This is a genomic window from Bradyrhizobium australiense, from assembly GCF_013114825.1.
GTDB lineage: Bacteria > Pseudomonadota > Alphaproteobacteria > Rhizobiales > Xanthobacteraceae > Bradyrhizobium > Bradyrhizobium australiense.
Genome location: NZ_JAAVLX010000010.1, coordinates 115,344 through 172,842, shown reverse-complemented (window position 1 = coordinate 172,842; position 57,499 = coordinate 115,344). Strand labels below are relative to the sequence as shown.

At 62.6% G+C, this 57,499-nt stretch carries 51 protein-coding genes and 1 pseudogene (2 of these 52 only partly in view); 26 read left to right on the top strand and 26 right to left on the bottom strand.

Going from position 1 to position 57,499, the window contains the following annotated elements; all coding sequences use genetic code 11:
- Positions 1-377 carry the start of a class II aldolase/adducin family protein gene (locus HCN58_RS28235; protein WP_171582624.1) on the bottom strand. It extends 403 nt beyond the left edge of the window, so only the first 377 of its 780 coding nucleotides appear in the window; it begins with the start codon at positions 375-377; the stop codon falls past the left edge of the window.
- A 104-nt stretch (positions 378-481) separates the two neighbouring features.
- On the bottom strand, positions 482-2,131 hold the full coding sequence (locus HCN58_RS28230; protein ID WP_171582623.1) for a glycosyltransferase family 39 protein: 1,650 nt from the start codon (positions 2,129-2,131) through the stop codon (positions 482-484).
- A 343-nt stretch (positions 2,132-2,474) separates the two neighbouring features.
- Between HCN58_RS28230 and HCN58_RS28225 the strand changes: the two genes are divergently transcribed.
- Together HCN58_RS28225 and HCN58_RS28220 are read left to right on the top strand one after the other, a co-directional pair.
- On the top strand, positions 2,475-3,353 hold the full coding sequence (locus HCN58_RS28225) for a DUF308 domain-containing protein (RefSeq protein WP_171582622.1): 879 nt from the start codon (positions 2,475-2,477) through the stop codon (positions 3,351-3,353).
- A gap of 172 nt (positions 3,354-3,525) precedes the next feature.
- Positions 3,526-3,939, top strand: a complete 414-nt coding sequence (locus HCN58_RS28220; RefSeq protein ID WP_057854862.1) for a Ros/MucR family transcriptional regulator — start codon at positions 3,526-3,528, stop codon at positions 3,937-3,939.
- A 12-nt stretch (positions 3,940-3,951) separates the two neighbouring features.
- Here the strand turns inward: HCN58_RS28220 and HCN58_RS28215 are convergent, their stop codons facing one another.
- A complete protein-coding gene (locus HCN58_RS28215) occupies positions 3,952-4,380 on the bottom strand; it encodes a SufE family protein (protein WP_171582621.1) in 429 nt (142 codons plus the stop codon).
- Between the two features lie 83 nt (positions 4,381-4,463).
- Complete coding sequence (locus HCN58_RS28210; protein ID WP_171582620.1) at positions 4,464-4,889, bottom strand: DUF5330 domain-containing protein; 426 nt, start codon at positions 4,887-4,889, stop codon at positions 4,464-4,466.
- 423 nt (positions 4,890-5,312) lie between these two features.
- Between HCN58_RS28210 and HCN58_RS28205 the strand changes: the two genes are divergently transcribed.
- From HCN58_RS28205 to HCN58_RS28195, 3 genes are read left to right on the top strand one after another with little or no spacing between them, the layout of a single operon-like run.
- Positions 5,313-7,124: a PAS domain-containing sensor histidine kinase gene (locus HCN58_RS28205; protein WP_311966887.1), complete on the top strand. Its 1,812-nt coding sequence runs from the start codon at positions 5,313-5,315 to the stop codon at positions 7,122-7,124.
- Complete coding sequence (locus HCN58_RS28200; protein ID WP_171582619.1) at positions 7,117-7,839, top strand: peptidoglycan-binding protein; 723 nt, start codon at positions 7,117-7,119, stop codon at positions 7,837-7,839. The genes HCN58_RS28205 and HCN58_RS28200 overlap by 8 nt, the downstream gene beginning before the upstream one ends.
- A gap of 33 nt (positions 7,840-7,872) precedes the next feature.
- Positions 7,873-8,217 carry a DUF1491 family protein gene (locus tag HCN58_RS28195; protein WP_171582618.1) on the top strand — a complete coding sequence of 115 codons (345 nt, stop codon included), beginning with the start codon at positions 7,873-7,875 and terminating at the stop codon, positions 8,215-8,217.
- On the opposite strand, the gene HCN58_RS28190 is transcribed toward HCN58_RS28195, so the two are convergent.
- Positions 8,214-9,191, bottom strand: coding sequence for a DUF2336 domain-containing protein (locus HCN58_RS28190; RefSeq protein ID WP_171582617.1), 978 nt, complete (start codon positions 9,189-9,191; stop codon positions 8,214-8,216). The two genes, HCN58_RS28195 and HCN58_RS28190, sit on opposite strands and share 4 nt — an antisense overlap.
- A gap of 242 nt (positions 9,192-9,433) precedes the next feature.
- Between HCN58_RS28190 and HCN58_RS36190 the strand changes: the two genes are divergently transcribed.
- Positions 9,434-9,634, top strand: coding sequence for a hypothetical protein (locus HCN58_RS36190; RefSeq protein WP_235983945.1), 201 nt, complete (start codon positions 9,434-9,436; stop codon positions 9,632-9,634).
- 16 nt (positions 9,635-9,650) lie between these two features.
- Positions 9,651-10,424, top strand: a complete 774-nt coding sequence (locus HCN58_RS28185; protein WP_171582616.1) for a hypothetical protein — start codon at positions 9,651-9,653, stop codon at positions 10,422-10,424.
- A 29-nt stretch (positions 10,425-10,453) separates the two neighbouring features.
- Here the strand turns inward: HCN58_RS28185 and HCN58_RS28180 are convergent, their stop codons facing one another.
- Positions 10,454-10,966, bottom strand: coding sequence for a GNAT family N-acetyltransferase (locus HCN58_RS28180; RefSeq protein ID WP_171582615.1), 513 nt, complete (start codon positions 10,964-10,966; stop codon positions 10,454-10,456).
- A 132-nt stretch (positions 10,967-11,098) separates the two neighbouring features.
- Here HCN58_RS28180 and HCN58_RS28175 point away from each other — a divergent pair, with 132 nt between their 5' ends.
- Positions 11,099-11,506: a PaaI family thioesterase gene (locus HCN58_RS28175; RefSeq protein ID WP_171582614.1), complete on the top strand. Its 408-nt coding sequence runs from the start codon at positions 11,099-11,101 to the stop codon at positions 11,504-11,506.
- 180 nt (positions 11,507-11,686) lie between these two features.
- Here HCN58_RS28175 and HCN58_RS28170 read toward each other — a convergent pair whose 3' ends face one another.
- On the bottom strand, positions 11,687-12,547 hold the full coding sequence (locus tag HCN58_RS28170) for a LysR family transcriptional regulator (RefSeq protein ID WP_171582613.1): 861 nt from the start codon (positions 12,545-12,547) through the stop codon (positions 11,687-11,689).
- A 94-nt stretch (positions 12,548-12,641) separates the two neighbouring features.
- Here HCN58_RS28170 and HCN58_RS28165 point away from each other — a divergent pair, with 94 nt between their 5' ends.
- The gene (locus HCN58_RS28165; RefSeq protein ID WP_171582612.1) at positions 12,642-13,490 is read left to right on the top strand and encodes an MBL fold metallo-hydrolase; all 849 of its coding nucleotides are present in this window, start codon (positions 12,642-12,644) and stop codon (positions 13,488-13,490) included.
- Here the strand turns inward: HCN58_RS28165 and HCN58_RS28160 are convergent, their stop codons facing one another.
- The 3 genes from HCN58_RS28160 to HCN58_RS28150 form a co-directional block, all read right to left on the bottom strand.
- Positions 13,491-14,111: a DUF1254 domain-containing protein gene (locus HCN58_RS28160; protein WP_171582611.1), complete on the bottom strand. Its 621-nt coding sequence runs from the start codon at positions 14,109-14,111 to the stop codon at positions 13,491-13,493.
- Positions 14,108-14,686 carry a DUF1214 domain-containing protein gene (locus HCN58_RS28155; protein WP_171582610.1) on the bottom strand — a complete coding sequence of 193 codons (579 nt, stop codon included), beginning with the start codon at positions 14,684-14,686 and terminating at the stop codon, positions 14,108-14,110. The genes HCN58_RS28160 and HCN58_RS28155 overlap by 4 nt, the downstream gene beginning before the upstream one ends.
- A gap of 152 nt (positions 14,687-14,838) precedes the next feature.
- Positions 14,839-17,124 (bottom strand): transglycosylase domain-containing protein, encoded by a 2,286-nt coding sequence (locus HCN58_RS28150; RefSeq protein ID WP_171582609.1) that lies wholly within the window; start codon positions 17,122-17,124, stop codon positions 14,839-14,841.
- Between the two features lie 275 nt (positions 17,125-17,399).
- Here HCN58_RS28150 and HCN58_RS28145 point away from each other — a divergent pair, with 275 nt between their 5' ends.
- On the top strand, positions 17,400-17,915 hold the full coding sequence (locus HCN58_RS28145) for a YcgN family cysteine cluster protein (protein ID WP_171582608.1): 516 nt from the start codon (positions 17,400-17,402) through the stop codon (positions 17,913-17,915).
- 161 nt (positions 17,916-18,076) lie between these two features.
- A complete protein-coding gene (locus tag HCN58_RS28140; RefSeq protein ID WP_171582607.1) occupies positions 18,077-19,651 on the top strand; it encodes an MDR family MFS transporter in 1,575 nt (524 codons plus the stop codon).
- Between the two features lie 10 nt (positions 19,652-19,661).
- Here the strand turns inward: HCN58_RS28140 and HCN58_RS28135 are convergent, their stop codons facing one another.
- From HCN58_RS28135 to HCN58_RS28115, 5 genes and pseudogenes are all read right to left on the bottom strand, one after another.
- Entirely contained in the window at positions 19,662-20,909 is a 1,248-nt protein-coding gene (locus HCN58_RS28135) for an adenylate/guanylate cyclase domain-containing protein (RefSeq protein ID WP_171582606.1), read from the bottom strand.
- On the bottom strand, positions 20,906-21,295 hold the full coding sequence (locus HCN58_RS28130) for a response regulator (protein WP_171582605.1): 390 nt from the start codon (positions 21,293-21,295) through the stop codon (positions 20,906-20,908). Before HCN58_RS28130 ends, HCN58_RS28135 begins: the two co-directional genes overlap by 4 nt.
- A gap of 2 nt (positions 21,296-21,297) precedes the next feature.
- Positions 21,298-26,544, bottom strand: coding sequence for a GAF domain-containing protein (locus HCN58_RS28125; protein ID WP_210266181.1), 5,247 nt, complete (start codon positions 26,542-26,544; stop codon positions 21,298-21,300).
- A 133-nt stretch (positions 26,545-26,677) separates the two neighbouring features.
- Positions 26,678-27,388, bottom strand: a complete 711-nt coding sequence (locus HCN58_RS28120; protein WP_171582604.1) for a type 1 glutamine amidotransferase — start codon at positions 27,386-27,388, stop codon at positions 26,678-26,680.
- A 29-nt stretch (positions 27,389-27,417) separates the two neighbouring features.
- Positions 27,418-29,085 (bottom strand): annotated as a pseudogene (locus tag HCN58_RS28115) (thiamine pyrophosphate-requiring protein); the annotation flags it as partial.
- 328 nt (positions 29,086-29,413) lie between these two features.
- Here HCN58_RS28115 and HCN58_RS28110 point away from each other — a divergent pair.
- Positions 29,414-31,012 (top strand): porin, encoded by a 1,599-nt coding sequence (locus HCN58_RS28110; protein ID WP_171582602.1) that lies wholly within the window; start codon positions 29,414-29,416, stop codon positions 31,010-31,012.
- Positions 31,013-31,459: 447 nt separating this feature from the next.
- A complete protein-coding gene (locus HCN58_RS28105; RefSeq protein WP_171582601.1) occupies positions 31,460-31,624 on the top strand; it encodes a Flp family type IVb pilin in 165 nt (54 codons plus the stop codon).
- A 33-nt stretch (positions 31,625-31,657) separates the two neighbouring features.
- Here the strand turns inward: HCN58_RS28105 and HCN58_RS28100 are convergent, their stop codons facing one another.
- The gene (locus HCN58_RS28100) at positions 31,658-31,885 is read right to left on the bottom strand and encodes a hypothetical protein (protein WP_171582600.1); all 228 of its coding nucleotides are present in this window, start codon (positions 31,883-31,885) and stop codon (positions 31,658-31,660) included.
- 33 nt (positions 31,886-31,918) lie between these two features.
- Positions 31,919-32,884: a non-homologous end joining protein Ku gene (gene ku / locus HCN58_RS28095; protein ID WP_171582599.1), complete on the bottom strand. Its 966-nt coding sequence runs from the start codon at positions 32,882-32,884 to the stop codon at positions 31,919-31,921.
- Positions 32,885-33,138: 254 nt separating this feature from the next.
- Between ku and HCN58_RS28090 the strand changes: the two genes are divergently transcribed.
- The 4 genes from HCN58_RS28090 (at position 33,139) to HCN58_RS28075 (ending at position 37,322) form a co-directional block, all read left to right on the top strand.
- The gene (locus HCN58_RS28090) at positions 33,139-33,291 is read left to right on the top strand and encodes a hypothetical protein (RefSeq protein ID WP_171582598.1); all 153 of its coding nucleotides are present in this window, start codon (positions 33,139-33,141) and stop codon (positions 33,289-33,291) included.
- A gap of 318 nt (positions 33,292-33,609) precedes the next feature.
- The gene (locus HCN58_RS28085; RefSeq protein ID WP_171582597.1) at positions 33,610-34,281 is read left to right on the top strand and encodes a response regulator transcription factor; all 672 of its coding nucleotides are present in this window, start codon (positions 33,610-33,612) and stop codon (positions 34,279-34,281) included.
- A gap of 98 nt (positions 34,282-34,379) precedes the next feature.
- Complete coding sequence (locus HCN58_RS28080) at positions 34,380-35,753, top strand: ATP-binding protein (protein WP_171582596.1); 1,374 nt, start codon at positions 34,380-34,382, stop codon at positions 35,751-35,753.
- A gap of 162 nt (positions 35,754-35,915) precedes the next feature.
- Positions 35,916-37,322: a hypothetical protein gene (locus HCN58_RS28075; RefSeq protein WP_171582595.1), complete on the top strand. Its 1,407-nt coding sequence runs from the start codon at positions 35,916-35,918 to the stop codon at positions 37,320-37,322.
- A 23-nt stretch (positions 37,323-37,345) separates the two neighbouring features.
- Here the strand turns inward: HCN58_RS28075 and mntR are convergent, their stop codons facing one another.
- Positions 37,346-37,834, bottom strand: a complete 489-nt coding sequence (gene mntR / locus HCN58_RS28070) for a manganese-binding transcriptional regulator MntR (RefSeq protein ID WP_376701227.1) — start codon at positions 37,832-37,834, stop codon at positions 37,346-37,348.
- Positions 37,835-38,291: 457 nt separating this feature from the next.
- Here mntR and HCN58_RS28065 point away from each other — a divergent pair, with 457 nt between their 5' ends.
- Positions 38,292-41,213 (top strand): TonB-dependent receptor domain-containing protein, encoded by a 2,922-nt coding sequence (locus HCN58_RS28065; protein ID WP_171582593.1) that lies wholly within the window; start codon positions 38,292-38,294, stop codon positions 41,211-41,213.
- A 51-nt stretch (positions 41,214-41,264) separates the two neighbouring features.
- On the opposite strand, the gene HCN58_RS28060 is transcribed toward HCN58_RS28065, so the two are convergent.
- The 3 genes from HCN58_RS28060 to exbB are packed head-to-tail and all read right to left on the bottom strand — an operon-like array spanning position 41,265 to position 43,140.
- Positions 41,265-42,017: an energy transducer TonB gene (locus HCN58_RS28060; RefSeq protein WP_171582592.1), complete on the bottom strand. Its 753-nt coding sequence runs from the start codon at positions 42,015-42,017 to the stop codon at positions 41,265-41,267.
- Positions 42,014-42,439 (bottom strand): TonB system transport protein ExbD, encoded by a 426-nt coding sequence (gene exbD / locus HCN58_RS28055; RefSeq protein ID WP_171582591.1) that lies wholly within the window; start codon positions 42,437-42,439, stop codon positions 42,014-42,016. The genes HCN58_RS28060 and exbD overlap by 4 nt, the downstream gene beginning before the upstream one ends.
- A gap of 5 nt (positions 42,440-42,444) precedes the next feature.
- Positions 42,445-43,140: a tonB-system energizer ExbB gene (gene exbB, locus HCN58_RS28050; RefSeq protein ID WP_311966886.1), complete on the bottom strand. Its 696-nt coding sequence runs from the start codon at positions 43,138-43,140 to the stop codon at positions 42,445-42,447.
- A gap of 495 nt (positions 43,141-43,635) precedes the next feature.
- Between exbB and ccmI the strand changes: the two genes are divergently transcribed.
- The 7 genes from ccmI (at position 43,636) to HCN58_RS28015 (ending at position 51,361) form a co-directional block, all read left to right on the top strand.
- Positions 43,636-44,739 (top strand): c-type cytochrome biogenesis protein CcmI, encoded by a 1,104-nt coding sequence (gene ccmI / locus HCN58_RS28045; RefSeq protein WP_171582589.1) that lies wholly within the window; start codon positions 43,636-43,638, stop codon positions 44,737-44,739.
- Between the two features lie 40 nt (positions 44,740-44,779).
- A complete protein-coding gene (gene ccmE / locus HCN58_RS28040; protein WP_171582588.1) occupies positions 44,780-45,271 on the top strand; it encodes a cytochrome c maturation protein CcmE in 492 nt (163 codons plus the stop codon).
- Positions 45,268-47,250, top strand: a complete 1,983-nt coding sequence (locus HCN58_RS28035; RefSeq protein ID WP_171582587.1) for a heme lyase CcmF/NrfE family subunit — start codon at positions 45,268-45,270, stop codon at positions 47,248-47,250. The genes ccmE and HCN58_RS28035 overlap by 4 nt, the downstream gene beginning before the upstream one ends.
- A gap of 4 nt (positions 47,251-47,254) precedes the next feature.
- Complete coding sequence (locus HCN58_RS28030; RefSeq protein WP_171582586.1) at positions 47,255-47,752, top strand: cytochrome c-type biogenesis protein; 498 nt, start codon at positions 47,255-47,257, stop codon at positions 47,750-47,752.
- Between the two features lie 223 nt (positions 47,753-47,975).
- Positions 47,976-48,500 carry a DUF1993 domain-containing protein gene (locus tag HCN58_RS28025; protein ID WP_171582585.1) on the top strand — a complete coding sequence of 175 codons (525 nt, stop codon included), beginning with the start codon at positions 47,976-47,978 and terminating at the stop codon, positions 48,498-48,500.
- Positions 48,501-48,810: 310 nt separating this feature from the next.
- The gene (locus HCN58_RS28020) at positions 48,811-50,406 is read left to right on the top strand and encodes a Do family serine endopeptidase (RefSeq protein WP_171582584.1); all 1,596 of its coding nucleotides are present in this window, start codon (positions 48,811-48,813) and stop codon (positions 50,404-50,406) included.
- Between the two features lie 274 nt (positions 50,407-50,680).
- Positions 50,681-51,361, top strand: a complete 681-nt coding sequence (locus tag HCN58_RS28015; RefSeq protein WP_171582762.1) for a response regulator transcription factor — start codon at positions 50,681-50,683, stop codon at positions 51,359-51,361.
- Positions 51,362-51,388: 27 nt separating this feature from the next.
- On the opposite strand, the gene HCN58_RS28010 is transcribed toward HCN58_RS28015, so the two are convergent.
- Positions 51,389-51,628: a helix-turn-helix domain-containing protein gene (locus HCN58_RS28010; RefSeq protein WP_171582583.1), complete on the bottom strand. Its 240-nt coding sequence runs from the start codon at positions 51,626-51,628 to the stop codon at positions 51,389-51,391.
- Between the two features lie 1,220 nt (positions 51,629-52,848).
- On the opposite strand from HCN58_RS28010, the gene HCN58_RS28005 reads away from it, so the two are divergent.
- On the top strand, positions 52,849-53,427 hold the full coding sequence (locus tag HCN58_RS28005) for a hypothetical protein (RefSeq protein ID WP_171582582.1): 579 nt from the start codon (positions 52,849-52,851) through the stop codon (positions 53,425-53,427).
- Positions 53,428-54,500: 1,073 nt separating this feature from the next.
- On the opposite strand, the gene HCN58_RS28000 is transcribed toward HCN58_RS28005, so the two are convergent.
- The 4 genes from HCN58_RS28000 to HCN58_RS27985 all read right to left on the bottom strand — a co-directional run.
- Positions 54,501-55,043, bottom strand: coding sequence for a HEPN domain-containing protein (locus tag HCN58_RS28000; protein ID WP_171582581.1), 543 nt, complete (start codon positions 55,041-55,043; stop codon positions 54,501-54,503).
- Between the two features lie 324 nt (positions 55,044-55,367).
- Positions 55,368-55,808: a hypothetical protein gene (locus HCN58_RS27995; RefSeq protein ID WP_171582580.1), complete on the bottom strand. Its 441-nt coding sequence runs from the start codon at positions 55,806-55,808 to the stop codon at positions 55,368-55,370.
- An 889-nt stretch (positions 55,809-56,697) separates the two neighbouring features.
- The gene (locus HCN58_RS27990; RefSeq protein WP_171582579.1) at positions 56,698-57,168 is read right to left on the bottom strand and encodes a PaaI family thioesterase; all 471 of its coding nucleotides are present in this window, start codon (positions 57,166-57,168) and stop codon (positions 56,698-56,700) included.
- An 8-nt stretch (positions 57,169-57,176) separates the two neighbouring features.
- Positions 57,177-57,499, bottom strand: partial view of a bifunctional transcriptional activator/DNA repair enzyme AdaA gene (locus HCN58_RS27985; protein ID WP_171582761.1) — the 3' portion only. It continues 268 nt past the right edge of the window; the window shows 323 of its 591 coding nt (coding positions 269-591); the start codon falls outside the window, past its right edge; its stop codon occupies positions 57,177-57,179.

Below are 57,499 nucleotides of genomic sequence, written 5' to 3'. Positions count from 1 at the left end.
CAGCTCGCCACCGCCGTTCCGTCGGGCGTGTGCAGATGGAGCACGCAGCCGGCGTCCTCGCGCACCTCGTGGATCGCCGAATGGATGGTGAAGCCCGCCGGGTTGATGCTGTACTCGCTCTCGCTGAGCTGGTTACCGTGAAGATCGACCTTCACCACGCTCGACGCCGTGATTTCCTCGAACATCAGCCCGTAGGGGTTGATCAGGAAGTGATGATCGGGGCCGGGCACGCGCGCCGAGATGTGGGTGTCGACCAGGTCGTCCCAGCCATAGAGCGCGACGAGGCGATAGCAGGCGGCGAGATTGACGCGCTGGTTCCACTCGTCGTCGGTCATGCCGGATGGAACTTGTTTCAGGCGAGCTTCGGCTGGCGACATGGCGTGCTCTCTCCCGTGAATTGTCGATTTCGAGGGCGAGCCTAGCTCTGTGCCGGACGGTCAGCAAGGCAGGCAGCACGGGTAGCAGTTATGCCCTTGCGGACTTAAGGCGCCGGAATGGCCAAGAGCGTCGAGATGGCGCGGCCGCGGATGTCGTAGACGCGCGCGAACACGACATCGTCCCGCTTGATTTCCACCATGACCGGCGCGGTGAGGCCCTTGCAGTAGAACTCGCCCAACGTCATCGCGAAATCGGCGGACTGGCTGTCCCAGCCGATCGTGAAGTCGGGACCGAGCGCCACCTGCGCCGGGCGCTGCGGGCCGCACACCGCGACCTTCCATTTGCGCCCCTGCGGCGGCGATTCCTGGCGCTCGACGAGCTCTTCACGCAGTCCGTCGGATGCCTGCTTCAGCGCCAGCCCCCAATAATCCAGCATGAACAGACTGTCGGCGCTGCGAACGGTGCCGGCGATGTGGTTAAAGTGAGTGTACTCGTAAGGGTGCAGGCGGATCATCTCGCTGAGCGGCAACAGCAGGCCGAACGCGAACACCGCCAGCGCGGCTGGTTGCCAGCGCCGGTGATTGTTCTTCAGCCAGTTCATGCCCCAGGCGAACGATACGCCGGCGAGCACGGCCATCGGCGGAATGACGAAAACGAAATGCCGAATGCCGTTGTAGAGCGCCGGCCGCTTCACCATCGCGATCAACAGCGGCAGGCTGGCCGCCAGCGTTAGCATCAGGAAGATGGTCTTGCGGCGGGCTGACACGTCCACGCGCGACAGCGACATGAAACTGCCGACGACGCCGGCGAGCAGAAGTGCGAGTAATATCTCGGGAAGCTGCAGCGCGAACAGCGTCGGGAGGTAGGACCAGGGCATGTCCGGTACCGATACCAGCGCCCCGTCAAACATTTCCTTCCACGGCTTTTCGAAGAAATGCGAGAAATAGGTCAGCGCCTTGAAGGGATGGTCCGGCTCCATGATCGACCACGGCCACACCAGGCCCATGATCAGGTATCCGAGCACGAGGCCTGGCAGCAGTACGTACAGGACATGGGCGAAGCGGCGGATCGCCTCGCGCGATCCTTGGCTACGAACTTCCTCGATCAACAGCGGGACGAAGCCCACAATCGCATAGACCAGCGCCAGCCCGCCGAGAATCCGGCAGCCGATCGAGAGGCCGGCGCCGAGCCCTACGATCAGGATGGTTCGCGGTGAGGGCGCGGGATACTCCTCGGCCAGGCGCACCAGACCCAGGATCAGGATCACCATCGCGACGGCAAACGGCGCGTCTTTCGGGTTCATGAACATGTGCCCGTAGAAGGTCGGGCACAGCGCCAGCAGCAATAGCGTCGCGAGCCCGGCAAGCGGGCCGCCGACGCGCCGTGCCAGCCGCCAGGTCACGGCAAGGCCGATCAGGCCGACGACGGCGCCGAGCAGGCGGCGCGTTTCGAACAATTCGAGCGGGATTATCTTGTGCAGCAGGGCCGCCGCCATGTCGAAGCCGCCGCCATACATATAAAGATTGGCGAACGACAGCGCGCCGGTGTCCTTGAAGCCGGAACCGTACATCCGCAGCAGCAGATCGGCATATTCGGCGTGCGTGTAGTCGTCCCAGCCCAGCCCATAATCGCGGAAGGTCAGGCCCGCGACGAGGGCGACCACGGCCAGCACGAAGATGGCAAGGTCGTCACAGGTCCGCTCCACCGAGCGCCGCAATGGCGTATCGAGAGCAGAAGTCGTGATGGATGACATGGCGATTGGTAACCCAGAGTCCCCTATGGCCCAGCTTGGATATTCTTGAGCCTCATTCCCCGGGTACCCATATAGCTCAGTTCCATTTCCAAGTAATTGGGAATTGTGGCTTAAATCCCTGATGCAATGCAACAAAAGGGCAGTAATTGGTAGGCGGTAAAACTACGGGCGCCGGGGTGAACGGCACCTGAATGGCACGAAACACTCGCAACGGGATTCCTGCAACCGAACAACGCCATGCGGAACCCTGTGTGCAATTCGCGGGTGGCGATGCGCACAATATGACGGTATCGTGGCGTTGGGCGGCTTGCGAGCCTTCGGGCGCGGCTGAGGGGTTAGTTCAATGATGGTTGTCATGTTGGTCGCCGCGATCGGCCTCGTTTTGGCGGGGCTGTTGGCGATCGGCTTCGGGATCCCGATCAAAGAATTCAGTACCGGCAACACGCTGATCATCGCCGGCGTGATCGGCGTCTGCACCGGCGCGATCATGCTCGCGCTCTGGATAGCGGTCCGGGAGCTGAAGAACGTTGCACGCCGGCTCGGCGCTGGCGTGCCTGAAACGGGCGGTGAGGCCGTGGTGCTTCCTGTCGCGACGGGGGATTCTGCTCCCTTCGGCGGCGGTTTCCCGGCCGCCAATCAGCCCGCTGGTCCCGGATCATTCTCTCCAGCGGCACCGCCGCCTTTCTCACCAGCGGCGCCGCCGCCTTGGCAGAATGAGGTTGTCTTGCGGGATCATCCGATACCGGAACCGACACACCCCGAACCCGCAGCGTCGGCTCCGAAACCGAAGCGCAATTTGCTGTTTTCCTCGACGTCGCGAAGAGAACGCGAGCGAGCGCAGGCGCGGTCCAGCGAGCCGTTGCCGCCGGATCTGTTGTCATCTGAGCTTCGCCCCAATCCGCCCATCGTGCCGCCAGTTGAACCGGCCGAACCCGCGTCGGCATCATTCGAAGATACCTGGCCGAAGGCGGAAGGGGCAAAGCCGGCTGAGACGCCGCTGCAGCGGCGCGGCGGCCGCACGTCTCCGCCGTTTGCCGAGACCAATGGCGGGCCGGTGCGCACGGAGGATCAGCCGGCGGTGACGGTGTTGAAGTCCGGCGTCGTCGACGGCATGGCCTATTCGCTCTATTCCGACGGTTCGATTGAGGCCCAGATGCCGGAGGGAATGATGCGCTTCGCGTCGATTGACGAACTACGCGCGCATCTCAATCAGCGGCCCTGACCTGGCAATACTTGCCGGAACATGACTGTTAGAAATAAAACAGCGCCGTTCTTGTCAATTTCCCGGCACTTCGTTCATATGAGCCAAGTTGTACAGCATTCCGCCGATGTATAGGCGCGGTTGGATATTGTCCGAATCGTACAGATGTATCGTGATCCCAGAAGGTTGAGCCATGACCGATTCCGCCGGCAAAACGCCCGTCGAACTGACCGCCAACATCGTTTCGGCCTATCTCAGCAACAATCCGACCCAAGCCTCGGAAATCCCGAACCTGATCAGCCAGGTCCATGCCGCGCTGATGCGGGTGTCGAGCGGCCGCCCCGAGACGCCGCTCGAGCCGGCCAAGCCGGCGGTATCGGTGAAGAAATCGATGACACCGGAATATCTGGTCTGCCTGGAGGACGGCAAGCGCTTCAAGTCGCTGAAGCGCCATCTGCGCACGCAGTACAACATGACGCCGGAGCAATACCGCGACAAATGGGGCCTGCCGCCGGATTATCCCATGGTGGCACCGAATTACGCAGTGGCGCGTTCGCAACTCGCCAAGAAGATGGGGCTCGGCCAGCAGGCGCGGAAACGGAAATAGCTTCGCGAGACGTCAGGAAGCCGCGGCGAGCGCCTCGCGCGCATCCGAGCGGATGCGCTCGACCATGGAGCGCAGGCCGTTGGAACGCTGCGGCGTCAGGTGCTCGCGAAATCCGAATTCGTCGAACACGGCCAGCGCGTCCGTTGCCAGGATCTGTCGCGGCGTGCGGCCGGAATACAGCGTGAGCAGGATCGCGATCAGCCCCCGCACGATGTGGGCGTCGCTATCTCCCAAATACTTCAGCCGCGGTTCGCCGTTGCCGCTGCGGTCGATCTGCCTGGAAAGCCAGACCTGGCTGACGCAGCCATTGACCTTGTTCTCGGCGGAATGCTCGGCCTCCGGCATCGGATCAAGCGTGCGGCCGAGTTCGATGACGTACCGGTAGCGGTCGTCCCATTCCTCCAGCAGCTCGAAATTGTCCCTGATTTCGTCGATCGTCATCGTGGCCCGCGTCCGTTTCCTTAAGGCCTTATATAGGATGCGGGCGGACCGAAAGCGACGGAAATGGAACGGGTTCCGCGGCCTTATTTTGAGGCCAATGGCGTTCGCGGCAGGCGCCATTCGATCGCCACATCGTCCTCTGTCAGTGCGTCAGTGGGCGAGGAGTTCACGATGATGGCCTCGGGCTCGGTGCCGATCGAGCTGGTATGGTCGGGCTTCTTGTCGGGGACGGCGGGAGGATCGGGCTTCTTGTCGGTGATGATCTTGTACAACTGGCGGGCGCCGTCCTGGGCGCGCTGGCCGAGCGCGGTTGCGGCTTGGCCGCCGACCTCGCAAGCCGCCGGCTGGCGCTTGCAGAACTGGCCCATGTCGGAGACGGCGGCGGTCGCAGCCGATACGGCTTCGGACGCGCCGATCTGCGGCGCCTTGTCCGATTCAGGCGTCTTTTCCCTGGGCAACAGCACGAGCACGAGCCCGAGCCAGAATGCCATGCGAAGCAGAAAAAACATCTCGCGACCCCGGTCGTCTCTTTATGGTTGTGTTGCGGTTAAGTCCGCTGGCTTTGTTTCTGATTAACAGCTGTCGATAAATCGCAAGTGTTTGCATTGAGGTAAAATCGCCGAAAATTTTCGGAAAACCGTAAGGATTCGATTCGCCGTAAATTTTCGATTACGACCACCATCGCGCGAAAAGTTCGCGCCGCTCGCGCATCCACCATTTCGAAACCATAGATCGATGCGGCTCTAAACCTGTCGTTCACCATCCGCGTCGAATGAGCGTCACGCGAGGCGCGAAATCCGCGGGAAGACACGCTGTCGGGCGTTGGGCCTCCGCGCCTTAGCGTTCGCTTAAGTTCACTCTGACACGGTGGCGCAAAGATAAGGGGGCGTTCCGGCGCGTCTGTCTGACGAACAAGCCGAAGCGCGAGAGCCGTGACTGTTTTGAGTATCATCCGCGATTGTCTCGATGCTTTGCTGCATCCCTCGGCACGATATGATGCGCTGACGCGTGCGCGTCATCGCGCGTTCATGGCGCCGCGGCTGCTCGGCAGCCTGGTGGCGCTTGCGGCTTTTCCGATCTATCTGGCGATGCGCGGGGCGCCCACGGCGCTCGAGGTCGCGGCGTTCGCCTGGCTCATCGCTCCAATTCTGTTGTCCTGGTTCCTGTCGCGCACCGGCCGCTACGAGGGCGCGCATATCCTCTCCGCGCTGGCGCTGGCAGGCCTCGTCATGATGGTCGCCCTGACCACCGGCGGCATCGAATCATTTGCCGCCGTCTGGCTTATCGTGATTCCGCTGGAAGCGGCACTGTCTGCCTCGCGCCGCGTGGTCGTGTTCGCATCCGCGCTTGCACTGTCATGCGCCGCCTTGCTGATCGCGCTCGGACATTTTCACCTCCTGCCGATGGCGGAGCCGAACGCGGCGCTGCGCGGCGTCCTGATGGGCGCCGGCGTTGCCTCGGCGATGCTGTATGCGGCAGGATTGGCCGTCAGCGCGGAATCGCTGGCGCGCACTTCCGTGTCGCTGCTCTATCTCGAGGAAGACCGTTACCGTCTGCTGGCGCGAAACATGAGCGACGTGATTTCACGTCACAACCGCAATGGCGCCGTGGAGTTCATTTCGCCGGCGGCGGAAGCCATGCTCGGTACGCCCGGCGCCCGGCTCGCCGGCCATGGCTTGTTCGACCGCGTCCATGTCGCGGATCGTCCGGCCTATCTCACGGCCCTGTCGGATGCCGCGCGCGGCAGCGAGCAGCGCAGCGTCGAATTCCGCCTGCGCCGCGATGCCGTCCGCGGCCAGAACGCTTCCGCCGATTTCATCTGGGTCGAGATGCGCTGCCGGCCGCTCGAGCAGGCTTCGCCCGAGGCCGAAGTCGTCGCCGTGATGCGCGAAATCACCGACCGCAAGATCCAGGAGCAGGCCCTCGAAATGGCGCGCACCGCCGCCGAGCAGGCGGATGCCTCCAAGACGCGCTTCCTGGCCACCATGAGCCACGAGCTGCGCACGCCGCTGAACGCCATCATCGGCTTCTCCGAAATGATCGTGCACGAAGAGGCGATGATGCTCGACGCCGCGCGGCGCAGGGAATACGCGCAGTTGATCAACGATTCCGGCCAGCACCTGTTGTCTGTCGTCAACGGCATCCTCGACATGTCCAAGATGGAAACCGGAAATTTCGAAATTTCGCCGGAGCCGTTCGCGCCGCGCGCCGCGCTGTTGCACTGCTGCAATCTGCTGGCGCTGAAGGCGCGCGACAACGGCGTCGACCTGATCACCCGCGCAGCGGAGGACTTGCCCGTGATGAACGGCGATCCGCGCGCGTTCAAGCAGATCGCGCTGAACCTCATCACCAACGCAATCAAATTCACCGAGCGCGGCGGCAGCGTGACGGTTTCCGCTGCGGTCGAGGGATCGCGGCTGATGCTGAGTGTCACCGATACCGGGGTCGGTATCGCCGCCGAGGATCTCGCGCGGATCGGTGATCCGTTCTTCCAGGCCGGCAAGACATATCAGCGCAAGCACGAAGGTACTGGCCTTGGCTTGTCGATCGTGAAGGGCCTGGTTGGATTGCACAACGGCGAAATCAACGTGCAGAGCAGGGTCGGCGAGGGCACCACGGTGGCTGTTACCTTGCCGCTTGACTTTGCGCCGTCGCTGACCACTTCAAACAACGTCGCGACGCTGAAGCCGGCGCTGCGACCCGAATCTCAGGATGAAGTCCATCAGGTGAAGAAACGTGCCTAGGCGTATTGACGACGATGACGAGATGCCGCGCCGCCGCCGTCGCGGCGTGAAAGCGGTTGCGATCGAAGCGGAGGAAGAGCGCGGCCTCGTGATGCGCATTCTCCTGCACAGTCCGAAAGACATTATCGCGGGACTGCTCGCGGCTGCCGCAATCTGCGCCATCGTCGCCAATGCGCTGTTCCTGCAGGCCGGCCGCCATCCCTCGCCGATGTTCGGCTCGGTCGTGACGCTGCCGGCGCCGCAAGCCGCCGTCGTGAGCCCGTTGCCACGCCCGCGCCCAGTCGAATTGACCGCAAGGCCGGTCGATTCAGATCCGCCCGAAATCAGGCCGGTCGAGGTGAGGGGCGCCGATCCCAAACACGTCGAAATCAAGAGCGCTGATCCCAAGAGCACGGAGCCCCGGAACGCCGATCCAATGGCCAACCTGGTGGTCAAGTCGACCGGCGCGCCCGCGGCGCCGCCTGCCAGTGTGGTGCGTCCGCCGGCGCCGATTCCGGCGAATACGCAAAGCGCCGGCGCGCGGCGCGTGGCGGCGGTGCAGCGCGCGCTGACGCAATATGGCTACGGCCAGTTGAAGCCGACCGGCGCAGTCGGTGCGGACACCCAGGCCGCGATCTCGAAATTCGAGCGCGACCGCAAATTGCCGGTGACCGGCCAGATGTCCGATCGGCTGGTGCGCGAACTCACCGCCATGATCGGGCACCCGATCGACTAGCTTCCGCCTGATCGCTGGCTTATCGTCTGTTCCATGCGACTGAAATCAAGCATCTGGGTGGCCGCTTACCTGCGCCGCTGCCAGAAGGAGGGAATATTTGGCGCCGTGCGCAAGCGCGGGGCGGAGGACGCGGGCGCGGTGTTCGTCAAGGTGGCGCTGCTTGACGGTAACGCCATGCTGTATGCGCCTGCGCCACAGACCGTTTATGACGAGAGCCGCCCGGCCGAGCGGCTGTTCGCGCCGGCCTCTCCGCAGCCGGTACCGGAGCAATCGGTGGAGGAGCGTCTCGCCAAGGAACTCCGTTTCGATCCCGACGTCTGGATCGTCGAGACCGAGGACCGCGCAGGGCGGCATTTTCTGGATCTGGCGAAAGCTTAGCGATTCGAGCCGTCGGTGCCAGTGCGAACCGCCGGCGCAGTTCCGGGCTGCACCGCGGGACGCGTTTGCGAAGTTGCCGCGCGGGCGCGGTGACGTTCGTCGTCGTACAGCGCGGCGCGATATTTGGCGCGACTGACTGCCATGGTCGAGCCGCGCCATGCGGCCAGCATGACGAGGGCGGATCGTTCGCTCAAACGGTCGTAAAGCCGCGACAAGCGATAGACGTTGTGCACGGATGAGCCGAATTCCGGATTGAGGAACAGCAGCACGCGCTGGAAGATTGCGCTCGGCATGTCGAGCGCCTTCGCCGCGCACGCTAACGGCTCGCCGCCGGGATCGCTGACGACTTGAGTTGCGATCCGCTGCGGCAGGATCAGGGCCTCGCCAAGTTCGAGCGCAAAATTTTCGGCGTCCTCGGCGAACGCGGCCATCTCCAGGATATGCAGCGCGCGGGCGGCGCGAGCTGCGGGAATTCGCGCCGAGGCCTTCAGCGGCGTATCGGCGAGATTGTGCAGGATCAGCGCGCGCTCGCTGGGACCGGCCGCGAAGAACATATCGCTGATTTCGGCGGCATCGTTGGGCCGCATTGCCAGATTGGACGCCATCCGCAGCTGCGCTTCGGTTGGCGTCTTCACCGTCGGCGCGTCCGTCGGGGCAGCGGTAATTGCGGCTGCGAGCGGAAGGGGCTGGTCCGGGTGCGCACGCCGCAGGGCGAGCCTGTCCATGATCTCGGCCGGCGTTGCCGGATAGATCGCGAGCCGCGCCCGCACCGCAGCGCGCGTGGCGTCGTCGACCTGGTCGATCAGGCGGGACGTCAGTTCGACGAACTGCCGCTCCTCGTCGGCGGAATGCGCGCTGGTCTGGACATAGAGGTCGGTCAGCACGCGCAGCAAGGTCGGCCTAATATCGACGCCCTCGCGGCGCGAGAGCGTCATCAGCCCGTCGAATCCCGGAAACAATGGAGCTGCGGTCATGTCAGGTGTACGCGACTTCGGTAATCCTTCGCGTCAGCCTACGCAGGGCGTTTTAAGAGTTGGTTAAGGAAAACAGCCCCTGAAGAAATCCGATAAAATGTGAGCTTTCGGCGGGCGGCGCGAGCCGCGGAACCCGTAACTGTACCGCCTGCACAAATTAAGATGCCGTTAACCACGTTCTGTTCTGAATATTGGCATGTCGCCGGCCAGATCATGACCGCGGCAACCAGAGAGAACGGCATATGGGCACCATCATTGAATTTCCGGCAGATGCGGCTTCGCGACGGCTGGGCTCAACCATGGATGGCGCTCCACGCGATGGCCTGGGAACCGTATTGATCCTTCCCGTTATCCGCATCGAACGCGAAGCCGGCGAGACCGGCGACGGACGCGGGCCGGAAGAGGGGACGGCACCCGGTCGCCGTCGCCGTCGGCGCCCCTGAACGACGGACGTTTGAAATGCCGGAGCTGTGCCTCCCGATCCGGACCACCGGGCTTCGGTCACTCCCGGCTCTCATACTGCTTGTTGTAAGTGCAGCGCTCGGCGGCTGTAGCGGCGGCGATTTCGGTCGCACTCGCGCGGACATGCGTAACGACGACATGCACCGCTGGTTGGGCGCCGAGGCGACGGCAAGTGTGGGCCTAACGCCCTCACATTTCCAGCTCACCGAAAACGAACGCCAGCTTCGCGATCTCGCCTATCCCTTGATCGAACCGCCGCATTCGCGGCCCGCGTGGAAGAGCGTGTTCGGCGATTACCAGCCATTGCCCTCGCCGTGGCGGCAGAAGGTGGTGTTCGACCGCACCACCTACGGACGCGCTTTGATCGACGAGCCGCACCGCTCTCACATCTCGCGTTATCAGCAGTTGATCGAGGACGTCCGCAACGACATCACGCGGTTCGAGCCGTTCTTTGCCTCCGCCATTCGCGTCATCGAACTCGACCGCAAGCGCAGCGCCAGCCTGAAGATGGTGTCGGAATTGTCGCCGCGCGAGCAGGCCGATGCGATCGCCCGCATGGAAGAGAACACGCTGATCGTGCAATGGGTCCAGCAATGCCTGGAGCGGCGCATTTCTTCATACCGCTGGGCGCTGGAGCGGCTGGTGATTCAGACGCCCGACAGTATCGCAGCCGACGCCGACCGGCTGATCGGCGAGCTCGCGGCGCAGACCGCCAATCCGCCAGTTGCGGCTCAGCCCGTGATCGGGCGTGCGGTGACGGTGAAGGGATAGGGCCCGCACTCTCGCTCCATCAGAGCGGCTCAGTCGACGATCTGCTCGCCCGACACTCTGTCGGCGCACAACTCGAATGCCATCACCGTACGCACTTTACCAAGGTACTCAACCTCTTCAATCTGCTTCCAGCCCAGCATGGCATAGTACGAGGGCAATGTTCCGGACGTATAGAGATGAATGCGTCGAAATCCTAAGTCTGCGGCGTGAGTGACGGCAGCATCAACAAGCGCGTTTCCAACACCTTGGCTACGTGCATCGTCAGTCACGAATAGCTGGGCCATCCAAGGTGAAAGTGCGGGACGTATCTTCATCTCAGAAATCAGCAAGTTAACTGATCCAAGGAAACGCGGGCCGCGCCTGGCCACCAGAACGGCCGGAAGCGGGCCCGAAGGAGCTGCGCCGCAGAGAAAGCGCTCATATTCTTCTAACGAATTGTAGCCAGTGAGAGGTCCCCAAAACTTGAACTGCAGCGAGGCGATAGTGGTCGCGAGGCCAGACCCCGCTGCTAGTCGTTCAATTTCAAGAGACGGTTCGTTCATTGGGGCGGCGAGCCTGCTAGGAAGATGGCGAGCTGTCAAACGAGGGCTAAACGCGGGAGTAGCGTTGCCAAATCCAATCCAGGCGAAGAATATTGCAAGGGCTGAATAGGACGTTCTGGATGCTTATGAAGGGTGATCGACTTGAGTGACCAATTGGCACATCGCCCACCTGGTGCTCAGCTACTTGGCCGGGAGTGGCTGGGTTTTGATGATACGGGTGAAATTGCCTTGATTCGCTTCCAAGCTCTGCCTTCTTTCACCAATAGGCATGGAACAATTCAGGGTGGTTTTTTGGCAGCAATGCTGGATTCGGCCACGGGGATCGGAGCATTGGCGACGCTCCCTTCAAATCTGACTGTGATTACGAAGACTCTGAATACGCGGTTTCTCAGAGCCGCAGGTGTTGGACCCATAACGGCCAAGGCAAGGATTGTCGCCCGCACAGATCGCGACCTCATTGTAGAGGCCGATCTAATCGATGCCGAAGGTATGACGGTTGCGAACGCTACGGCGGAGCTACGAGTCTTCGAAAAGAAGTAGAATTCTTTTATCCGTTGCAAGTCATTCAACCGGGCCCACATCCCGGTCTACGGTTCTTCAACCAAGCTGTGTCGCCGGTCGCATTTCGCTACGGCAAACTCGCCGGCAATCACGTTTGTCTTCCCTGCATCCAGCTTGCACCGTCAGGCTATGACTTCGCAATAACGAGTTCACGCCCAGTTATCTCTTAACCCTCCTCGTCGATTTGGCGCGGCTCGCCTTCGGTCGTTGGCTCTGCAGCCTCGCGATAAAATTCTGCAACACCTCCGAGGGCGGCCGCGCCGCGCTGTAGGCGAGGCCGACCTCGCGCTTCACTTCGACGTCGATTTCGCGCACGGCGACGTCGGAATTGGCGCGCGCCACGCCTTCGGGGACGATGGCGATGCCGACACCGGCGGCAACCAGCGCCATCGCCCAGTCTTCCGATTCCGCGATCGCCGCCGGCTGCCGTGTCGCCGACGCGGCGCGGCCGAAGAATTCGCTCTGCTCGCAATGACAGCGATCGACCATGGCGACGCCGGCGAGATCTGCGGTGCGCAGCCGCTCCTTCAGCGTCAATGGATGCGATGGCGGCAACGCCGCGACATAACGCTCCACCCAAAGCGGAACGAAATGCTCGTCGGCGCGCAGCAGGTTTTTGGCGACGATCCGCGCATCCGCGGGCTCGTCGTCGCCGACGAGGCGGAGCGCGATATCGGACGTCCCGGTCAGCGGCTTCAGGAGAGCGACGGTTCGCGGCCGGTCGAGGGTGCGCATCAAGCCGAGCGTCAGCGCGTTGCGCGTCGCCGGTTTTCGAAACAGGTTCTTTGCAGCGTCCGCCTCGTCGATGATGCGGCGGGCCACGGCATGGAATTGTTCGGCTGCTTCCGTCGGCGCCACGCCCTTCTTGTGCCGAATGAGCAGCGCCGTGCCGAGTTCGGCCTCGAGATTGGTGATCGCCGCCGAGATCGAGGGCTGCGAAATGAAGCAGCGTTTGGCGGCGGCCGTCAGGTTGCGCTCCCTAAACACGGCGGCGAAATAGCGGAGTTCACGGATATCCATAGACTAATCCTATTGATACTATCGGATATCAATATTTTACCTATGGAATGCCGGATGGCAAAGCAAGGTGCCGTACCCCAAGGAGGCATCGTTAATGCGCGTTCGTCATCTCAACGCCGGCACCATGTGCCCGATCGGCCGACGTCGGGTGAACGGCACCGGCAGCATTTTTCAGCGGGCACGGATGGTCTGTCATTGCTTGCTAATCGAGACCCATGACGGGCTGGTGCTGGTCGATACCGGCATCGGATTGGACGATATCGCGAACCCGCCGCGGCTCGGTCCCAAATGGGTCCGGCAAACGACGCCACGGCTCGATCCGGCCGAGACCGCCGTACGGCAGGTCGAGGCGCTCGGCTATTCCAGAGGCGAGGTGCGACATCTGCTGCTGACCCATCTTGATCGCGATCATGCCGGCGGCATTCCGGATTTCCCAAACGCCAAGGTCCACGTCCATCGCCGCGAGTACGACATGGCGGTGGCGCGCACGGCGCCCGCCCCGAAGGGCCGCTATATCACCGACCAGTGGAAGCACAGGCCGCAATGGGCCTTCTACGGAGAAGGTGGCGAGGATTGGTTCGGCTTCAGGGGCGTGCGGGCGCTCGGCGATCGCGAACCCGATATCCTGATCATCCCGCTGCCGGGCCTAGGCCATTGCGGCATCGCCGTGCGGACAAAGCAGAAATGGCTGCTGCACGCGGGCGATGCCTATTTCTTCCACGGCCAGATGCATGCTTCGCCCCGAATGCCGCTGGTGCTCGGCATGTTTCAGCGCCGCGCCGACATGGATCGCGCCATGCGCATCCAAAACCAGGAGCGCTTGCGGACGCTCAAAGCCAATCACGGCAATGCCGTGACGGTCTTCAACAGCCACGATCCCGTGGACTACGAGCGCTGCCGTTGTGGCCAACACGGGGACGTATCGCTCACCAGTAGCCCGTAATCAGCGCTTGGACCGCGGCGCGGGGGCGGGGGCCGGCGCGGGCACGGCTGGTTCAGGTTGCTTCGCCGGTGGAGGCTCGGTCTGCGCGGTGCAACGCGACGCCGCGAGCGCGGCTTGTGCCTGCGGCATCAGGCCGGGCTCCGGCGCCAAGGCCTTCAGCACGATCAGGCCGGTGGTGGTCGGGGAGTCGATGATCAGCCGGTCGGCGGCGGTGACTTCCTCATCCTCCGGCAATTCCGAATGTTGGTCCTCCGTCATCAGGTCGAGCTCGATCACCTTCCGGCCGGCGGAGCGGTCGTTGATGGCGTAGTAGGCGACCTCGTTGCGCGTATAGAACGACACTGAGGTATAGGCCTGGCTGACCGGCACTGTCAGCTTGAGCGGTCCCCCGGAGAGGTCGTAGCGGCAGATCGCGACCGCAAAGGCCGGGTCCATGAACGGCATCGGAGCGTTGTTAGGCTCGGCGAGCGGAAGCGGCGTGACCGCGTTCTCCTTGGTCATCGGCGTCAGCCGCGAATAGGCGTCCTGGGTGGCGATGCGCGGCAGCGCCAGCACGCTGACGAGATGCACCACGCCGCCCAAGAGCACGCCCGCGATGATGGTGAACGCCAGCCGGATCATGGGCAGTTCACCGTGGTGATGGCGGGCATTGGCGCGTCGCGTTGCGTCCGCGTCGCAACGCCGACCGGCGTATCGTAAAGCCGCAGCATCAGCGCATAGCGCTCGATGCCGCCGGTCGGCAGCCAGTTTCCGGCTCTCGACCGGGCCGCCACACGGATTTCGAACGTGCCGTCGGAGCCGCGGACGATTTCCTGGCTCGTAAAGCCATAGCGTTGCAGCGAATTGGCGACCAGATGCCCCTTGCGGTCGAACAGCGTCAGGGTCCAGAACCGGGCCGCCGGCGTCACCCCGCTGACGACCACGTCGCAGCGCCCGTCGAGCGCCTTCTTCTTGTCGTCGGTGGTCGCCGTGAACGCGATGCCGTCACCGGTGCCAACAGGCAGTTCGCCGCTGCGGGCAATCGAGGCACGCGAATAGGGATCGACCTCGGAGGTGCCGCTCTTCGGCCGCGCGGTCCAGGCGCCGATGGTGAGCGTGCCGAGATCGGTGCCGCGCGTCGCCGTCATGTAGGTCGAGCCGAGACCCACGGCCGTGGCAAGCGCCAATGCCAGCAAGGTGATGAAGATCAGCCGCACAGGCCAGTGCTCCGAAATCTCACGGCATCAGATTCCGCTTGAACCGGCTTCATCCGAAACCTGAAGCGCCTCTTTTTGCGTGAGCATGCCAGCGCAGGCGCTTCGCGTCTGTTCCAAGGAAAGCCGGTTAAGAATCTGCCGGATCATACTTTTCAATTCTTCCGCTGCTCCGGCGCAGCCTGCTCGCCAGCGGCTGCGACATAGTTCTCCGGAAACGCCAGCGCGCCAGATGTGATCGGATTGGAGGGCTGCTTCTGGTCGTTGGACGAGGTCTTGCCCGCGGCCTTGCCGGCCTCGTCGAGCAGCCGCTCGACGCGCACCAGAATATCCGCCCCCCGCTTGGTCAACACCGGCGGCGGCCCCGGCTTGGTCTCCAGCACCCGTGCCGCGCCGGCGCCGGCAACGTTGGCGGGCAGGGCCGGTTGCGGCAGTTTCGTTCCCATGCCGATGCCGGGAATTTCCTTCACCTCGACGCCCTGATGCGCGACCACCATGATGTCGTGCCAGGTCTGCGCCGGCAGCGAACCGCCGGTCATGCGGTTGGTCGGCGAGTAGTCGTCATTGCCGTACCAGACGGCGCAGGTGAAGTTGCCGGTGTAGCCGACGAACCAGGCGTCACGGTAGGCGTTCGTGGTGCCGGTCTTGCCGGCGGTCGGGATGCCGTCGAGCGCGGCGCGGCGGGCGGTGCCTTCGCTGACGACATGGCTCATCATCCACGCCATGTCGGCTGCGACGGAGGCGGGAATGGCTTGCATCGGCTTCTTGCCGTCGCGATCGAAGCGCCAGACCAGATCGCCGGCGCCGGTGCGCACTTCCAGCACCGCGTGAGGTTTCACCGACTTGCCCTTGTTCGGGAAGGTCGCGTAGGCGACCGCGTGTTCGAGCACGGTGACTTCGTCGGAGCCGATCGGCATCGACGGCGTATCCGGAAGGGGGGCGGTGAGGCCGAACCGGCGTGCCACCTCGGTGATCTTGACGCGGCCGGCCTTGGCGGGGTTCGGCGATTTGCCGCCCAGCGCAATCGAGAGCTTCACCGGCACGACGTTGATCGAGCGGGTGATCGCCTGGGTCAGCGTGACCGAGCCGGAATAGGAGTGGCCATAGTTCTGTGGGCACCAGTTGCCGATGCAGACCGGGCCGTCGACCACGATCGAAGACGGCTTGTACCCGTTCAAGAGCGCCGTGGTGTAGACGTAGGGCTTGAACGAGGAGCCCGGCTGTCGGTAGGCGTCGGTCGCGCGGTTGAACTGGCTCGCGCCATAGTCGCGTCCCCCGACCATGGCGCGGACCCCGCCGTCGAGATCGGCAACCACGACGGATGCCTGCGTGGCGTGGTAATCGCGGCCAAACTGGCGCAACTGGTTTTCAACCGCTTCCTCGGCGGCGCGCTGCACGTTCATGTCGATCGCGGTGCGGACCACGAAGACCCGCTCGGTGTAGGATTTCGGGAACGTGTCGACCAGCTTGCGCATCTCGTCGAAGGCGTAATCGAGGTAGTAGTTCGGCGAATTTTCGTCACGGCGGTCGACGGCGATCGCCGGGTTGCGTCGAGCACCGAACACCTGGCCCTCGGTCATGAAGCCGGCATCGACGAGATTGTCGAGCACGACGTTGGCGCGGGCGCGGGCGGCGGGCAGGTTGATGTGCGGGGCGTATTTGGTCGGTGCCTTGAACAGGCCGGCCAGCATCGCCGATTCCGCCAGAGTGACGTCGCGCGCCGACTTGTTGAAGTAGAAATGCGCCGCCCCGTCTACGCCGAAAGTGCCGCCACCCATATAGGCGCGGTCCAGATACAGCTTCAGAATTTCGTTCTTGGTCAGTCGCGTCTCGAGCCAGACCGCCAGAAACGCTTCCTTCACCTTGCGCTCGATGGTGCGCTCGTTGCTCAGGAACAGGTTCTTGGCCAATTGCTGCGTGATCGACGAACCGCCCTGGCGGACGCCGCCGGCCTGCGCGTTGGTCACGAGCGCGCGGGCGGTGCCGGGGATGTCGATGCCGAAATGGTCGTAGAAGCGGCGGTCTTCGGTCGCCAGCGTCGCCTTGATCAGATTGTCCGGAAAATCCTCCAGCGGGATCGAGTCGTTGTGCTTGATACCGCGACTGCCGATCGGATTGCCGTAGCGGTCGAGGAACGACACCGCGAGATCGGATTTCTTCAGCCAGTCGTCGTCGGCGGTTTCGCGGAACGCGGGGATCGCCAGCGCCAGCATCATGATCAGGCCACCGAGGCCCAGGGTGGCGGCCTCCGAAAACGGTTCGATGAACACCCAGCGCTTCCAGCGGCCGACATAGAAGCGGTCCATGAAGGTGGAATAGCGCTCGTACAGCTCGCGCAGGCCCTTGCCCGACGAGAACAGCGTCGAGTCGATGCGCGCGTCCAGATCCAGAAAGAAGTTCCGGATCTTCTGCTTCAAATCTGGAGACACGATCTGGCGCACCGGGACCCTTGATCTGTTCTAGTCGCGCCCGGCGGGGCCGGTCGAGACGTCTTTGCTTGATGTTGAGGCAAACCCAAGGCGCTTTTACGGCCTCGGGGACTCGCCATTGTTCTATCCGAGCGGGGGTTATAAACCAATGCTCTCGCTCACCATTTTGATGGTCAGCCCTAACGCTGCCGTTGGCTCTTGGCCCCCTAGTGAGTCCCGCTTGCGCCCCCGTCGCCGGACCTCCAGGAAGGGCCGCAGCCGACCGACCCGAGAAAACGACTGATTGCATGACCGCACCGCCCAAACGAGCTTCCGGCCAGGAGGGATTCTTCTGGAAAACCAAGACGTTGGAGGAGATGTCCAACGCCGAATGGGAAAGCCTGTGCGACGGCTGCGCGCGCTGTTGCCTGGAAAAACTCGAGGACGAGGACACCGGGAAAATCTACTTCACCCATGTTTCCTGCAAGCTGCTGGATTCCGGCCTGTGCGCCTGCAAGGACTACCAGAACCGTTCCGACAAGGTTCCGGATTGCGTCCGCCTGACGCCTGAGAATGTCCGGACCCTGAACTGGCTGCCGCCAAGCTGCGGCTACAAGCTGGTCGCGGAGGGGCGCGATCTCTATTGGTGGCATCCGCTGATCTCGGGCGATCCCAACACCGTGCATGAAGCCGGCGTTTCGGTGCGCGGCCGGGTGCAGGGCACCGAGGACGAAATCCCCGACGAAGACCTCGAGGACCACATCGTGCAATGGCCGGCCTTGTTGCCGAAGCGGGCGCGGCTCAAGAATCGGCCCAAAGCCTGAAGCTTCCGCACTGACCAATCGTGGAAGCGCGACGGTATTCTCGCGGGATGCACCCATGCGCGCGAGGCGCTGCCGCGAGAGGAATTTGCCCTCTATGGTGCGTCCCATGTGGTGATTCCATCTCGGCGGCATTGGCCGCGCGGAACAATATTACGTCCGACATGAACATGCACGAACGGCAGGGTCGTGAACCCGCCGACCAGACGATATTGCCCGACGACATCGGCGGCGAGCTCTCGCGCATCACGACAGAGGTCATCGAGGTCAGCGATGCGCCGCCAATCGCGCCGCCCGCGCCGCTGACCCCGGACGAGGTCCGCACCATCCTGATGAGCCTGCTGCTGACGATGTTCCTTGCGGCGCTCGACCAGACCATCGTGGCGACGGCGCTGCCGACCATCGGCCGCCAGTTCAACGACGTCAGCAACCTGTCTTGGGTCATCACCGCCTATCTCCTGGCCTCGACTGCGGTAGCACCCGTGTTCGGCACGCTGAGTGACATCTACGGCCGCCGCGTCATGATCACCGTTTCGCTGGCCCTGTTCACGGTTGGCTCGATTCTCTGCGCGGCAGCGCCGAACATGCCGGTATTGATCGTTGCGCGCGGCCTGCAAGGGCTGGGCGGCGGCGGCATCATGCCGGTCGTGCAGACAGTGATTTCCGATGTGGTTAGCCCACGCGAACGCGGCAGGTATCAGGCCTATTTCAGCGGCGTCTGGATGGCGGCGGGCTTGATGGGCCCCGTGCTCGGCGGCGTGTTCGCGGAGCATCTGCACTGGTCCATGATCTTCTGGATCAATGTGCCGCTCGCCGTCGGCGCGCTGTTTCTGCTGCTGCCGAAGATGGGCAAGATCCCCGTGTTCCACCGCCGGCGCAAGGTCGACTGGATCGGCGGCGTGCTGCTGATGGCCTCCGCCGTTGTCGTCATGCTGGTGCTGACCTGGGGCGGCAATCGTTATGCCTGGCTGTCGCCCGCGATCATGGCGATGATCGGTGCTTCGGTGGCGCTGGCGCTCGCCTTTGTCTGGCACGCGCGCAATGCCGAAGAGCCGTTCCTGCCGTTGCCGCTCCTCGGTGGGACGGTGGTGCCATATGCCATGGTGGCGGGTGCCTGTGCGCTCGGCGCCATCACCGGGCTGACCGTGCATCTGCCGCTGTATTACGAGGTCGTCTATCATCTGACCGCGAGCGAAGCGGGGCTGGCGCTGATTCCGCTCGCCGCGATCTCCACCTGTGGGGCCGCGATCGCCGGACGGACCATGGCGCGCGCCAAGCACTACAAGCGCGTCGCCATCGCCGGAACGTCGGCGGCGACCGTCTTCGGCATCGTGCTGACCATGACGACGCTGCCGCTGTGGGGCTTGCTGATCGTCCTGTCGCTGTTCGCGCTCGGGCTCGGCACCACGTTCCCGGTCAGCGTGGTCTCGCTGCAGAACTCTGTGGCGCGCCCGCAGATCGGCACCGTCACGGGCGCGATGAATTTCTTCCGCGCGCTGATGTCGTCGTTCACGGTCGCTGCCTTTAGCGCTATCCTGTTGATGGCGCTCGGCGCCGGCATCTCGCTCGGCGAACATCGCGGCCCCGCCAATGCGATCCCGATTGCCGACATGATCACGGCGTTCCGCTACGTGTTCGGCGCCGCCGCCGCGCTGCTCGCGACCGCCGCGCTATGCATCATCGCGATGGAGGAACGGCCGCTGGCCGGCCCGTCGACGCCGGTGGAGATGGCGGAGTAGGGCTACCGGGCTATTCAAGCTGCATGCGGACACCCTTCGCGCCGTTGAGTAGCCGCTTTAGGTGAAAGTTGGCCAGAGGATCCTCGGCGTGCGAGCCGACAAGAGCGGCAAAGGCCGGCATTGCATTGGCATCACCGGCCTCAAGCTTGGCGAAAGCTTGGCCATACTGCGATGTCGCCGGCGCCCCGAAACTCGCTGCAGATAAGGGCTCGTAGGCGCGCAATGGTTCGCTGCGCCCACGCAGCACGAGATCGCCGACCGGTCGGCCCCTAAAATTCTCCACTGCATTTGCAATTGTCGCACTGACGCAGATCCGGGTACCGAGAAACTTATTCGCCACTTCAAGCCTCGCCGCCGTGTTGATGGTGTCGCCATAAGCAGTGTAATCAAAGAAGCGGCTGCCCCCGAAATTGCCGACCAGTGCAGGACCGGCGTGAACGCCGATGCGGGTGGCGCCGAAACTCACGCCTCTCGCCTTCCACCGTTCGCGAAACGCCTCCCCCCATGCGTCGAGCTCCCGCGCGCAGGCTACTGCGCGCGTCGCATAGTCGGGCTGGTCGCTGGGCGCATTGAACAGTACCTCGATCGCATCGCCGATCACCTTCGCCACGGTTCCCTCATGCGCGAAGACGACATCGGTCATTCCGGCCACATATTCGTTGAGCAGTTCCCCAAGAAGTTCGGGCGCGGCAGTCTCAACGAGCGAGGTGAAGCCGGTTATGTCGGTGAAGATGACCGCAACATCGCGCCAGGTCACCTCCGTGCTGTCGCCCGCGCTGGCCGCAAGCCGCTTGGCGAGCTGGGGCGAGAAATAGCGGGAGAGCGAAGCATGGGCGCGCTCGGCTTCCGCCTGACGGCGACGTGCCTCGCGCAGCACTTCGATGTGCCGCAGGGTCTTGTCGATCGTCGCTTCGAGATCGGCGAAATCGATCGGCTTGGTCAGGAAGTCGAACGCGCCGCGATTCATCGCGGTGCGGATGTTGCTCATGTCGCCGTAAGCCGACACGATAATGGTCGATGTCTTGTCCTCGGATTCTTGCAGTTTGGCGAGCAGTGACAGGCCGTCCATTCGCGGCATGTTGATGTCGGAGACCACCAGGTCGACGTGCGGATGCTCTTCCAGCGACTGCAACGCCTCGAGCCCGTCACGCGCAAACATGAAGCTGACCAAACCCTCGCGAACCTGCCGTCGGAATTTCTGAAGGATCAGTGCCTCCAGATCCGGCTCATCGTCGACCACGAGGATTGTTGCAGTCATGCGGCTTGCTCGAGCCTAGCATCGATCTCCCGACGCAGCGTCACGAAGTCGATCGGTTTGGTCAGAAGGTCAGTCGCGCCGTTCTCGAGTGCCTTGCGCTTTGTGTCGGCATCGCCATAGGCCGTGATCATGATGACCGGCACCTCGGGCCGCATTTCCTTGACCTTCGGCAGCATTTCCAGCCCCGTCATGCCGGGCATGTTGATGTCGGACAGAATCAGGATTAGCGAATGCTCGATAGTCGAGCCGACGCGCGCCAGCGCATCCGGCGCGGAACTGGCGAAGTCCATGACGAATCGCTGCGCGCGCAGGTCGCGGCGGAATTGCTGGCGGAACAACGCTTCCACGTCGGGCTCATCATCAACAACTAGAACCAGAACACTCACGGCTATCCTCTAGATTTTTCTGCAAAGTTGCTTGTTCGCGGCAACACGATGCGGAATTCGGTGAAATGACCTGGTTCAGTATCCACGTCAATTGTGCCGCCATGTTGTTTCACGATGATGTCGTGGCTCATGGATAGACCCAACCCTGTCCCTTCGCCGGCCGGCTTGGTGGTGAAGAAGGGGTTGAACATCTTCTCCTTCACCTCGGGCGGAATGCCGGTGCCGTTGTCGCGGATGCGGATTTCGACGCTTTCGCCCAGGTTTTTCGTGCTCGTCCGCAGCGTCGGCTCGAAGCCGGGCTCTCCACCTTTGTTGCCTCGCTTGGTCACCGCATGGAAGCCGTTCGAGACCAGATTGAGGATCACGCGGGTGATTTCTTGCGGGAACAGATCGGCTTGGCCGGCGGCCGGATCGAAATCGCGCTCGATCGTGACGTTGAAGCCCGGCTTCTCGGCGCGGGCGCCGTGGTATGCGAGGTTGACGCTTTCGTCGACCAGCGCATTGATGTCGGACGGGCGGTGCTCGCCGCCGCCCTCGCGCGAATGCAGCAGCATATTCTTGACGATGGAATCGGCGCGCTTGCCGTGCTGCAAGACCTTTTCAAGGTTGCCCTTCAAGAGCCCCGCTAATTCGTCCACTTCCGCACGGATTTTCTCGCCGACTTCGGCTTGCTTGAGCGCATCGTTCAACTCCTCGGTTAATTCCGCTGAAAGGGCAGCGAAATTGTTGACGAAGTTGAGCGGGTTCTTGATCTCGTGCGCAATGCCCGCGGTAAGCTGGCCGAGGGAGGCAAGCTTTTCGGTCTGCACCAGGCGGTCCTGCGCGGTGCGGAGCTCGTCCAGCGATTTTGAAAGATCGTTGGTGCGTTGGCGCAGCTCGTTGAGCAGGCGAGCATTCTCGATGGCGATCACCGCCTGGGCGGCAAAGTTCTGCACCAGAGCGACCTGCTTGTCAGTGAAGGGCCGCACCTCCTGACGGTAGATGCCGATGCTGCCAACGAGCTCATCGTCCTTGAGCATCGGCACCTGGAGCAGTGTTCGGGCGCCTCCAAGCTCCGCAACATTGACCATGCCGGGGTAGCCTTCGACAAACGACTGATCCTCGAGCACGTCCGGAACCTGCACCGGCTGCTTGGTGGCCACGACCCGACCAAGGGGGACTTTCGGGTCGCTACGGATTGGATGTGTAGCGAGGAATTCGCTGAAGGCGGGCGGAATGTTCCACGTTCTGACCGCGCGGAACTGATCGTCCTCCCGCAAGAACAGCATGGCAAACTTCGCCTCGCACAGGCGCACGGCGTTTTCCAGCATGATCTGGAACACCGGGCCCAGTTCGCCGGGCGAAGCGCTGATTACCCTGAGTACGTCGGCCGTCGCGGTCTGCTGCTGCAGCGATTCCTCCAGATCGCGCGTCTTCGCCTGCACCTCCTCGAACAGCCGGACATTGCCGATGGCGATCACGGCCTGATCGGCGAAGGTCTGCAGCAAAGCGATCTGCTTATCGGTGAATGGGCGCACCTCGGTGCGGCGAAGCACGATGACACCGACGCTTTGGCCTTCGCGCATCAGCGGCACGCTAAGCACGGTGCGGACATTGGAACGGCGAGCGAATTCACGGGCGGCGGGGAATTCTTCGCCTTCGGGGGCGAGCAGGTCGCGCACATGCACGGCCCTGTGGTCGAGCACGGCCTTTCCGGAGGGGAATTCACGGTTGATCGGCTGGCGTTCCCACACCACCGGAATTGACCCGTGCTGTGCCTGGAAGGTCAAGTCGTCGCCTTCCTTGAGGGTCATCAGGGCATCGTCGGCGTCGCAGAGTTCGCAGGCACTCTCGACGATGGCTTTGAGCACCGGCTTGACGTCAGTCGGCGAGGAGGCAATGACGCGCAGAATGTTGCTGCTTCCGGTCTGGTAGGTCAGGGCTTCCGATAGCTCGCGCGTGCGCGCCTGCACTTCCTCGAACAGCCGCACATTGCCGATGGCGATCACGGCCTGGTCGGCAAAGGTCTGGAGCAGCGCGATCTGCTTGTCGCTGAACGCTACCGGTTCCAGGCGACGCAGTGCGATCGCGCCGATGGCCTCTCCCTCCCGCAAGAGCGGTACACTGAGCGTGCAGCGGTGCCCCTGTTCGCGCGACTGTCGCTGTCCCTCTGGAAACTCGCCGGCCTCGGGAGCCTGAAAATCGGACACCTGCACCGGTGCCTTGTCGACGACCGAGCGACCTACGACCCAGTCTCTGTTGATTGGACGTGGCTGTTGACCTGTCCGTATGGGTCCGTGATGGGCGCTGAAATGCAAATTGTCGCCAATCTTCAGCAGCACGCCGGCATCATAGGCATTGCAAAAGGTGCAGGCGCTCTCGACAATCGCCTGGAGGGCAGGTGTTACATCGGTCGGCGAGGAGGCGATCACCTTCAGCACCTCGCCGGTGGCGGTCTGCTGCTGAAGGGCTTCGCTTAGCTCCTCGGTGCGCGTCTGCACCTCGTCGAACAAACGAACATTCTCGATGGCGATGACGGCCTGGTCGGCAAAGGTCTGCACCAACTCGATCTGCTTGTCACTGAAGGGCTGCACGGTGGTACGGCCGAGGAAGAGCACGCCGATCGGTTGACCTGAGCGCAGCAGGGGAACGCCGAGCAGCGTGCGATACCCGCCGGCCTTCTGCTGCTCGGGAAAGGCATATTCGGGATCGGCCAACACGTCCGCGATCTGTACCGTTTTGCTTTCCAGCAATACGCGACCTATCAGGTTGCCGCGGCCGGGGTAAACGCGAGTGGTCGAACTGAACCTATCCCATTCCGGCGGGAAATTGTATCGCGTGGCGTGGTGATAGCCACCCTCCGGGTGCTGTCGCGTCACCGCGGCCATATCTGCATTGCAGAGACGTGCGGCCGACTCGGTCAGCGTGTTGAGCACGGTTTCGAGGTCGAATGCCGAGCGGCTGATCACCTTGAGCACGTCAGCGGTCGCTGTCTGTTGCTGCAGGGATTCGCTCAAATCTTCGGTGCGCTTCTGGACCTCGTTGAACAGGCGCACATTCTCAATCGCGATCACGGCCTGGTCGGCGAAAGTGGCGACGAGATCGATCTGTTTTTCTGTGAACGGCTCGACGCGCTGGCGCGCCAGCACGATCACGCCGATCGGTTCGTTCTCGCGCAACAACGGCACGCCGAGCGTGGTGCGCTGGCCCGCCAACGTGGTTGTTTCATGCAGCGTGTATTCGGGGTCAGCCACGACATCCGTAATCTGGATAGGGCGCTTTTCCAGCACAGTGCGGCCGGTCACCGTGCCACGGTTGACCGCCAGCGGATGGTTAGTGAGGAAGTCGATATAGGCGTCGGTGTAACCGACGGCGGCGCCTGCTCGGTACTCGTCGCCGACGCGGCGCATGATGAAGGCCATGTCCGCGTCACATAGCTGCGCGGCGGAATTCACCAGCGTGTCGAGCACCGGCTGCAGGTCGAAGGTCGAGCGGCTGATGGTCTTGAGCACGTCACCGACCGCTGTCTGCTGCTGCAGAGATTCGGCGAGGTCATTGGTCCGCGCCTGCACCTCATTGAATAATCCGACATTCTTGATCGCGATCACGGCCTGGTCGGCGAACATCTGCAGCAGACGGGTATGCTGTTCGCCAAACGGGCCCGTTGCCACCCGGGTGACCGTGATGATGCCGACGGGCTCACCATCATTCATAAGCGGCGCGAAAAGCATGCTGCGATAGCCGCGCGCCCGCGCAATGCCGCGCGCCGCCGGTTCGAGATCGGTGTCGGGCAGCTCAGCCGGCGCGCCGTCGCGGGTCAGCCGGTAGGGCGGAAACTTCTCCAGCGGGACTGGGAACGAGGACTGCAGCACGGCATCGCCGGCCGGATCAGTTGGCGTGAAGGCCGCGAGATGGATCTTGCCGTCGCTGTAACGAAACACGGCGGCCGAAAAGCCGCCGATCAAGCGGTTGGCGCTGTGTGCAATGGCGTCGAACACCGGCTGCACGTCGGAGGGTGATGAGGCGATGACCTTCAAAATCTCGGCCGTGGCGGTCTGCCGCTCCAGTGCCTCCTTGGTTTCGTTGAACAGGCGCGTGTTCTCGATTGCGATCACCGCCTGAGCGGCAAAGGTTTGCAGCAGCTGCATATGATGCGGCGCGAAGGCGCCGGGTTCGGCGCGGGTCACGCTGATCATGCCGACGGGCGTGCCGCGGTTCATCAGCGGCGTGAACAGCACGCTACGAAAGCCGCGCAGCCGGGCCAATTCCCGGTTCGCTTCCGGCACCTCTTCGGCTTCGGTGTCGGCGAACTGGATAGTCTCGCCGTTGCGGACTAGCCCAAAGGTCGGGAATTCCGCGAGCTTGCGCGGGAAGGAGGCCTTCAGCGCTTCATCGGCCTCGGGACTGGTCGGCGTGTAGGCGACCAGATGAAGCTCTTCGCCGATGAAATGCAGTACCGTAGTCGAGAACCCGCTCAGCAAACGCTTGGCGCTTTCTGCGACGGCTTCGAACACCGGCTGCACATCCGAAGGCGAGGAGGCGATCACCTTGAGGATGTCGGCGGTGGCCGTCTGCCGCTCCAGCGCCTCGCGGGTGTCGTTGAACAGCCGCGCGTTCTGGATTGCAATTACCGCCTGGTCGGCGAAACTGTTCAGCAGTTCGCACTCCCTATCCGTAAACGGCACCATCGAGGTGCGGCCCACGAAAATCGTGCCGATCGCCTTGTTTTCCCAGAGCATGGGTGCAATGGCCATCGAATAGTTTTGCCCGATCCTGCGAGCGGTCTCGCGCAGGTCGATCGGCACGTCCGGATCGTTCTGAACGTCGGCAGAACGCACCAGCCGTCGCTCGCGAATCGCAAGCTCGCTTGCCGTTCCTTCAATCGGAATTGGAAACCGCTCGCGCGCCGCCTCGGCGTTTGGGCCACGCGCGGCGGCAATTTGCAGCAGGCCTTCTTCGCTGGTGAGAAAAATCAGGCTCTCCTCGCCGTCAAAAAGATGCTTGATGCTGGAGAGGATGCTTTCGAATACCGGTTCTGTATCGGCCACCGAACTGCTGATGACACTGAGGATGCCGGCGGAAGCCTTCTGCTGCTCACGCGCGAGGTTCAGTTCCCGGCGCAGATTCGCATTCTCGATCTCAAGCTCGACCTGGTGCGCCTTCGCTTCGTCGCGTTCGGCGCGGGCGGATTCGAGGCGCGACTCCATCTCGGTGATGGCTGATTCCAGCTCATCAATCGCGACCGACCTGTTCTCGGGAAGCGTCGCCATTCCAACCATCCATGCCCGGAGCGCGCGGATGACCGATTGGCCCTCGCGCCGCGGTTCCAACCGGATTATTTCATCCCGGAAGCGTTAGAGCCAGCGCTCATAGAGGTCTTAAGGCGGCCTTTGAGCGCTCACGTCACTCTAATCGGGTGAGGAAACGTGTGATTGCGCCCCCGAGTCTTGCGCTTTCCAAGGGCTCAGCCAGCGAGGCTTTTGCGGCTGTGACAAGGCTATCGGGCGCATCGCCCTTGCGCGCCATCTCGCAGCAGGCCAGCGCGAAGCCGACGGAGAATTCCGGGTGTGGCTGCACCGAGAGCGTGGTTCCGCCGGCGTAGAGCAGCCCGGCATGTGGCGTGAAATCAGAGGACAGGATGGTCCTGGCGCCGGCCGGCGGCGTGATGACCTGATCCTGGTGCGAGCAGGCAAGCGCAATGCGCGTGCCCTCGATCAGGCCATTGTCAGGGGCGACGTCGTAGACGTGCCGCCCGATGCCCCAGCCTTTCTCCGACTTGCGCGCCGTGCCGCCCAACGCCTGCGCGATCAATTGATGGCCGAAGCAGACGCCGACCATCGGCACCTGCTTGTCGTGAGCTATGCGCACGAATTCTTCGAGCGGCGCGATCCAATCGAACGGCTCGTAGACGCCGGCCGAGGAGCCGGTGATGAGGATCGCCTCCAGCGCCTCGACATCCGGCAGCGGCTCGCCGGCAGGAATGCTGACGGTATTGAAAGTAACGGTGGCGTCGGCGGCGCCGATCATCTGCTCGAACATCTGCGGATATGATCCGTGGAGTTCGCGATTTTTGGGGCTGACGAGCCCGGTTTCGACGACGGTAACGCGCGGCATCGGTGACTGCCTGGTTGGTTGCTTCAGCCTCAGGTCCCCGGCCGCGAAACCTCGGTCTCTTTGCTGGTGATGAATTCCAGCAGCACCGGGACGCCTTCCTGCGTCTTCTGGATGCCCCGCTTGATGGCGGGGATGATGTCTTCCGGTTTCGTCACCCGCTCGCCATAGCCGCCAAACGCGCGCGCCATCGCGGCGTAGTCGCCGGAAATGTCGGTCGAACGGAATTTCTCGGTCGAGATCGGCATCACCTTCAGTTCGATCGCCATGGAAAAATTATTCAACAGGATCGACATGATCGGGATGCGTTCGCGCACTGCGGTCTCGAAATCCATGCCCGTGAAGCCGATCGCGGCATCGCCCCAGACGTTGATGCACAGCTTGTCGGGCTTTGCTAGCTTTGCGCCCATTGCAAGGCCTAGGCCGTAGCCGAGCTGGGTGGTCTTGCCCCAGCCGATATAGGATAGCGGCTCGACCGATTTCCAGAACGGCGAGAGCTGGTCGCGCGGGCTGCCGGCATCATGGGTGATGATGGTGTTGTTGATGTCGACGGTGTGCTGCAGGTCCCACAATACGCGATAGGGGCTCAGCGGCGCCTCGTTATGCGTCAGCTTCGGCATCCATTTCGCCAGCCATTCCTTGTGCGAGGCCGCGATCTCGGCGGCAACTGCGCTGGCATCGCGGTCCGAGGTGACGGCCTTGCCGATTTCCTCCAGCAGCGCATCGAGCACCAAGGCGGCATCGCCGATCAGGCCGACTTTGGCCTCGACGTCCTTGTTGAGATGGTTCGGGTCAAGCGTCGAATGAATGATGGTCTTGCCTTTCGGCATGGCGATGCCGAATGACGTCTCGGTGAACGAGCAGCCGATTCCGAAGATCACGTCGGCATCGCCCAAAAACTTCGGCACCGCGCGTGGCACGGCGAGCCCACCCGATCCCAGCGACAGCGGATGCGTCTCGGGAAATGACGATTTGCCGCCAAGGCTGGTCGTGACGGGAATGGCGAGGAGCTCGGCCAACCGTCTGAGCTGCCGCCAGGCTTTGGCGTAGTGCACCCCCTGGCCGGCATAGATCACTGGCCGCTTGGCGCCGACCAACAGCGCGGCCGCTTCCTTTACATGCACGGGATCCGCACCGTAGCGGGTGCGCAGCACTGGCGCGTAGTTGAGAGGCTCCGGCACTTCCTCGTTCCACATGTCGGCCGGGATTTCGACGATGACCGGCCCGCCGCGGCCGTTCTTCAGCCTGGTGAAAGCTCTCCGGAAGATGTTGCAGACTTCGGCGGCGATGTTGATCGGCTCGGAGGACTTGGAAAACGCCTTCATCGCCTGGCTAGAATTGAAGTTCGGCTCGATATTGGCGAGCCTGCGTGCATAGCCCATCGGCAGCACCAGCACAGGGACAGATTCGCCATAGCATTGCGCCACGCCGCCCATGGCGTTCTCGGCGCCGGGCCCGTGCTGCATGCAGAATGCGCCGATCGATCGGCCTGAGGTGACGCGCGAGATCGCGTCCGCCATGTGGATGCCGATGCGCTCCTGGCGCACCATTACGGGACGGATGTCGGCATTGGCGGCAAATTCGATGAGATGGTTGACCGGATAACCGCAGAGGATCTCGATTCCCTCCCGCTTCATGATTTCCGCAATGGCGGCGCCGAGCTTCATGACGGTCTCTCCCCTTGAAGCAGGCCGGTTTGGTTCGGCCGATTTGCGACAGTAGGAACAGGATTTTCACGCCCGGTAAAGCGAAGGCGGCGCGTGCGCGCGGAAGTGCTGATATGCGTTTGCAGCTTTGGGCTGGGATCGACGGTCAACAGGGAGAAAAATATTGTTGCGGTGAACGCTGCTGGTCTGAGTGAAGGTATCGTTTGAACTGCGGTCAGACGCTGCTGCGTTGCGAAAAAATCACAGATGCCGGCCAACTGAATCGGCATCACGGTCTTGTCATTCCCGCTGGAGATTTTTGGACTAGGTGTATGCGCATGCATTTGCATGAATCGCGGGGCATCGCGAACAGGAGACTTAAATGGTTACGGCACGAACACTCATTCTCGGCTCGGCGGCCGGCTTGGTGGCCCTGAGCGGGGCACAGGCGGCCGACCTTCCGGTCAAGGCCAAGGCAGTCGAGTATGTCAGGATCTGTTCGCTTTACGGCGCCGGCTTCTTCTTTATCCCGGGTAGCGACACCTGTATCAAGCTGGGTGGCTATCTGCGTGCGGACGTCACGTTCAACGGCGGCGCGCACGGCGCCCCCGCCTGGAACGGTGACATCGGTCAGCAGAACCGCTATCGCAACTACTTCGTCGCCCGCTCCCGTATGGCGCTGACGGTCGACACCCGCACCGCTACCGAATACGGCGTGGTCCGCACCTTCGGCCAGGCTGATATTCAGTTCACCACGCTCGGCAACAGCACGTTCAACCCCAACTCCCTCGCGACCAACCTCGGCAACAACCCGCAGCTGCTTGACACCGCGGGCAATGGCTATGTTGCGGTCGAATTCGTTTTCATCCAGTTCGCCGGCTTCACCTTCGGTAAGTCCGCCTCGGCCTATGCCACGCCTTGGCAGGGTTTCCCCGGCAATATCAACTCTTCCTTGCTCGGCGGTCAGAACACCGATACCGGCGTCAACAACATCCAGTACACCGCGCAGTTCGGCAACGGCGTATCGGCCTCGATCGGTCTCGACGACCCGACCACGTGGGATCGCACCGCTGTCTACAACCTGGCGATCCCGGCGGCGATCGGTGCCAACGGCACGGGCTCGAACGCCTATGCCGGCGTGCATGCGCCCGACATTGTCGGCAACATCCGGGTGGACCAGGCCTGGGGTCTGTTCCAGCTTTCGGCAGCCGCGCATGAGGTCAACGGTTCGTACAACACGCTGGGCGCGGGCGCTGTCCCGACCGCGCTTTCCGAAATCAGCGGCCACCCCGAGAGCAAGTGGGGAGGCGCGGTGATGGCGGCGTTGCAGATCAAGAACATTCCGACCGGTGCGGGCGACGACATCAAGATCGACGCATCCTTCGCCAAGGGCGCTACCAAGTATGTCATCGCCACCAGCGGCACCTCTCCGAGCTTTGCGATGTTCGGCGACAGCGGCTTCGCCTACCAGAGCGTCGGCTTCGGCGCGACCACCGACGGCGTCTATTTCCCGGGCGCGGCCGGTACCGGCGGTATCGCACTGACGACGGCCTGGGGCGTCCGCGGCGCCTTCAATCACAACTGGAATCCATACTGGTCGACCAGCCTGTTCGGCGGCTACTCCGCCGTCAGGTACGACGGTGGCGCGAACGACAATCTGCTGGGTGCGGGAACCTCGACGGCCAAGGGCGCTTATTGCGCAGCCTTCGCCGCCAGCCACCCGGGTCAGGCGTTGGGCGGGAACGCTGCGGGCAACTACACCTGTAACCCCGACTTCAACGTCTCGCAGCTCGGCGTGGTTACCCGCTGGACCCCGGTCAAGAACCTGACGTTCTCGGGCGAAGTCCAGTGGTTCCATCTCGACCAGAAGATGTCGGGCTCTTCGGTGTTTGCGGCGACCGCTCCGAAACCTTCCGCGCTCTACGAGTTCAAGGACCAGAACACCGTCCTGCTCCAGTTCCGCGCCCAGCGTAACTTCTGAGAACGATCCTCGGACCGGGCCATTGCCCGGTCCCTTGTTCAACGCCGCGGCAGGCGGGGTGACTACCTCGTTTCGCTGCGGCGGCTGAATATCGCTGCAATCAGGTCGAGTATCTGATCCCGGATATGGTACTTCGCGGCAGCGGCTATTGCCGCAACACGCTGTTCCTCGCTCTCCTCATGCAGGAGCCCGATGTAATTCCTTCCCGCTTCGCGCTTCTGCGCAATGATGTGCGCTCACTCCGCAAACCGCCGATCGGGCGACGATGGCTGGTCGGTACAATCGGTGGAAAATTTTTCGTACCGTATGATTCCGGGGGCGCGGATTCCCCGTCAGCCTTAATTAATCGTTCATTCTGTTCCTCAAGGCCTCTTCAACCGTTCCGACCTAGAGTTTAACCGGTATGGCGCGGGAGAATTTCGGAGAGCGTCGACAGGAGTTTTGTCCATGCGTCGATTACTGGAACGATTTGTCGAAGATGAGTGCGGCGCTACCGCCATCGAATACTGCCTCATTGCGGCCGGCATCAGCATCGGCATCGTCGCCGCCGTCAAAGGCGTCGGCAGCATACTCAGCACGACGTTCAACGACGTCAGCACCTCGCTCAAATAGAGGGCGGCGATCGAGGCGGGGCGGCTAGCTTTCTCACCCGTCCGCATTGAGAGCCCGGATCATCGCGATCCGCGCGAACATCAGCCAGCCGCCGCCGGTCTCCGCCGCGTTGATCAGATTTTCCACCGCGAGCTGCCAGTGCGCCTCGTGCTGCACATTTTCCGGCAATGCCATGACATAGTCGGCGGCCTGCTGCAGCGTCGCGAGCCTGCTTCCACCGCGAAGCGGTATGGGGTCATCGAACGGAGTCGACCACGGCATCGCGCGCTGGATGCTATCGCGCTCCTTGCCCGATCATCCGGCCTTCTTGCTGCGGGCGGCGGTACGCACCGGCTTTTCCGCTTTCTTCGGCACTTCTTTCGCCGTCTCCTTGCCGGCGCGCTTGCCGCTGCCGCTGATCGGCAGCAGCATTTCGCGTTGGCCGGCGGCGGCCTTCTTCGGCTTCTTGCCCTTCGTCTTGGCGGCGGCAGGGGCGGCCTGCTGTTCGCTGGCAAGGCTGCGCTTGAGCGCGTCCATTAGATTGATGACGTTACCGGTGGTCTTCGGCGCCGCCTTGGCCTTGGTGCTCAGGCCGTTGCGCTTTTGGTTGATCAGGTCGATCAGGGCCTGCTCATAGCGGTCCTCGAACTGCTCGGGCTCGAATGAAGCGGATTTCTGCTCGACGATATGCTTCGCGAGATCAAGCATATCCTTGGTGATCTTCACGTCCTGGATGTCATCGAAATATTCCTGTTCGCTGCGGACCTCGTAGGGGTAGCGCAGCAGCGTTCCCATCAGCCCCTTGTCGAGCGGCTCCAGCGCGATGATGTGCTCGCGGTTGGTCAGGACCACGCGTCCGATCGCGACCTTGTCCATGCTGCGGATGGTTTCGCGGATCACCGCAAACGCGTCGTGGCCGACCTTGCCGTCCGGCACCAGATAATAGGGGCGGATCAGATAACGGCCGTCGATATCGGATTTCGGAACGAATTCGTCGATCTCGATGGTGCGGGTCGATTCCAGCGCAATATCGTCAAGCTCGTCCTTCGACACTTCGATGTAGGTGTCGGTGTCGATCTTGTAGCCCTTCATGATGTCTTCGCTGGCGACTTCCTCGCCGGTCTCGGCATCCACCTTGGCGTATTTGATGCGATGGCCGGTCTTGCGGTTGATCTGATTGAAGGAGACCTTCTCGGTGTCCGAGGTCGCCGGATAGAGGGCGACCGGACAGGTCACGAGCGAGAGGCGTAGAAAACCCTTCCAATTGGCGCGGGGGGCCATGGGCTACTCCGGAAAACGCAACAGACGACCCGTGAGGATACCATCGGATCAGCCCGTCTGAAACAGGCGGAGCTGGGAATTGCGCAACGGCGTTAATCGCCGAATGGCACTCTGCGGCCGGCCTGCGACCTTTTGGACGCTGCCGTCAGGCACGGCCGGAAGTCGCGGAACATCATGTCGGATCAGGCGTTGCTTGAATGGGCGGTGTCAGAGCATTCGCTGGCATTTACAGACACTTACTCGAAGAGGTCCCCATGGCAACGCAGCGACATGGCCAGATCGTCGAAACCCCGAACGAGGCGCGCCAGGCCGAACCGGGCCCGTCGGTGCTTGCGTTGCTATCGGTTTCGACCGGGCTCGCGGTTCTGATCCTCGGCATCGTCTGGTTCGTATTCTTCCGCACGTAAGGTACTGACCGAGCCGGTACGATCAGGTTTGCTTGCCTCCTTAGCGAACGGAATTCTTTGCAAACGGAATTCGCGCCGGTCCTGTAAGGCGTCGGCGCGAGCAATCTGCCAGGCTCCCTCCTTTTCAGGTCCCTTTTGCCGGGCGTTTGGGGGCTTGGACTGGACGTGTTAGGCGTTCGGCCCCGCGGTGTGTGGCATGCCCGGCCGCGGTCTGATGACGAAAAAGTCACACTGCCGTGTGCCTCGTTCATGGCCCGTTCACGCGGAGCGGCCTCATCATGAAATCTGATATCGTAGGGCTCACTTTTGGAGGCCAGCTTGCGCCTGCTTGTTGTTGAGGACGATCCGGATCTCAACCGTCAGCTTACGACGGCTTTGACGGATGCCGGTTATGTGGTTGATCGCGCGTTCGACGGCGAGGAGGGGCACTATCTGGGCGACAGCGAGCCCTATGACGCCGTCGTGCTCGATATCGGGCTACCCAAGATGGACGGCATCTCGGTGCTGGAGGCGTGGCGCCGCAACGGCCGCGCCATGCCGGTCCTGATCCTCACCGCGCGCGACCGCTGGAGCGACAAGGTGCAGGGTTTCGATGCCGGCGCCGACGACTATGTCGCAAAGCCCTTTCACCTCGAGGAAGTGCTGGCGCGAATTCGCGCGCTGCTGCGCCGCTCCACCGGCCATGCCCAGTCGGAACTGACCTGCGGCCCGGTCTCGCTGGATACCCGCACCGGGCGCGTCAGCGTCTCCGGCAATCCGATCAAGATGACCTCGCACGAGTACCGGCTGCTGGCCTATCTGATGCATCACACCGGGCGTGTGGTGTCGCGCACCGAACTGGTCGAGCACCTCTACGACCAGGACTTCGACCGCGACTCCAACACCATTGAGGTGTTCGTCGGCCGCATCCGCAAGAAGCTCGACGTTGACATCATCCAGACCGTGCGCGGCCTAGGCTATCTCTTGACCCCGCCGTCGCCGGGCGCCTGATGAGCCTTGCTCTTTTATTCGAGCATGATCTTATCCGAAGGCCGGTCTCCATCCGCAGGATTGGAGCCTGGGGATACGCTTTTCGGGATCTTGCTCTGATGCGCGGAAGTTCGCTCGCCACGCGGTTGTTCCTGTCGGCGACCGCGTGGGTGGTCGTGATTCTGCTCATAACAGGCGTGATCCTGTCATCGGTCTATCGGAACGCGACCGAGCGCGCCTTCGACCGCCGTCTCAACCTCTACCTCCGCACCCTGATCGCCGAAGTCGCAACGCCGGACGAGCCGCCCGATCACCAGTTCCAGTCCCTCGGCGAGCCGCTGTTCGAATTGCCTCTGTCAGGCTGGTACTGGCAGATCGTCCGGACCGACGAGAAGGCCGAAATAAAGGCCTCGCGTTCGCTATGGGACAAGAAGCTGCCGAAGCTCGAGGATATCGGCGCGGAGCTGACCCCGGCCGGGATCCGTCTCGGTTACATCGACGGTCCGGAGGGCCAGGATCTGAGAGTGGTCGAGCGACCGGTCGACCTCGGCGCCGACGGCAAGTTTCTGGTCAGCGTGGCCGGCGACGCATCCGAGATTTTCGACGAAATCCGTGCCTTCGATTACTACCTTGGCGGCACCTTTGCCGCGCTCGGGATCGTGCTGCTCTTGACCACGATCTTCCAGGTTCGCTTCGGACTGGCCCCGCTCAAGCGTATTTCGGAATCCATCGCCGACATCCGCTCTGGACGCGCCGAACGGCTCGAGGGCGAATTTCCGGTCGAGATCGCGCCGCTGGCGCGCGAGACCAACGCGCTGATCGATGCCAACCGTGAGATCGTCGAGCGCGCCCGCACCCACGTCGGCAACCTTGCCCATGCCATCAAGACGCCGCTGTCCGTGATCGTCAACGAGGCCTCCGCCCACACGGTGGATCCGTTTGCGAACAAGGTTTTGGAGCAGGCTTTTGTGATGCGGGATCAGGTCGCGCATCACCTCGAGCGCGCCCGCATCGCCGCGCGTGTCACCATCGTCGGTACTGTCACGGAAGTCGCGCCCGCCATCGAGGCGCTGCGGCGGACCATGGAAAAGATCCACCGGGATCGTGGCGTCACAATCGCGGTCAAGGCGGACCCGCAGGCAAAGTTCCGCGGCGAGCGCCAGGACCTAGAGGAGATGGCCGGCAATCTGGTCGACAATGCCTGCAAATGGGCAGCCTCGCAGGTATCCATCGAGGTGCGGGCGGAAGCGCCGGCAGTATCAGGCACCGGGCCGCGGCTGCGGATCATCGTCGATGACGATGGCCGCGGATTATCCGCTGCCGAGCGCGCGCAGGTATCCCGGCGCGGCCAGCGCCTGGACGAATCCAAACCGGGCTCCGGACTCGGGCTTTCGATCGTGGTCGATCTCGCCGGCCTCTATGGCGGCAGCCTCGTCCTGGGCGATGCCCCGATCGGCGGACTGCGGGCAGAGCTGGTGTTGCCGGGGATATGAACGCTTCATCGGGCTGGTACCTGGGGTCGAAGGGGCGGTAGCCGGCACTACCCGGTCGCCGATTTCGTTATTCCTAAACGGCTTCTTAACGCGCACACTTCTAAAATCGCCGGTGGAGGCGCTTTGCCGTCCGCATGACACAAGCATATCCACACCAGGCGAATGAGCCAGACATCGACCGAGCGGCTGAGGGACTATCTCGCCCAGCTCCCGCCTCAATCGCAGGCGCTGCTGATGCGGGAGTTCGAGCGCGCCATCGAGCGCGGGGAAGACCTCGCCGTCGCCAATTTCGTGCTCGAGCAATTGCGCAAGGTTGTGCGCGGGACCGAGGAGGACGACGAGGCACGTCCGCGGACTGACGATCCGGCGCGCCTGTTGTACGGTCCGCTCGAGCCGTTTCTGGTCGAGAGCAATTTTCCGGTCCGCGCCGGGCAGGTCCGGCGCGCGTCGCTGCTGCCGGTCTGGCAGTGGCTGGGCCGCGACGGCGCGCCCGAGGCCGTGCGCGCATTCGAAACGACACTCAACGAGATCAGGCTGAGCGGCTCCACCGCAGGTCTCGAAGCCGCGACCCGCAAATTCCAGCTCGACGCAGCCGAGGCGATCGTCAAAATCGCCACCCCGGTGCCGGGCGAGGACCGGCATCGTGCGCTCTCGCGAATTGGCTCGCCGAACGTCGTCGAGGATTTGCTGTCGATCGGCGCAGTGCTGCGGGCCCGTGAGGCGATGGAGACGCTCGGCAGCCGGCTTCCCCGCCAGTTTCGGGCGCTGACGCCCTCTCAACTCGAGACGGTGACGTCGGCGCTCAACGTGCCCTCGTTGCAGACTCCGCAATTGCTGCCGTTCGCGCTGTCGCTCATCATGCAACGATTGGCGGCGCCGTGGCAGATCATTCGTCTCGCGGTCAAGATGGCGGCCTCCGACGACGAAATTCGTGTGGCCGCCACGCCCTACGGCATCGCCGTCACGATCGCGCTGCACGATCTCTCGTTCCTTACGGCCTGCCTGCGCACGGACATCAGGCGCGGCCATTTCGATAATGTCGGCGACCAACTGAAAATCCTGCACGATGGCGTGCGGGGCTTGCGCACCGAGCTCGATCTGCGCAACGATTCCGCGTGGGGCCGCCAGCTCACGTCGATCCGCGCCGACATTTCCAATTCGCTGCAGTCGGAGATCGAGAGCGTGCCCGGCCGGGTCCGCCGCATCCTGCGTCAGCGCGCCGACAGGGATATCGCATCGGCGCCGAAGATCGACGCCGCGGAGATCGAAGAGATCGCCGCTCTGATCGACTTCGTGGCGGTGTGCCGCACCTATGCCAGCGAACTCGCCATCAACGAGGTCACCCTGCGGACCTATTCCGACCTGCAGCATTACGTCGAGCATTCCACCGAGAGCCTCGTGCAAGCCCTGCGCGGCGCCGACACCAAGGCGCGCGTCTACCGGCAGATGCAGGCCAAGGCGGCGATCCGCTTCTGCGAAATCCTGTTCGGCCATGACTATGCGTCGCTGATGACCCGGGCGGCCGAAAATGCCGTGACCGGCAAGCGTAAATCAACCAGGGCCGGATAGCGCCCGGTCTCGATCCTATCGCATCACGCCTTGCGCCGATCCTTGGCGTCGCGAAGGAATTCGGCGAAGGCCTTCAGCGTCACGTCGGAAACATGATGTTCGATGCCCTCGGCGTCAGCCTCCGCGGCTTCCTGCGGAACGCCCAGCGCCAGCAAGACATCCACCACTAGACGGTGACGGGCGCGGACGCGCTTGGCGAGGGTCTCACCCTTTTCGGTCAGGAACACCCCGCGATAGGGGCGGGCTGTAACCAGGTCTTCGCGCTTCAATCGCGCAATGGTGTCGATTGCCGTCGGGTGCGATACGCCCAGCCTGCGCGCAATGTCGGTCGGGCGCGCCTCGCCGGTCGTGCCGAGCAGATCCGAGATCAGTTCGACATAGTCTTCCAGAACCGCGGTCGATCGCGCCGATCGTGCCTTTCCGAAGCGGCGCGCCTGCGTTTGTTCCGCGGGCAACGGCTGCATCGGCTTGGCCCGATTTGTCGAGGGCTTACGCACCACTGCACCTTCCAGGCGAATCCATCCAGACGAGGCGCGACCATGGCGTGGTGCCGACCACATTGCAAGTTGGGGGGTCGCCGATCTGCAACAGGCCGGCGCCCGGCATTTGCGACTCGTTCGCAGTATCTTGACAGTTAACGGTCCAGCATTAACATGTAGCCTAGCCTACGTTTTGCTGTAGCGGCTTATCAATTAGCTGGTGCTGAAGCGCGATCGGTTGGGGATGAATATGCACGCGACGCGAATGGCTCTTGTGGGCACATCGGCATTGGCCCTGGTTTGTTTGAGCCACGCCGCGGCGCTTGCGCAAATGGCCGCGCCTGTGCCATCGGCGCCTCAGGCAGCGCCTCCTGCCGAACCGTCGACTCCGGCACCTCCGGCAACGGGGCAAACCCCGGCGGAGCCGGCTCCGTCGCAGACCGCGCCGGCCGGACCGCAAGCCACGCCGAGCGCGCCAGCGGAAATCGACATGCCGCAAGTGACCGTCGAGGGGCGTCAGCCTAAACCCGCGCGGCGGGCTGCGCGCGGCGAGCCCGGTCGGCGTTCGGCGACCGTGGCGGCACCGATGCCGGACCCACCGCCCGCGACCGCGCCGATGCCGCCCTTCAATCCGCCATTCGCGGCACTGTCGACGATCGGGAGTAACCAGATCCAGACCGGCAGCAGCAACGGCGGGGTCGGCAGCCTGTTCACCAATCTGCCCGGCGCAACTTCGGCGGGGCTTGCCACGGAATCGTCGCGCCCGGTCTTGCGTGGTCTGTCGGACGCAAAGGTCCGCATTCAGGAGAACGGCGTCGGTGCGGTCGATGTGTCAGACATCGCGCAGGACCACGCGGTGCCGATCGACCCTCTCGCCATTCAGAAGGTTGACGTCGTTCGCGGACCGGGTGCACTCCGCTTCGGTTCGCAAGCCGTCGGCGGCGTTGTCGACGTCAACAACAACCGGATTCCGACTGCTGCGCCGCTCGGGGGAGTTGCTGCGGAACTGAGGTCGGGCGTGACGACGGTTAACAGGGGATGGGAGAGCGGATTGTTGCTGGATGCCGGCAGCCGCAACGCCGCCGTTCATGCCGACATCTATGGGCGGTCCTCCGGCGATTACAGCGTCCCGAGTTACCCGTATCTGGTCCCGTCAATCCCCGCGCCTGCCTTTAACGGCAAGCAGCCGAATTCCGCTTCGCAAAGTGCAGGCGCGGCGGTCGGCGGATCCTGGCTTTTCGACGGCGGTTATGCCGGCATCGCTGTTTCCCGTTTCACCAGCGACTACTACGTCCCCGGCATTGCGACCGCGGCAGCCCGCCAGCACAACGATCTCGAGCAAACCAAGATCAGCTCCAAGGGCGAGTATCGTCCGGACGCTGGTGCGCTGGCGGCCATCAGGCACTGGACCGGATATTCGGAGTACCGGCACGACGAGACGGTGCTCGCCACCACCGGCTTCCAGGAGATTACCGCGACCTTCAAGAACCGGCAGACCGAAGGCAAGCTCGAGTTCGAACTTGCGCCGTTCGCCACGCCGATCGGTCCTCTTACCAGTATCTTTGGCACCCAAGCCGCTTACCAGCAACTGGATACGGCCGGGCAGGCGATCTTGCTTCCCGCCCAGACCCGAACGGCGGCGGCGTACTTCCTCAATGAAGTAAGGCACACGGACACGCTGCGCACGCAATTGGCGGGACGCATCGAGGGAGTCAGTGTCGCGGGAACAGCGTTTACCTTTCCGCCGAATTTTCTCCCGCCGCCGGATGTGCCGGGCCAGGCAGCCGCCAAGCTCGACTTCATGCCGAAGAGCGTCAGTTTTGGCATCATCAAGGATCTTCCATCTTCGCTGGTCGCCAGCCTGACGTTGCAACGGATCGAACGCGCGCCGCGCGCGCTCGAACTGTTCGCCCAAGGTCCCGACGGCTCGGAGAAGACGTTCAAGATCGGGAACCCGGACCTCGGTACTGAGACCGCGCAGACGGTGGAAATCGGCTTGAAACGCACCGATGGCGATTTCAGGTTCGCCGCAAATGCCTACTACACGTCGTACAACAAGTTTATTTTCTCACGCGCCACCGGCATCTTCTGTCAGGAAACGTTTGCTTCATGCGGCGCCGGCACCGATTACATCCAGGTCAACTACGATCAGCGTGACGCGACTTTCCGCGGCGGCGAATTGGCCTGGCAGTGGGACGCCGCACAACTTGCCAGTGGCACCCTTGGTTTCGACGGCCAATATGATGTGGTGCGGGCGACGTTCACCGACGGCAGCAACGTGCCGCGCATTCCTCCGATGCGCCTCGGCAGCGGCGTCTACTGGCGTAACGACAACTGGTTTGCGCGCGTCGGCCTCTTGCACGCGTTTGCGCAGAACGACATTCCGCAATTCGACACGCCGACCGCCGGATATGATTTGGTGAAGGTACAAGTCGAGCACCGGAAATTCTGGAAGGATTCGCCGTGGGGCGCGGTTGAGGTCGCGACGGGTGTGGTTGGCGACAATCTGCTCAACGCCAACATTCGCAACTCCGTTCAATTCCACAAGGACGAGATCCTGCAGCCGGGTCGTGGCTTCAAACTGTTCCTCAACGTCAAATACGGCGTCGATCGGCCAAGCGGCCCGCCCCGCACCTGGATCGGCGCGGCGAGACCGCTGGTCCGCAACGGCTACTACAAGAGCCCCGCGCTCGAAGCGGCGGCCTGGAACTGGGCCGGCATCTATGCCGGCGGCAATGTCGGATATTTGCGGGGCGAGGGCGCTACCAACGCGGCGTTCGACGACGTTGCAACCGGTGCCTCTCTTTCCGGAGCCCGCCTGTCGTCCACGCACGGCACCGCCAGCATTGGCGGACAGGCTGGCTACAATTGGACATCGGGCCGGATGCTGGCAGGCATTGAAGGCGATTTTGAGTATCGCAATCAGCGCGGAAGCAGCGCCACCGCTTGCCCCGGCAATATCTGCAACCCGGCGCTGGCTCCGCTCGACGCCACTGTGACGGCGGGCCTGGATTATCGCCTGGGGTGGGTGGCCTCGGTTCGCGGGCGCGTCGGAACGCTGGTGACGCCGGACCTGCTTGCCTACGCCACCGCGGGCGTTCCGTTCGGCAAGATAACGACGTCAACGTCCATTGCAGGTTTCGACAATGCGGGTGTCGCGACGACGGCGTCTCTGGATCGGCACACGTATCGGTTCGGCTGGGCCGTCGGCGCCGGTTTCGAGACGCGGCTGACACGCAAATGGACCGCAAAGCTCGAATATCTCCACATGGATTTCGGCTCGCTGCGTTCAACGCCGCCTGTGGCGGTCAACACCGCGGTCGCGTTCGACGCCAACACGCGGGTGACCAGTGATGGGGTCAGGATCGGGGCGAACTACAAATTTGGCGGCGGCGCGACGGTCGTGGACTAACGCATCGAACTGATGCTCTGTGACCAGACGGTCAGACGCCGCCTGCTGCCTCTATTTGACGGTGAAGCGGATCGACTGTTTCACGATGACGAATTCTCCGGGAAACGTTGCAGGCGGCGCCGGGAAGGGCTGCGCGCGCTTGAGGAGTGCAAGCGCTTCCTCGTCAAGGGCGCCAGATCCTGAACTTTGAGTTACGCGCGCGCTGACAACCATTCCCTTGCGATCAAGCGTAAACGACACCTGCGCCGTCCCTTGCTCGCGCCGCGACCGCGCGGGTTCCGGATATCGCTTGTTCTTTTCGACCAGCGCGAGGACCTGGGTTCGCCATGTCACCACGGCCTGCGAATTTTTGTCATTCGGCACACCTTGGGTCGGCGCGACGGCGACCGGCGCGATCCGTTCGTTGATCGCAGGCGGTGCTGATGTCGTGGCCGCCGCCTGCTGCTGCGGCGTCACGTCAGGCTGCTGTTGGGTCTGCAGCGCCACGGCCGCGTCCGGATTGGGAGCGGGGGGCAACTCGGGTGTTTTGTCGGGCGGGATGTCCTTGGGCTTTGCCACCGGCTGCGCCTCCGACATCACCTGCTCCGGACCGGGCGCAATGTCGGTCGGCGTCGTCGCTGGTGCTGCGGCGAGCGGTGCCAAGTCGACTACGATCGCGCCCGAAGCTTCGGCAGCCACGGTGTCGTCGGCGTCGCGCCGGGTGGCGAGCATGGCGGTCAATCCGGCATAGACGCTCAGCACCGCGAGGCTGCTGAACATCCATCGCCGCAGGTCGGAACGATCTTCGGCCGCAAGCTGCATCATGGCGATGAGGCTTGCTCCATTCCGACAAGGGCGACCTTGAGGTAGCCGGCGGCGCGCAGCAGGTTCATGACCTGCATCACCTCGCCATAGGGGACGAGCTTGTCGGCGCGCAGGAAAATGCGGGTATCCTTCTGGCCGCTGGTGCTCGCATCGAGCGCGCCGGGCAGTGCGCCGCGGCCTACGGTTTCGTTCCCGACGGAGAGCGACAGGTCCGGCTTCACCGTCAGATAGACCGGCTTGTCTGGCCGCGGCTGCGGCTGCGCGTTCGACGCCGGAAGATCGACGGCGATATCGACGGTCGCGAGCGGCGCGGCAACCATGAAGATGATGAGCAGAACGAGGATGACGTCGATGAAAGGCGTCACGTTGATCTCATGGACTTCGGCGAGATCGCCATTGCCTTGGTTCAGACTGGCAGCCATGGCTGCTACTCCGCCGCTGCGAGATGCCGCCGCACCAGCATGGTGCCGCTATCGAGGTCGCGGCCAACCAGTCGCGTGATCTCTGCGGATCCGTCCCCGAGTAGCGCCCGGTATGAGCCGATCTGGCGTGCAAAGAGATTGTAGATCATGACTGCGGGAATCGCCGCCACCAGCCCGAGCGCCGTCGCCAGCAATGCCTCAGCGATGCCAGGCGCGACCACGGCGAGGTTAGTGGTCTGCGACTTCGAGATTCCGATGAAGCTGTTCATGATTCCCCAGACCGTACCGAACAGTCCGACGAAGGGGCCGGTCGATCCGATCGTCGCAAGCACGCCGGTGCCTAGTCCGATGCGCCTGCTTGCAGCCGCCTCGATCTGCTGGAGCCGGGAGGCGACCCTTGCCTTGATCCCCTCCTTGTCCATTCGATCGGTACTCAATCGCAACTCTGCCAGGGCGCCCTCGAGCAATTGGGCAACCGCGCCCTCGGGGACCTGCCGCACGGCGTCTTCCACGTTCCGGACGTTGACGAGTTCGCGCAAGGCGTATCGGGCATTCCGTCGCGCCTTGATCAGCTCAATGGTCTTTGCGAGCCACACCGTCCAGGTGACCGCGGTCGCAAACACCAGGCCGATCATCACCGCTTTGACGACAACGTCGGCCTGCATGAACATGCCCCAGGGGCTGAGATCGCGGGGCAGCACTGCAGCCGCGATCGCTGTCCGTTCCGTTGCGTCCTGGGCGGCGGCCGGAAATGACAGCAGCAGCAGCAGCAGAGGGGACAGAAGCGAAACACTGCGGCGGAGTTTCAGGCCAAATGGAGTTTTGAGAGGGTTGGACGGAACAGCGCAACGTCGAAATGCTTTCCAGGACCGCATCGATCTGCCTCTGCACGTAATTAATGTCTCAGCCCCATTATGTAGCATCGCCTACGTCTTGCTGCAAATGCTATAGGCCGGCGCGGGGTCCCCGCATTCGTGCATGCAAGTTCCGCTGCAATTTCCAGTTGATGGATTTGCCAGCAGCGATCCAGCGGTGGAAGCAGCGTCGAACTGTGCCAAGGAACACCGGATCGCCGTCCGCGGGAGGCCCGTTTCCCGGTTTTCTGCCGCAATTGTCAATTGCCGGGCTTGCCGCCGGTGGTGTAAAGCGGCGCATCGGCGCTTGCCTGAAGCGTCGTTCCGCCCGGGAACTGTTTGATGACGCTGTGGTTTGTGTTCGCGCTGATGACGGTCGCGGCGATTTTTGCCGTGCTCTGGCCGTTGAGCCGCAGCTCTTCTGCGCAAGCCGGTGGCAGCGAGGCGGTCGTCTACAAGGATCAACTCGCCGAGATCGATCGCGATGTCGCTGCCGGGCTGATCGGCGTGTCCGAAGCCGAGGCGGCGCGTGTCGAAATCGGCCGCCGCCTGCTCGCCGCCGCGGACGGGAAGCACGACGTGCCTGCGCGCGCCAACCTTGGCCTGCGCCGTGGCTCGGCCATCGTGGCGCTGGTGGGGTTGCCGATCGCGGCAGTGACGTTCTACCTCGCGCTTGGATCGCCGCGTCTCGGTGATTTCCCGCTCGCCTCGCGCACCCGCACGGCGGACGCCGGCCAGCCGATCGACAACATGGTGGCGCAAGTCGAAGCCCATCTGGAAAAGAATCCGACTGACGGTCGCGGCTGGACCGTGCTGGCGCCGGTGCTGGCGCGGCTCGGCCGCTACGATGATGCAGTCCGGGCCTACCGTAATTCAATTCAACACGCCGGCGACAGCGCCGAACGCCGCTCCGATCTCGGTGAAGTGCTGGTTGGCAGCGCGGGCGGCGTCGTTAGCGCCGAGGCCAAGGCCGAATTCGAACGCGCGGTGGCGCAAAACGCCGATGAGCCCAAGGCCAATTATTTCCTCGGGCTCGCCGCCGAACAGGATGGCCGCCCATCCGATGCCGCCGCTATCTGGCGCGGCATGCTCGCGAAGGCGCCGGCGGATGCGCGGTGGCGGCCGCTGCTCCAGGCGGCATTGGCAAGGGTAGGCGTATCAGCCGCACCGGCGCTCTCCAACGATGCGATGGCCGCCGCCAAGGATATGAACGAAGATGACCGTGGCGCGATGATCCGCGGCATGGTCAATCGGCTTGCGACGCGGCTCAAGCAGAACGGCGATGATGTCGAGGGTTGGTTGCGGCTGGTGCGGGCTTATCTGGTGATGGGCGAACGCGACAAGGCGGCGAGCGCGCTCGTCGAGGCGCGACAGGCAGTCGCGGGCGATACGGAACGCTTGCGCCAGCTCAATGAAGGCCTGAAAAAACTCGGGCTTGATTGGTGACCAGAGTGACGGGACAGGCAAAGGAAGACAGGGGCCAGGCATGACGCGAAAGCAACGCCGTTTGACCATGATCGGCGGTTCGCTCGCGGTGCTCGCGATTGCGGCGGCGCTGGTGCTGAACGCCATGCGCGATTCCATCGTGTTCTTTTCGACGCCCTCGATGGCGGCCGAGAGACATGTTCCCCCGGGCAAACGGTTCCGCCTTGGTGGCCTGGTACAGCCGGGCTCGCTGGTACGCGGCGACAATCTCGCCGTGAACTTCAGCGTCGCAGACGGCAGCATGACGCTGCCGGTCGTCTACAAGGGAATTCTGCCGGACCTGTTCCGTGAAGGGCAGGGCGTCGTCGCTGAGGGCGCGCTCGATGCCTCCGGCGTGTTCAAGGCCGATACCGTTCTCGCAAAGCATGACGAGACCTACATGCCCAAGGACGTCGCCGACGCCCTGAAGAAGCAGGGGCATTGGAAGGACGATTACGGTGCAAAGCCCGGCGCCACGGCCGCATCTGCGCCGGCCCAGGGGACTTCGAAGTGATCGCGGAAGCCGGGCATTACGCGCTGGTGCTGGCGCTTGCGCTGGCACTGATCCAGTCCTCGGTGCCGATCCTTGGTGCGCGCTGGGGCGATCATGCGTTGATGAACGTCGCGCGCTCCACGGCACTGGCGCAATTGCTGTTCGTTGCAGCCTCGTTCACGGCGCTGGTGATGCTGCACGTCGTCTCGGATTTCTCCGTGGTCAACGTGTTCGAGAATTCGCACTCGATGAAGCCGCTGCTCTACAAGATCACCGGCGTGTGGGGCAATCATGAGGGATCGATGCTGCTGTGGGTATCGATCCTGGCGCTGTTCGGCGGCCTCGTCGCCGCCTTCGGCAACAATCTGCCGCTGTCGCTGCGCGCGCATGTGCTGGCGGTGCAAGGTTGGATCGCGGCAGCGTTCTATCTGTTCATCCTGGTCACCTCGAATCCGTTCCTGCGCATCGCGAGCCCCCCGATCGAGGGCCGCGACCTCAATCCGGTGCTGCAGGACATTGGGCTGGCCGTACATCCGCCGATGCTCTATCTCGGCTATGTCGGGTTTTCGATCTCGTTCTCCTTCGCGGTTGCCGCCCTGATCGAAGGCCGCATCGACGCCGCCTGGGCGCGCTGGGTGCGGCCGTGGACGCTCGTGGCGTGGATATTCCTCACGCTCGGCATCGCGATGGGGTCTTATTGGGCCTATTACGAGCTCGGCTGGGGCGGCTGGTGGTTCTGGGATCCGGTCGAGAACGCCTCGCTGATGCCATGGCTCGCCGGCACCGCGCTGCTGCATTCCGCGGTCGTGATGGAAAAGCGCAACGCGCTGAAGGTTTGGACCATCCTGCTCTCGATCCTGACCTTTTCGCTGTCGCTGCTCGGCACCTTCCTGGTCCGCTCGGGCGTTTTGACCTCGGTGCACGCGTTCGCGACTGATCCCGCGCGCGGCGTGTTCATCCTGTTGATCCTGTGCCTCTTCATCGGCGGCAGTCTTTCGCTGTACGCCTGGCGCGCCTCGGCGCTGAAGCAGGGCGGGCTGTTTGCGCCGGTCTCGCGCGAGGGCGCGCTGGTGCTCAACAATCTCTTTCTCACCTCCGCCTGCGCCACCGTGTTCATCGGAACGCTGTATCCGTTGGCACTGGAAGTGCTGACCGGCGACAAGATTTCGGTCGGCGCACCGTTCTTCAACCTGACCTTTGGACCGCTGTTCGTGCCGCTATTGGTCGCCATGCCGTTTGCGCCGCTGCTGGCATGGAAGCGCGGCGATCTCTTCGGCGCGGCGCAGCGGCTGACAGCGGCGGGCATCGCAGCGCTGGTCGCGATTGCCGTGTTGTTTGCATGGACCTATGGCGGAGCCACGCTCGCCCCGCTGGCGATCGGGCTTGCGGTATTCGTGATTGGCGGCGCCTTGAGTGATCTTGCCGAACGGATGGGATTGTTCCGCGTTCCCTTCGGCATTGCGATGCGCCGCGGGCGCGGATTGCCGCGCGCGACCTGGGGCACGGCGTTAGCACATGCTGGCATTGGCGTCGCGCTGATCGGCATCGTCTGCGAAACCACCGGAAATAGCGAATATATCGGCACGATGCAGCCGCGCGATGTCGCAAGCGTCGCCGGCTATCGGTTGAAGCTTGACGAGATAACGCAACGGCAGGGACCGAACTTCCGTGAGATGATCGCGCAGTTCACGGTTACTCTAGACGGCGAAACGCTCCAGGTGATGATGCCGTCGAAGCGCAACTTTACCACGCGCGGCTCATCGACCACCGAGGCCGCGCTGCTGACCCGCGGCGCCAGCCAGCTCTATATTTCGCTCGGCGATATCAATGCCGAGGGCGCCATCGCGGTGCGCATCTATCATAAGCCGCTGGTGCTCCTGATCTGGTGGGGACCAGTCCTGATGGCGTTCGGCGGCCTGCTGTCGCTCTCGGACCGGCGCTTGCGCGTTGGCGCGCCGAAGCCAGCCAAGGCCGCCCGCGCGCTGCAGCCGGCGGAGTGAGCCGTTGAAGAAGCTCTTCGCCAGCCTGTTCATTGCTGCCGCAGTATCAGCCGCGCCGGCCGCTCACGCCGTGCAGCCCGACGAGATCATGGTCGATCCGGCCAAGGAAGCCCGCGCGCGGGATCTGTCGCGCGAGCTGCGCTGCATGGTATGCCAGAACCAGTCGATCGACGATTCCGACGCGCCGCTGGCGCGCGACCTGCGGCTTCTCGTGCGCGAGCGGATCGCCTCCGGCGACAGCGACAGCCAGGTGATCGACTTTCTGGTAGCGCGGTATGGCGAGTTCGTGCTGCTGAAGCCGCGCTTCAGTCCGCATACGCTGTTGCTGTGGCTATTGCCGCCGCTCGCATTGGTCGGAGGCGGACTGGCACTCTGTTTCTATAGCCGCCGCCGCTCGAACACCGGCAACGCGACCGATCCTTCCCTGTTGCATCTGACGGAGGAGGAAGAGGCGAAGCTGGAGCGCTTGCTCGCAGCCGATGCGCCGGACAAGAAGACCTAGTCTCGCTGCGTCATTAATTCCTCATGGTGAGGCGGGAAGCGGGTCTCGAACCATGAGGCCCCGCCTGTGGCCTACATCCTTCGAGACGCCCGCCCTGCGGGCTCCTCAGGATAAAGTTTTGAGCAGCTATGACGCAGTAGAACTAGCCCGCCGTTGAAAGCGGGTAGGTTTCAGCTATGACATTCCCCTGTCAAAATAAACATAACCCAGGGGGGAGCCGGACATGGCCTTTTCGCTCTACGATGCCACCGTGGCAAATTATCTGCAGACCCTTGACGCCGTCAGCGGCTTCCTCGAGCGCGGTCTCGTTCATTTCCGCGAAAAGAACATCGATCCGGATACGATGGTCGAGGCGCGGCTGGCGCCCGACATGCTGCCGTTGCGTTTCCAGATCATCTCGGTCGCCCAGCATTCGCGCGGCGCGATCGAGGGCGTGCAAAGCGGAGAATTTCGTCCGCCCGCGTCCAAGACGCCGTACGATTATGCGGGATTGCAGGGATTGGTCGCGCAAACCCGCGAGGCGCTGGAGGGTTGGACGCCGGAGGCAGTCAATGCGCTCGGCGGTCGCGATGTCGTCTTCCATCTCGGCGATCACAAGCTGCCCTTCAGCGCGGAGGGTTTTCTGATGTCGTTCTCGCTGCCCAACTTTTATTTCCACGCGACCACAGCCTACGACATCCTGCGGACCAACGGCGTGCCGCTCGGCAAGCGGGATTTCATGGGCAGGCTGAAGATGAAGAAGAGCTGAGCGGGGTTCGAGACGAGGTGGGACGCGACGACGCGTGCGTTTCCGCACGCCGCATCTTCCCTTCCTATCCGGGCGGGCGCCGGCCACGTATTTTTTCGGCCAGGATGGGGCGGTTTCGGCGCCAAAAACCATTTTTCGGCCGGCGCTAAGCCATTGATTGCCTGCGCTATTCTGCCGCATGCATAAGGCCACCGCATTACAAAAGTTTAATTCCCTAGCCAGCGCGCGGTAAGGCGGCAAACCCCATCTTCCGTCGTGTCAGGTGCCAGCCCCCGCACCCTCGAATTCACGCTCTGGAGATTTTAGAAACATGACCGAACGTCCCGTCGATCTTCCCTCGCTACCGTCGTACGGCGCAGCCCGCCGTTCGCTGTTCTCCGCCCGCAAATTCGCGCTGATGGCCTCCGTCGTCGCCGGCCTCGGCGCCGGCGTGTATGGCTTCTCGCCGCAGCAGGGCCCCATCGATGTCTTCACCAGCGCGGCGCACGCGCAGGTCAACAACGAGGTCCGCAAGGTCGAGCGGCCGATCGGCTTCGCCGACATTGTCGAGCGCGTGAAGCCGTCGGTGATCTCGGTGAAGATCAACATCGCCGACAAGAGTTCCAAGGATGACAGCGCCAACAAGGACGACGACTCGCCGTTCCCGCCAGGCTCGCCGATGGAGCGCTTCTTCCGTCGCTTTGGCGGCCCGGACGGCCTGCCGCCCGGCCTGCGCGGCGGACCGCGTGGCGGCCGTGGCCCGGTGACGGGTCAGGGTTCCGGCTTCTTCATCTCGCCTGACGGCTTTGCCGTGACCAACAATCACGTGGTCGACGGCGCCGAAAAGGTCGAAGTTACCATGGACGACGGCAAGACCTACACCGCGAAGGTGATCGGCACCGATCAGCGCACCGATCTGGCGCTGATCAAGGTCGAGGGCCGCAAGGATTTTCCGTTCGCCAAGCTGTCCGATAGTAAGCCACGGATCGGCGACTGGGTGCTCGCGGTCGGCAACCCGTTCGGCCTCGGCGGCACCGTGACCGCCGGCATCGTCTCGGCCTCCGGCCGCGACATCGGCAACGGTCCGTATGACGATTTCATCCAGATCGACGCGCCCGTGAACAAGGGCAATTCCGGCGGTCCGGCGTTCGACACCAACGGTGAGGTGATGGGCGTCAACACCGCGATCTACTCGCCGTCCGGCGGCAGCGTCGGCATCGCGTTCTCGATTCCCGCCTCGACGGTCAAGAATGTCATCGCCCAGCTCAAGGACAAGGGGTCGGTCAGCCGCGGCTGGATCGGCGTCCAGATCCAGCCGGTGACGTCAGACATCGCCGACAGCCTCGGCATGAAGAAGGCGGAAGGCGCGCTGGTGGCGGAGCCACAGCCGAATGGTCCGGCGGCCAAGGCCGGCATCCAGTCCGGTGACGTCATCACCGCGGTCAACGGCGAGCCGGTCAAGGATGCCCGCGAACTCGCCCGCACCATCGGCGGCCTCGCGCCGGGCGCCTCGGTCAAGCTCAACGTGCTGCAAAAGGGCCAGGACAAGGTCATCAACCTCACGCTCGGCCAGTTGCCGAACACGATCGAGACCAAGGCCGATATCGATAAGGAAGACAAGGGTAGCGCGACCAAGGGAACCGACGTGCCGAAGCTCGGCCTGACAGTGGCCCCCGCCAACAGCGTGGCCGGCGCCGGCAGGGAAGGCGTCGTGGTCACCGAGGTCGACCCGAAGAGCGCGGCGGCCGAACGCGGCTTCAAGGAAGGCGACGTCATTCTTGAGGTCGCCGGCAAGAGCGTCACCAGCGCCGGAGAGGTTCGCCAGGCAATCGATGCCGCGCGCACCGAGAACAAGAACAGCGTTCTCATGCGCGTCAAGAGCGGCGGTTCGTCGCGCTTTGTCGCGGTGCCGCTGGCGAAGGGCTAAACGAGGACTAGATACGAGATGGAAGGTTTCGCCGGCATTCGTCGCCCCCGCCGACGTCTCCTTCCGGGGAGCGGGTCCAAAACTCGCTCCCTCAGGCAACCTTCCTTCGGAATACGCCCCCCTCCGTCGGAAGGGCCTAAGGGCGGTGAGGTCCCCCAGCCTCATCGCCCGCTTTTTTCACTTGATCGCGAGTATGGCCGGTCGCCTTGCATGTGCAGGGCGGCCGCGCCATGGTGAGAGAAAGCCCATTTCCGTGACCGCAACTGCCCCGCAAATGCGTCTGCTAATCATCGAAGACGACCGCGAGTCCGCCGACTATCTGGTCAAGGCGTTCCGTGAAGTCGGTCATGTCGCCGATCTCGCCAGCGATGGCGAGGAGGGCCTGTCGATGGCCGAAGGCGGCGATTACGACGTGCTGGTGGTGGATCGCATGCTGCCCAAGCGCGACGGCCTGTCCGTGATCGGGAGCTTGCGCGAGAAGGGCAATCGCACGCCGGTTCTGATCCTCTCCGCGCTCGGCCAGGTCGACGACCGCATCAAGGGCCTGCGCGCCGGCGGCGACGACTATTTGCCAAAGCCCTATTCATTCGCCGAGCTGCAGGCGCGCGTCGAGGTGCTGTCGCGCCGCAATGTCGGCCCGGCCGAAGAGACCACCTACCGCGTCGGCGATCTCGAGCTCGACCGCCTTTCTCATCGTGTCGTCCGTGGCAAGGACGAGCTGACGCTGCAGCCGCGCGAGTTTCGCCTGCTCGAATATCTGATGAAGCATGCCGGTCAGGTAGTGACCCGCACCATGCTTCTGGAAAACGTCTGGGATTATCATTTCGATCCGCAGACCAATGTCATCGACGTGCATATTTCGCGGCTGCGCTCCAAGATCGACAAGGGCTTTGATCGGCCCTTGCTGCACACGATCCGCGGCGCCGGATACATGATCCGTGACGGGATGCGCTGACGCCCTTTGAAAACGCGCTATTTCCGTTCACGACTGTTCTTCCGTTACCGCTTTCTTACCGATCACCGGCAAGGTCTTCAGCCAGCGCTTGACGTCCGCCGGCAGGATGATGGTCCTGGTGCCATGCTTGCGCGCCGTCAGCGCGCCGCTTGCCGCGGCTTCGCGAATGGACGTCAGTCCGATGCCGGTGAGGGCGCTGACCTCTTCAGGCGACAACGAGAACCTGTGGGTGAGGGGGACGGCGCCCTTCCGACCGAACTCGTGCATCAGGCGTCCACCCTATCCTGATCACCCATCTTGGCGCGCAAGATCAGCGTCAGCTGAGAGCTGTACGATGTCAATTTTCGGGAGCACTCACTCTCGAGCCATCGCTTCACGTCGGCGGGCAAGCGCACAAGGATTTTTTGAACTTCAGGCGATCGTCCCATCGTTGTCACCAACATCAATATCAAATCGATAGCGCGATGATGAGGTGACTTGCGGCGACTTAAGGGCGAACTAAGCACTAACTTTGAAAGCGTTACGATTTTCAAACCTTCCCCAATTTTCACTCGTTGGGGACGGGGTGATCTTAAGGGAGGGCTCTGTTGCACCCGTTGGGGACGGACTTCAAACGAAAAGGCCCGCCAGTGGCGGGCCTAGATCACCGAGGCTTCGTCTTACCCCGTCCCCGACTATAAATTCAGAGTGCATCAAGGGCCTCCGAACTATTCGCGAGAGAACTGGTTCACTAGCCCCACGGCCATGTTGACCGACTGCAGGAGGTGGCGGCGCATCCGGAAGGGACCGTCCCCTCCCAGGTTTGATGTTCCCCTAATGCCGAGTGACGGTAGCTCTTCCTAAATAGCGATGAGGCGGATTTGAAGTCGCATTGTCTGGAGAAGGATGTGGCCCTCGCAAACAGGAATATCGGGATCGGTCAGTGGAGAGCAATCCGCAAAGCTCTCCGAATTCGCCATCGATGAGCTTGGGATCTTTTTGGGCGCACTTGGTCTTGAATCCGGCAGCCGTTGCGTGCGACACTCTGCAGGGCGGCCGCGACGACGATAGGCACCAGATCGCAAACAGCATAGCAGAACTGGACGCCCACCTCAGTACAGGTATCGATGTAATAAGCGTAAAAGTAGATGCTGTAAATTACGACACTAAGCAGCTCGGATTGCAGCTTCGGGACCTGCAGCCCACCCTCGATGGCCTTGCCACGGCTAGTGGTCAACAGTTTGTAAACGTCGCTGAACTGATCCTGAGGGGTGCTCGCCTCAAAAGGCCTCAGGTTTTGTAGCGGAGTCGCTACAAATTTAAACGCTGTCCAGAATGTGAGCGTAGCCCGCAGCGGGGGATGCTGTGGGACGGACGAACTCGTAAACCAAGACCTGATCAACCGTGCAAACCTTGGCTCTCCGGGACTGGGCTGGGGTGACTTAAGAGCTCGCGTACAGGGTGCTTTGCGACAGGTCGACTATTCTGCGCTTAGCCTGGATAAGAGCATGCTGAAGTCTCTCAACAAGTCTGTGGTTCTGATGGAGCAAACTAAGCACAATAATTCTGAGATGAGCTATTGTGTAAATCAGCTGAACGTTACGCATCTAAACATGACGCATCCGACCCAAGTAGAACTTGGTCTTGATATGCATTTGAAGGTCTTTTTGACTACTGAGGGCCAGGGAGGCAACCTCACTTTCTTGGTTCAAGAGTTGGCCGGGACTCGCGACTGGAAGAGCCCTTTCTACTATCTCTACTACGATGGCGGTGCTCGACCAAATGCGCTGATTTTCGAGCCATGGAAGCAACTTCAGGGAAACTTCGATCAATTCCTCAAGCCATTTCCGAACGAAGAGGCAGATAAGAACCGCAAAGCCGTCGAAGACGAAATGGACGGCTTCTTTGGTGGGCAGCGCGCAATTCTATATCAGAATGTGCTGAACGGGACCGGGAGCGAGCCGGTGAACAACGTCAATGAGCTCACTATAGCTGAAAAGCCGACTGTCGCGCGAAAAATCTCAAAGAAAGGAAGATTCTATTCCAAGTCTGGTCGCGAACTCCTCGCCCGCCACACTCGCAGATAATTGCTATCGAAGATCGGCAATCTTTGTTTGAATGTCTCGGCACCCGATGTGTACGACAATGATACGGCTTTGCCAGATGGAAGGCAGCCTCCGTCATGACTCCCGATCAATCTAAGAAGTTAAAAGTTGGGCAGCGCGTCGCTTGGCACGACAGCGCGACTGATCAAGGCACAGTCACAGCCAGCGATTGGTCTGGCGTGCGGATCGCTTGAGATAGTGGGAAAGATCAATTCTTTCACCACAAAAAACATGACCGAAGTCGAACGGGCTAGAGCCAATCTGCAATAATAGTCGGCATCGTCAGGCTTGCAGCACCCAGGGATCGTCTGTCTGATATCTTACTAAGTACTGATCAGCGTTAGCGCACCGCTCGCATTCATAGTTCGCATATCATGGCCGGGTTTTGCTGGCTCATCCGGCGCAGGATTACGCGATGACTGCAATTTGTACACGGCGGAGCTTGCAGTTCGGCGGGAGGCAAGCGCGGAGAATGGCTCTTCCAATTCTCTCTTTGCTTGTGAAGCGGAAGCCAGTCACTGTCTAAGCCGATGCCCGCGAGGTGAGGCAACCGTTCCGGACGGGACTGACCCAGCCCCAATGATCTATGTCAAAGCGTTCGGACACAACGGGAGCATCCCCTGGGCGCACGGCAATGGTGAATCTGATGCAAGAGTACCGCGTCAATATCATCAGGCCGGACCGTCACGTTACAGAACGCATAGACCTGCTTTGCGTCGACGACGCTGACGCCCTGGCAAAAAGCCGAACAACTCTCTCAGGGCCACGCGCTCGTCCGAATGTGGCAGTTCGACCGCTTGATAGCGACCATTGTGCCGCGCCCGTCGGTCGAGTAAGGCCGCGAACCGAGACGGCCTCGAACCGGCGCGCCGAACAGCAAACACCCGCCGAGCATGGCGGGTGCTGGTGATGAAACGCTCGGTGATGAAAGCCCTGAATTGAACCCGCCCAGCGCATCGCTGTCGGTTCGGGGTTTAACCGTCGCGCCAGGCTGTCCCCGATTTCGTCCAAATGTTGCGCCAGCGTATCATTCCGGATTGGCCAGCAACCGACCATCAAGCCAGCGACGACAGGGGCTGGTGGCCGGGGCCAATTCCGCGCCAATCCAGCCTTCGTTGCCAAATGATGTGCCGTAGCATCCTCGGCATGGTGTCGATGTAAAACCGGCAGGTGGGCTCGCCTTCGTAGGCATATCGCAACTCCTCAAAGGCGCGCGACCCGTCAGACAATGCTTGTCGGACATCATCGCTGATGGAGTTGTGCCACTTCGCGGGAAGCATCGTTCGGAAAGCGTCCCGGCTACCGTTGTCGGCCGACCACAGTGCGGCAAGTTCTTTTTGAGTTTTGCCGTTGAGCCGGTCGAAAAGGTTTTTCAGATGGTGGCCGCGAGGAACTGGATCGCCTTGCAGACAGATGAGGCATTTGATGTAAAGCTCGACGCTGAAAGCGGCCATGACGATGCTTGGCAGCACGACGTAGGCACCAATTTTGGGGCTGATCAGAACTTCGCGGCTTCGCAGCTTTTCATCGGCGAACAGGAAACGTTCCGCTTGGATGTAAATTCGGAGCGGATCGAACGGCGGTTTATCAGCGCTCACACTGGTTTGCCCCATTTGCCCCGAGCGAACGTTAACGCAGGACATGCTACGACGCCTGGATCAAACGCATCTGTTCACAGAATTCGGAACGCGGCCCCCGCAGCCGAGGCTGGCCCAGTAAGAGCGAAAGCTACAAAGAAGGCCCCAAGAACAAGCGGGAACGTCGTCATCGTTGGTCCCGCGGCCATTAACCGATGTGGCATCGGCATTTACTGCCTGATCACGTCTACCCCGACAGCCAACGCCAGCGGCAACCAGGTTTCTCTTGGGGCCGACTCGCGCAGCACGACGATCACGGTCCCGAGCGGTGGGGGGCCTTAACGTTTACGGCAGCCGCGACACGCCAGCTACTCCGACATGGACGAACGCGGCGGCAGATTTCGGCCTCAACATGACCTTCGGCGGCAACGTCAGCGGCGCGATCACGAATGGGACCGGCAGCATCACAGTTACCGGCGATGCATCCAACGAATGCGCTATTTCATCGGCGGTGTGGGATCCTTGATGCGGCGTCGCATCCCGGCAATTCCAGTCCAGCGAATCCGCCAAAGATGATGGATTGACTCTCTTTTGGGTAAGGGCATCCGCGCGGGTCGCACGTCCGATCAAGGTCAGTGGAACATGTCGGGTTTTCCCAAGTTGGGATGCATTATTCGACAAGGAGAATGCCATGGCCACACGATCGCTCATGGCTGCGGTTTTGATCGCAGCTCTCATTTCGCCGGCAATGGCTTTCGCGCAAGGCAGCGCGGGTACAGGCAACACTTCAACTGGTCTCGGCGAGCCATTCGGCCCCGCGGGACCTGGAATACGAAGAGACGGTTGGACTCAGCAGCCGGCGGCAGCAACGAACACGACGAGTCGAAACCTCAATCTCACGCCCTCCCAAAAAAATTCGACGCCGCCGCCAAATGTGGTTCCGCGGGACGCGCGCCACCGTAGATAATCGGCCGGCTGATCTGCGGCCGGCCGACCGGCGGATTGGCAGGACTGTGAAAACAGAAAGATCGCCCGAAGGCCGGTACTAGTTAGCCTTGGTGCGGGAGCGCGGAATTGAACCGGCATCTCTGACTTAAAAACCAATGCTCTACCATTGAGCTACACCCGCCAGGAGTCGAAACAAAGCCGCCAGGCGGAGGGCAATCGCGCATGACGGCTTTGCCGATGTGGCCGGACAACTTGGGTAGTTACGAGGTAGTAGCGAACCGCGGCAAACAATCCGCAGAAAACCTCAGGGTCGGTTGATAGGCGAGGATCGCAGAAGGCCCGCCGGTCCACTCTGGCGGGTAGTTTCAAAAAGATACGCCGCCGGGTTCGAAATACACTGCCCCGGCCGCGCCCTGTTTCAAACTGGGCCGCTGAAATCCCAGTCATCAACCAAAGTGCAATGCCCGTGCCACAGGGATATAACACGGCCCGCCGGTTCATCTGGCGTGCACGCCTCACGTTGGCGGGTCGTTTCTGATCGCGCGATGTCGCTTATTGGCCCTTCGCGTCATTTCGCGGCGATGCAGCGCTTCGGTCGCTTTCGGGTCAAAGCCGGCATCAGCTTGCAGGCAGGACCGGCTGACTCAGTCGAGAATGACCCGAAGCGGACATACTCTGGTCAGACCCTTGAACAAATGCAGGCTGAAACTGCATCCGTTGTTTGCGGTCAACTCGGAAAGATCAAGCACGTTGTCGTGCCGTGTGCGAGTAGTTTCCCTTGGGTGTCGACCACCCATCCCTCTGCCGTCCCGATTCGTCGACCTGAATTCAGCACCTTCCCTTCAGCTCTGATTTCGCCAGTTTGCGGCGTGATCGGTCGCAATAGCGAGATTTTAAATTCTAAGGTTGTTTGACTGACCTCCTTGTCGAGGGTGGACTGAATGGCCAGCCCCATGCAGCTGTCGAGTAGGGTCGCGGTAAGGCCGCCGTGCACGGTCCCTGCTGGATTCAGGTGCTCATCGGTCGGCACAAGCGTGACCAGCACGCGGCCTCGCTCCGCTTCGGCCACATCATAACCAAGCGTCTGAGCAATGGTGTTCAGAGGGAGTTCGCCACTCGCAAGGCCTCGGACGAATTCGAGACCAGTAAGTTGTTTCCGCCGCTCTTCGCTTACGGTGCCATAGGTCTTCTTGGTCATCGCGTCCTCTATTGCGCGTATTGCTTTTGAACGGGTCTCGATACGGCGCGTTTACGCATAGCTGATGGCGGCCGGCCGTAGAGTCGTTTGAACGCGGCGGTCAAGCGCCTGGCGCTAGGAAAACCTGAGAGCTTCGCGATGTGCTGGACCGAATATTCGGTATCGTTCAGGAGGAGCTTCGCTCGGCGTACTCGGAGCGAAAGAGCAATTTGTAGCGGGGACGCATCGAGATGCTCATGGAACAGTCGGGATAGATGACGTGCGCCTATCCCGAGCTGACCGGCAAGCTGTTCGACATTCCTTCCGTCGAGCGCTCCTCGTTCGATCAATC

What these genes read in the sequence shown, in the direction of transcription:
- HCN58_RS28080 (WP_171582596.1), top strand. Translation starts at nt 34,380, where the DNA reads ATGCGCGGAAGTTCGCTCGCCACGCGGTTGTTCCTGTCGGCGACCGCG.
- HCN58_RS28145 (WP_171582608.1), top strand. Translation starts at nt 17,400, where the DNA reads ATGACCGCACCGCCCAAACGAGCTTCCGGCCAGGAGGGATTCTTCTGG.
- HCN58_RS28180 (WP_171582615.1), bottom strand. Translation starts at nt 10,966, where the DNA reads ATGAACGAACCGTCTCTTGAAATTGAACGACTAGCAGCGGGGTCTGGC.
- HCN58_RS28125 (WP_210266181.1), bottom strand. Translation starts at nt 26,544, where the DNA reads ATGGCGACGCTTCCCGAGAACAGGTCGGTCGCGATTGATGAGCTGGAA.
- HCN58_RS28120 (WP_171582604.1), bottom strand. Translation starts at nt 27,388, where the DNA reads ATGCCGCGCGTTACCGTCGTCGAAACCGGGCTCGTCAGCCCCAAAAAT.
- HCN58_RS28210 (WP_171582620.1), bottom strand. Translation starts at nt 4,889, where the DNA reads ATGTTTTTTCTGCTTCGCATGGCATTCTGGCTCGGGCTCGTGCTCGTG.
- HCN58_RS27990 (WP_171582579.1), bottom strand. Translation starts at nt 57,168, where the DNA reads ATGACCAAGAAGACCTATGGCACCGTAAGCGAAGAGCGGCGGAAACAA.
- HCN58_RS28215 (WP_171582621.1), bottom strand. Translation starts at nt 4,380, where the DNA reads ATGACGATCGACGAAATCAGGGACAATTTCGAGCTGCTGGAGGAATGG.
- HCN58_RS28170 (WP_171582613.1), bottom strand. Translation starts at nt 12,547, where the DNA reads ATGGATATCCGTGAACTCCGCTATTTCGCCGCCGTGTTTAGGGAGCGC.
- HCN58_RS28135 (WP_171582606.1), bottom strand. Translation starts at nt 20,909, where the DNA reads ATGACTGCAACAATCCTCGTGGTCGACGATGAGCCGGATCTGGAGGCA.
- HCN58_RS28220 (WP_057854862.1), top strand. Translation starts at nt 3,526, where the DNA reads ATGACCGATTCCGCCGGCAAAACGCCCGTCGAACTGACCGCCAACATC.
- HCN58_RS28075 (WP_171582595.1), top strand. Translation starts at nt 35,916, where the DNA reads ATGAGCCAGACATCGACCGAGCGGCTGAGGGACTATCTCGCCCAGCTC.
- ccmI (WP_171582589.1), top strand. Translation starts at nt 43,636, where the DNA reads ATGACGCTGTGGTTTGTGTTCGCGCTGATGACGGTCGCGGCGATTTTT.
- HCN58_RS28140 (WP_171582607.1), top strand. Translation starts at nt 18,077, where the DNA reads ATGAACATGCACGAACGGCAGGGTCGTGAACCCGCCGACCAGACGATA.
- HCN58_RS28105 (WP_171582601.1), top strand. Translation starts at nt 31,460, where the DNA reads ATGCGTCGATTACTGGAACGATTTGTCGAAGATGAGTGCGGCGCTACC.
- HCN58_RS28010 (WP_171582583.1), bottom strand. Translation starts at nt 51,628, where the DNA reads ATGCACGAGTTCGGTCGGAAGGGCGCCGTCCCCCTCACCCACAGGTTC.
- ku (WP_171582599.1), bottom strand. Translation starts at nt 32,884, where the DNA reads ATGGCCCCCCGCGCCAATTGGAAGGGTTTTCTACGCCTCTCGCTCGTG.
- HCN58_RS28110 (WP_171582602.1), top strand. Translation starts at nt 29,414, where the DNA reads ATGGTTACGGCACGAACACTCATTCTCGGCTCGGCGGCCGGCTTGGTG.
- HCN58_RS28065 (WP_171582593.1), top strand. Translation starts at nt 38,292, where the DNA reads ATGCCGCAAGTGACCGTCGAGGGGCGTCAGCCTAAACCCGCGCGGCGG.
- HCN58_RS28165 (WP_171582612.1), top strand. Translation starts at nt 12,642, where the DNA reads ATGCGCGTTCGTCATCTCAACGCCGGCACCATGTGCCCGATCGGCCGA.
- exbD (WP_171582591.1), bottom strand. Translation starts at nt 42,439, where the DNA reads ATGGCTGCCAGTCTGAACCAAGGCAATGGCGATCTCGCCGAAGTCCAT.
- ccmE (WP_171582588.1), top strand. Translation starts at nt 44,780, where the DNA reads ATGACGCGAAAGCAACGCCGTTTGACCATGATCGGCGGTTCGCTCGCG.
- HCN58_RS28090 (WP_171582598.1), top strand. Translation starts at nt 33,139, where the DNA reads ATGGCAACGCAGCGACATGGCCAGATCGTCGAAACCCCGAACGAGGCG.
- HCN58_RS28100 (WP_171582600.1), bottom strand. Translation starts at nt 31,885, where the DNA reads ATGCCGTGGTCGACTCCGTTCGATGACCCCATACCGCTTCGCGGTGGA.
- HCN58_RS28005 (WP_171582582.1), top strand. Translation starts at nt 52,849, where the DNA reads ATGCTGAAGTCTCTCAACAAGTCTGTGGTTCTGATGGAGCAAACTAAG.
- HCN58_RS28190 (WP_171582617.1), bottom strand. Translation starts at nt 9,191, where the DNA reads ATGACCGCAGCTCCATTGTTTCCGGGATTCGACGGGCTGATGACGCTC.
- HCN58_RS36190 (WP_235983945.1), top strand. Translation starts at nt 9,434, where the DNA reads ATGGGCACCATCATTGAATTTCCGGCAGATGCGGCTTCGCGACGGCTG.
- HCN58_RS28060 (WP_171582592.1), bottom strand. Translation starts at nt 42,017, where the DNA reads ATGATGCAGCTTGCGGCCGAAGATCGTTCCGACCTGCGGCGATGGATG.
- HCN58_RS28195 (WP_171582618.1), top strand. Translation starts at nt 7,873, where the DNA reads ATGCGACTGAAATCAAGCATCTGGGTGGCCGCTTACCTGCGCCGCTGC.
- HCN58_RS28160 (WP_171582611.1), bottom strand. Translation starts at nt 14,111, where the DNA reads ATGATCCGGCTGGCGTTCACCATCATCGCGGGCGTGCTCTTGGGCGGC.
- HCN58_RS28185 (WP_171582616.1), top strand. Translation starts at nt 9,651, where the DNA reads ATGCCGGAGCTGTGCCTCCCGATCCGGACCACCGGGCTTCGGTCACTC.
- HCN58_RS28230 (WP_171582623.1), bottom strand. Translation starts at nt 2,131, where the DNA reads ATGTCATCCATCACGACTTCTGCTCTCGATACGCCATTGCGGCGCTCG.
- HCN58_RS28025 (WP_171582585.1), top strand. Translation starts at nt 47,976, where the DNA reads ATGGCCTTTTCGCTCTACGATGCCACCGTGGCAAATTATCTGCAGACC.
- HCN58_RS28015 (WP_171582762.1), top strand. Translation starts at nt 50,681, where the DNA reads ATGCGTCTGCTAATCATCGAAGACGACCGCGAGTCCGCCGACTATCTG.
- HCN58_RS28020 (WP_171582584.1), top strand. Translation starts at nt 48,811, where the DNA reads ATGACCGAACGTCCCGTCGATCTTCCCTCGCTACCGTCGTACGGCGCA.
- HCN58_RS28225 (WP_171582622.1), top strand. Translation starts at nt 2,475, where the DNA reads ATGATGGTTGTCATGTTGGTCGCCGCGATCGGCCTCGTTTTGGCGGGG.